52 protein-coding genes and 5 pseudogenes (1 of these 57 running past the window's edge) are annotated in these 57,671 nt (G+C 57.0%); 31 read left to right on the top strand and 26 right to left on the bottom strand.

What is annotated here, in order from left to right; genetic code table 11:
- From PQR40_RS36180 to PQR40_RS36165, 4 genes are all read right to left on the bottom strand, one after another.
- A protein-coding gene (locus tag PQR40_RS36180; RefSeq protein ID WP_408511053.1) for a hypothetical protein crosses the window boundary here: on the bottom strand, positions 1–534 show its 5' portion. Its footprint begins 9 nt before the window's first position; 534 of the gene's 543 nt are visible here — the first part of the coding sequence; its start codon is at positions 532–534; its stop codon lies off the left edge, out of view.
- Positions 535–935: 401 nt separating this feature from the next.
- Entirely contained in the window at positions 936–2,249 is a 1,314-nt protein-coding gene (locus tag PQR40_RS36175) for a hypothetical protein (RefSeq protein WP_408511052.1), read from the bottom strand.
- 142 nt (positions 2,250–2,391) lie between these two features.
- Positions 2,392–2,892 carry a hypothetical protein gene (locus PQR40_RS36170; RefSeq protein WP_408511051.1) on the bottom strand — a complete coding sequence of 167 codons (501 nt, stop codon included), beginning with the start codon at positions 2,890–2,892 and terminating at the stop codon, positions 2,392–2,394.
- A 32-nt stretch (positions 2,893–2,924) separates the two neighbouring features.
- Positions 2,925–3,842: a LysR substrate-binding domain-containing protein gene (locus PQR40_RS36165; RefSeq protein ID WP_408511050.1), complete on the bottom strand. Its 918-nt coding sequence runs from the start codon at positions 3,840–3,842 to the stop codon at positions 2,925–2,927.
- A gap of 417 nt (positions 3,843–4,259) precedes the next feature.
- Between PQR40_RS36165 and PQR40_RS36160 the strand changes: the two genes are divergently transcribed.
- The 9 genes from PQR40_RS36160 to PQR40_RS36120 all read left to right on the top strand — a co-directional run bounded on the left by PQR40_RS36160 (position 4,260) and on the right by PQR40_RS36120 (position 13,502).
- A complete protein-coding gene (locus PQR40_RS36160) occupies positions 4,260–5,177 on the top strand; it encodes a TauD/TfdA family dioxygenase (protein WP_408511049.1) in 918 nt (305 codons plus the stop codon).
- Positions 5,178–5,322: 145 nt separating this feature from the next.
- Positions 5,323–6,489 (top strand): NAD/NADP octopine/nopaline dehydrogenase family protein, encoded by a 1,167-nt coding sequence (locus PQR40_RS36155; protein WP_408511048.1) that lies wholly within the window; start codon positions 5,323–5,325, stop codon positions 6,487–6,489.
- 25 nt (positions 6,490–6,514) lie between these two features.
- A complete protein-coding gene (locus PQR40_RS36150) occupies positions 6,515–7,483 on the top strand; it encodes a phytanoyl-CoA dioxygenase family protein (protein WP_408511047.1) in 969 nt (322 codons plus the stop codon).
- A 14-nt stretch (positions 7,484–7,497) separates the two neighbouring features.
- The gene (locus tag PQR40_RS36145; protein WP_408511046.1) at positions 7,498–8,409 is read left to right on the top strand and encodes a DapH/DapD/GlmU-related protein; all 912 of its coding nucleotides are present in this window, start codon (positions 7,498–7,500) and stop codon (positions 8,407–8,409) included.
- Positions 8,381–9,154, top strand: a complete 774-nt coding sequence (locus PQR40_RS36140) for an SDR family NAD(P)-dependent oxidoreductase (protein WP_408511045.1) — start codon at positions 8,381–8,383, stop codon at positions 9,152–9,154. Before PQR40_RS36145 ends, PQR40_RS36140 begins: the two co-directional genes overlap by 29 nt.
- 233 nt (positions 9,155–9,387) lie before the next feature.
- Positions 9,388–10,602, top strand: a complete 1,215-nt coding sequence (locus PQR40_RS36135) for an MFS transporter (RefSeq protein WP_408511060.1) — start codon at positions 9,388–9,390, stop codon at positions 10,600–10,602.
- Positions 10,603–10,650: 48 nt separating this feature from the next.
- Positions 10,651–11,526 (top strand): ATP-grasp domain-containing protein, encoded by an 876-nt coding sequence (locus PQR40_RS36130; RefSeq protein ID WP_408511044.1) that lies wholly within the window; start codon positions 10,651–10,653, stop codon positions 11,524–11,526.
- Positions 11,527–12,055: 529 nt separating this feature from the next.
- A complete protein-coding gene (locus PQR40_RS36125) occupies positions 12,056–12,358 on the top strand; it encodes a hypothetical protein (RefSeq protein WP_408511043.1) in 303 nt (100 codons plus the stop codon).
- Between the two features lie 283 nt (positions 12,359–12,641).
- Positions 12,642–13,502 carry a hypothetical protein gene (locus PQR40_RS36120; protein ID WP_408511042.1) on the top strand — a complete coding sequence of 287 codons (861 nt, stop codon included), beginning with the start codon at positions 12,642–12,644 and terminating at the stop codon, positions 13,500–13,502.
- Between the two features lie 367 nt (positions 13,503–13,869).
- Here PQR40_RS36120 and PQR40_RS36115 read toward each other — a convergent pair whose 3' ends face one another.
- Positions 13,870–14,088, bottom strand: a complete 219-nt coding sequence (locus PQR40_RS36115) for a hypothetical protein (RefSeq protein ID WP_408511041.1) — start codon at positions 14,086–14,088, stop codon at positions 13,870–13,872.
- Between the two features lie 737 nt (positions 14,089–14,825).
- Here PQR40_RS36115 and PQR40_RS36110 point away from each other — a divergent pair.
- The 8 genes from PQR40_RS36110 (at position 14,826) to PQR40_RS36075 (ending at position 19,642) form a co-directional block, all read left to right on the top strand.
- On the top strand, positions 14,826–15,128 hold the full coding sequence (locus PQR40_RS36110; RefSeq protein WP_408511040.1) for a type II toxin-antitoxin system HigB family toxin: 303 nt from the start codon (positions 14,826–14,828) through the stop codon (positions 15,126–15,128).
- A 5-nt stretch (positions 15,129–15,133) separates the two neighbouring features.
- Complete coding sequence (locus PQR40_RS36105; protein WP_408340829.1) at positions 15,134–15,490, top strand: helix-turn-helix domain-containing protein; 357 nt, start codon at positions 15,134–15,136, stop codon at positions 15,488–15,490.
- Between the two features lie 34 nt (positions 15,491–15,524).
- A complete protein-coding gene (locus tag PQR40_RS36100; protein ID WP_408511039.1) occupies positions 15,525–15,905 on the top strand; it encodes a hypothetical protein in 381 nt (126 codons plus the stop codon).
- A gap of 49 nt (positions 15,906–15,954) precedes the next feature.
- The gene (locus tag PQR40_RS36095) at positions 15,955–16,467 is read left to right on the top strand and encodes a hypothetical protein (protein WP_408511038.1); all 513 of its coding nucleotides are present in this window, start codon (positions 15,955–15,957) and stop codon (positions 16,465–16,467) included.
- Between the two features lie 15 nt (positions 16,468–16,482).
- Positions 16,483–16,704: a hypothetical protein gene (locus tag PQR40_RS36090; RefSeq protein WP_408340834.1), complete on the top strand. Its 222-nt coding sequence runs from the start codon at positions 16,483–16,485 to the stop codon at positions 16,702–16,704.
- Positions 16,705–17,051: 347 nt separating this feature from the next.
- Positions 17,052–17,375 carry a hypothetical protein gene (locus PQR40_RS36085; RefSeq protein ID WP_408511037.1) on the top strand — a complete coding sequence of 108 codons (324 nt, stop codon included), beginning with the start codon at positions 17,052–17,054 and terminating at the stop codon, positions 17,373–17,375.
- A gap of 748 nt (positions 17,376–18,123) precedes the next feature.
- Positions 18,124–19,173, top strand: coding sequence for a Fic family protein (locus tag PQR40_RS36080; protein ID WP_408232128.1), 1,050 nt, complete (start codon positions 18,124–18,126; stop codon positions 19,171–19,173).
- A 46-nt stretch (positions 19,174–19,219) separates the two neighbouring features.
- Positions 19,220–19,642: a TraB/TrbI/VirB10 family type IV secretion system protein gene (locus PQR40_RS36075; protein ID WP_408511036.1), complete on the top strand. Its 423-nt coding sequence runs from the start codon at positions 19,220–19,222 to the stop codon at positions 19,640–19,642.
- A gap of 60 nt (positions 19,643–19,702) precedes the next feature.
- Here the strand turns inward: PQR40_RS36075 and PQR40_RS36070 are convergent, their stop codons facing one another.
- The 3 genes from PQR40_RS36070 to PQR40_RS36060 form a co-directional block, all read right to left on the bottom strand.
- Complete coding sequence (locus tag PQR40_RS36070; protein WP_408511035.1) at positions 19,703–21,175, bottom strand: 3'-5' exonuclease; 1,473 nt, start codon at positions 21,173–21,175, stop codon at positions 19,703–19,705.
- A 193-nt stretch (positions 21,176–21,368) separates the two neighbouring features.
- Positions 21,369–21,836: a hypothetical protein gene (locus PQR40_RS36065; protein WP_408511034.1), complete on the bottom strand. Its 468-nt coding sequence runs from the start codon at positions 21,834–21,836 to the stop codon at positions 21,369–21,371.
- Positions 21,837–21,939: 103 nt separating this feature from the next.
- The gene (locus tag PQR40_RS36060; protein WP_408511033.1) at positions 21,940–22,293 is read right to left on the bottom strand and encodes a site-specific integrase; all 354 of its coding nucleotides are present in this window, start codon (positions 22,291–22,293) and stop codon (positions 21,940–21,942) included.
- On the opposite strand from PQR40_RS36060, the gene PQR40_RS36055 reads away from it, so the two are divergent.
- Entirely contained in the window at positions 22,282–22,704 is a 423-nt protein-coding gene (locus PQR40_RS36055) for a hypothetical protein (RefSeq protein ID WP_408511032.1), read from the top strand. The two genes, PQR40_RS36060 and PQR40_RS36055, sit on opposite strands and share 12 nt — an antisense overlap.
- 338 nt (positions 22,705–23,042) lie before the next feature.
- Here PQR40_RS36055 and PQR40_RS36050 read toward each other — a convergent pair whose 3' ends face one another.
- Positions 23,043–23,327, bottom strand: coding sequence for an H-NS histone family protein (locus PQR40_RS36050; protein ID WP_408232140.1), 285 nt, complete (start codon positions 23,325–23,327; stop codon positions 23,043–23,045).
- Between the two features lie 185 nt (positions 23,328–23,512).
- Between PQR40_RS36050 and PQR40_RS36045 the strand changes: the two genes are divergently transcribed.
- On the top strand, positions 23,513–23,953 hold the full coding sequence (locus tag PQR40_RS36045; protein WP_408511059.1) for an SET domain-containing protein: 441 nt from the start codon (positions 23,513–23,515) through the stop codon (positions 23,951–23,953).
- A gap of 117 nt (positions 23,954–24,070) precedes the next feature.
- Here PQR40_RS36045 and PQR40_RS36040 read toward each other — a convergent pair whose 3' ends face one another.
- The 10 genes and pseudogenes from PQR40_RS36040 to PQR40_RS35995 form a co-directional block, all read right to left on the bottom strand.
- Positions 24,071–24,331: a hypothetical protein gene (locus tag PQR40_RS36040; protein ID WP_408511031.1), complete on the bottom strand. Its 261-nt coding sequence runs from the start codon at positions 24,329–24,331 to the stop codon at positions 24,071–24,073.
- Between the two features lie 57 nt (positions 24,332–24,388).
- Positions 24,389–24,979 (bottom strand): annotated as a pseudogene (locus tag PQR40_RS36035) (aminotransferase class I/II-fold pyridoxal phosphate-dependent enzyme).
- A 314-nt stretch (positions 24,980–25,293) separates the two neighbouring features.
- Positions 25,294–27,036, bottom strand: coding sequence for an MOSC domain-containing protein (locus PQR40_RS36030; RefSeq protein ID WP_408511030.1), 1,743 nt, complete (start codon positions 27,034–27,036; stop codon positions 25,294–25,296).
- Between the two features lie 207 nt (positions 27,037–27,243).
- Complete coding sequence (locus PQR40_RS36025; RefSeq protein ID WP_408511029.1) at positions 27,244–29,895, bottom strand: helix-turn-helix transcriptional regulator; 2,652 nt, start codon at positions 29,893–29,895, stop codon at positions 27,244–27,246.
- Positions 29,896–29,982: 87 nt separating this feature from the next.
- Positions 29,983–31,272 (bottom strand): cytosine permease, encoded by a 1,290-nt coding sequence (locus PQR40_RS36020; RefSeq protein ID WP_408511028.1) that lies wholly within the window; start codon positions 31,270–31,272, stop codon positions 29,983–29,985.
- Positions 31,273–31,341: 69 nt separating this feature from the next.
- Positions 31,342–32,436 (bottom strand): M14 family metallopeptidase, encoded by a 1,095-nt coding sequence (locus PQR40_RS36015; protein ID WP_408511027.1) that lies wholly within the window; start codon positions 32,434–32,436, stop codon positions 31,342–31,344.
- On the bottom strand, positions 32,427–33,539 hold the full coding sequence (locus PQR40_RS36010; RefSeq protein ID WP_408511026.1) for an S-methyl thiohydantoin desulfurase family protein: 1,113 nt from the start codon (positions 33,537–33,539) through the stop codon (positions 32,427–32,429). The genes PQR40_RS36015 and PQR40_RS36010 overlap by 10 nt, the downstream gene beginning before the upstream one ends.
- Position 33,540: 1 nt before the next feature.
- A complete protein-coding gene (locus tag PQR40_RS36005; RefSeq protein WP_408511025.1) occupies positions 33,541–35,154 on the bottom strand; it encodes a hydantoinase/oxoprolinase N-terminal domain-containing protein in 1,614 nt (537 codons plus the stop codon).
- Positions 35,155–35,222: 68 nt separating this feature from the next.
- Positions 35,223–36,170 carry a SphA family protein gene (locus PQR40_RS36000; RefSeq protein WP_408511024.1) on the bottom strand — a complete coding sequence of 316 codons (948 nt, stop codon included), beginning with the start codon at positions 36,168–36,170 and terminating at the stop codon, positions 35,223–35,225.
- Between the two features lie 313 nt (positions 36,171–36,483).
- Positions 36,484–37,140, bottom strand: a pseudogene (locus tag PQR40_RS35995) (IS3 family transposase); the annotation flags it as partial.
- Positions 37,141–37,332: 192 nt separating this feature from the next.
- Here PQR40_RS35995 and PQR40_RS35990 point away from each other — a divergent pair.
- The 3 genes from PQR40_RS35990 to PQR40_RS35980 are packed head-to-tail and all read left to right on the top strand — an operon-like array spanning position 37,333 to position 40,808.
- The gene (locus PQR40_RS35990) at positions 37,333–38,706 is read left to right on the top strand and encodes an MFS transporter (RefSeq protein ID WP_408511023.1); all 1,374 of its coding nucleotides are present in this window, start codon (positions 37,333–37,335) and stop codon (positions 38,704–38,706) included.
- 28 nt (positions 38,707–38,734) lie between these two features.
- Entirely contained in the window at positions 38,735–39,985 is a 1,251-nt protein-coding gene (locus tag PQR40_RS35985; RefSeq protein WP_408511022.1) for a CaiB/BaiF CoA transferase family protein, read from the top strand.
- Between the two features lie 10 nt (positions 39,986–39,995).
- The gene (locus PQR40_RS35980) at positions 39,996–40,808 is read left to right on the top strand and encodes an enoyl-CoA hydratase-related protein (protein ID WP_408511021.1); all 813 of its coding nucleotides are present in this window, start codon (positions 39,996–39,998) and stop codon (positions 40,806–40,808) included.
- A 106-nt stretch (positions 40,809–40,914) separates the two neighbouring features.
- On the opposite strand, the gene PQR40_RS35975 is transcribed toward PQR40_RS35980, so the two are convergent.
- Complete coding sequence (locus tag PQR40_RS35975) at positions 40,915–41,850, bottom strand: LysR substrate-binding domain-containing protein (RefSeq protein WP_408511020.1); 936 nt, start codon at positions 41,848–41,850, stop codon at positions 40,915–40,917.
- A gap of 210 nt (positions 41,851–42,060) precedes the next feature.
- Between PQR40_RS35975 and PQR40_RS35970 the strand changes: the two genes are divergently transcribed.
- From PQR40_RS35970 to PQR40_RS35945, 6 genes and pseudogenes are all read left to right on the top strand, one after another.
- Entirely contained in the window at positions 42,061–43,755 is a 1,695-nt protein-coding gene (locus tag PQR40_RS35970; RefSeq protein ID WP_408511019.1) for an MFS transporter, read from the top strand.
- A gap of 11 nt (positions 43,756–43,766) precedes the next feature.
- On the top strand, positions 43,767–44,600 hold the full coding sequence (locus PQR40_RS35965) for an alpha/beta fold hydrolase (RefSeq protein WP_408511018.1): 834 nt from the start codon (positions 43,767–43,769) through the stop codon (positions 44,598–44,600).
- A gap of 4 nt (positions 44,601–44,604) precedes the next feature.
- A complete protein-coding gene (locus PQR40_RS35960) occupies positions 44,605–45,381 on the top strand; it encodes a short-chain dehydrogenase/reductase (protein WP_408511017.1) in 777 nt (258 codons plus the stop codon).
- 187 nt (positions 45,382–45,568) lie between these two features.
- Positions 45,569–46,723: an iron-containing alcohol dehydrogenase gene (locus PQR40_RS35955; protein ID WP_408511016.1), complete on the top strand. Its 1,155-nt coding sequence runs from the start codon at positions 45,569–45,571 to the stop codon at positions 46,721–46,723.
- 18 nt (positions 46,724–46,741) lie between these two features.
- Positions 46,742–47,182 (top strand): acyl-CoA thioesterase, encoded by a 441-nt coding sequence (locus tag PQR40_RS35950; RefSeq protein ID WP_408511058.1) that lies wholly within the window; start codon positions 46,742–46,744, stop codon positions 47,180–47,182.
- A gap of 107 nt (positions 47,183–47,289) precedes the next feature.
- Positions 47,290–47,508, top strand: a pseudogene (locus PQR40_RS35945) (aldehyde dehydrogenase family protein); the annotation flags it as partial.
- An 822-nt stretch (positions 47,509–48,330) separates the two neighbouring features.
- Here the strand turns inward: PQR40_RS35945 and PQR40_RS35940 are convergent.
- The 6 genes from PQR40_RS35940 to PQR40_RS35915 all read right to left on the bottom strand — a co-directional run bounded on the left by PQR40_RS35940 (position 48,331) and on the right by PQR40_RS35915 (position 54,643).
- The gene (locus PQR40_RS35940; protein WP_408511015.1) at positions 48,331–49,878 is read right to left on the bottom strand and encodes a class I adenylate-forming enzyme family protein; all 1,548 of its coding nucleotides are present in this window, start codon (positions 49,876–49,878) and stop codon (positions 48,331–48,333) included.
- A gap of 15 nt (positions 49,879–49,893) precedes the next feature.
- Entirely contained in the window at positions 49,894–50,601 is a 708-nt protein-coding gene (locus PQR40_RS35935; protein ID WP_408511014.1) for a nitroreductase, read from the bottom strand.
- A complete protein-coding gene (locus PQR40_RS35930; RefSeq protein ID WP_408511013.1) occupies positions 50,598–51,818 on the bottom strand; it encodes an MFS transporter in 1,221 nt (406 codons plus the stop codon). The genes PQR40_RS35935 and PQR40_RS35930 overlap by 4 nt, the downstream gene beginning before the upstream one ends.
- A 298-nt stretch (positions 51,819–52,116) precedes the next feature.
- Positions 52,117–52,803: a FadR/GntR family transcriptional regulator gene (locus PQR40_RS35925; protein ID WP_408511012.1), complete on the bottom strand. Its 687-nt coding sequence runs from the start codon at positions 52,801–52,803 to the stop codon at positions 52,117–52,119.
- A gap of 631 nt (positions 52,804–53,434) precedes the next feature.
- Positions 53,435–54,163: a site-specific integrase gene (locus PQR40_RS35920; protein WP_408511011.1), complete on the bottom strand. Its 729-nt coding sequence runs from the start codon at positions 54,161–54,163 to the stop codon at positions 53,435–53,437.
- Positions 54,164–54,358: 195 nt separating this feature from the next.
- Positions 54,359–54,643, bottom strand: a complete 285-nt coding sequence (locus PQR40_RS35915; RefSeq protein WP_408511010.1) for an H-NS histone family protein — start codon at positions 54,641–54,643, stop codon at positions 54,359–54,361.
- Positions 54,644–54,831: 188 nt separating this feature from the next.
- On the opposite strand from PQR40_RS35915, the pseudogene PQR40_RS35910 reads away from it, so the two are divergent.
- The 3 genes and pseudogenes from PQR40_RS35910 to ltrA all read left to right on the top strand — a co-directional run.
- Positions 54,832–55,068, top strand: a pseudogene (locus PQR40_RS35910) (SET domain-containing protein); the annotation flags it as partial.
- Positions 55,069–55,136: 68 nt separating this feature from the next.
- Positions 55,137–55,392: pseudogene (locus PQR40_RS35905) on the top strand (IS6 family transposase); the annotation flags it as partial.
- A 680-nt stretch (positions 55,393–56,072) separates the two neighbouring features.
- Positions 56,073–57,614 (top strand): group II intron reverse transcriptase/maturase, encoded by a 1,542-nt coding sequence (ltrA, locus tag PQR40_RS35900; protein ID WP_459252665.1) that lies wholly within the window; start codon positions 56,073–56,075, stop codon positions 57,612–57,614.
- Positions 57,615–57,671 lie beyond the last annotated feature (57 nt).

Below are 57,671 nucleotides of genomic sequence, written 5' to 3'. Positions count from 1 at the left end.
TTCAAAGCCATAAAAACCTCCTTCGTCTGATGCGGGCCGGGTTACGCAGCGGAACGATACGCCAAGTTCGCCGCGTTCGAATTTCCTAGCGAGCCTATTATATATCGCGTCCAGTTTGCCCGTCTGCGGCAGGTAGAAGTATTGCACCGTCGCCGGAAACGCATCGGCGTGCGCGATCAATGCCATGCCCAACGCTTCGCTGAACTGCCAGATCATTGCGGGGTCAGGAAGTGGCCATTTCTGCGGCAGAAACATCGTCTCACGATTGGCCTCCGGCCTAAAGAATTTCACGATACGGGAATTGGGGTTCGGGACAAAACCCTGGTTCCACGCCGCAGCGGTCTCGCGCACGAACTGCTCGTCGTTACCCGCATACGTCATCACGTCCGCAAAGAAAACCAGATATCGCGTACCATTGAAGTCTATGGCTCCAACCTCGATCGACGCGTCGACGCCGATCGGCCCCGTCACGAGCACCGTACCTTCCGATCCGGAGTCGGCCGGAAACAGCGCCGCAAGCAGTGCGTCGCTCACGTACTCGATCATCTGCCCCTTCTCCTGTTCAAATCGTTAGCAGCGCCGTGAGCAAGCGCTTGGTTCGGCGTTAGGATTGTCGGGCGCCGCAGAAAGTGAAAACTGTGCCAGGCAAGTAAAAAGTACTGCCACAGTTCGTGCAAAAATCCGGGCGGACGGCAGGCTTCTGAGGACCCAGCCTTCACTGATCGACCCACCCCGGCTGTTCGACACTCTGTAGGTGGGACGTCTCCTATTGGCCCGGCTGCTGCCGCACAGCCGAGTGTCGAAATTCCGCAAGTGAAAGGCCGCCTGCTTCATGAGACTGACAATTTAATGCGGTCTACGCCTGCGCAACCTGCGCGGCGTCGTCAGATCCGACGGCCACGCGGATCTCGCTCATCCGCGGGAAGCCCCGGCGATCATATCCGGTGGCTGATGCTGGCTACAAGCGCACCCAGCGAGAACCACCAGACCCAACCGAGGCGTTGGTTCAGCGCCTGAATGGCGATCGCTAACTGCTGCAATCCGGTACCAGTGTTCGAACCCGAGAGCGTTTCCAAGACCCGCTGGATGTCCGCGCGTGTCGCCGGCACGTCCAGATCATCGGGGGCACTCGGCGCCACGTCGTCGAACCACGACGGGTGCTCCTGCTCCATGCGTTCCCACATCCCGGTAAAGAGGTTGTGCGGTAGCAGATCGGAGCTAGGGTCCGCTTGAACAACCGTCCACGAGGCATCACGCAGCGCATCACGATGGTCTTGACTACGCCATAACTCCTCGTTGCGCACCATCCCGTCGAACCCCATAGCGCCATCGCGTTCGACGGCCGCCGCGATCTGCTCCGCGTTCAACCGGCGTGAGGCATAGACCGCTGCGCGCAACGCAGGGTCGTCGCTGGCGAGAAACTCGTCGGCCCGCGCGGCGTTCTTCGCCAAAGCAAGGCGCGCGAGGCCCTTGCGCACGTGCTGAAAGGGCGAAAGCGACCCATGTTTCACGCCCTCGTCATCATCGGGCATCCAGCGTGCCGCGAGAGCGAGCGGATCGTCAACGCCGTGCCCGATGGGCAGCAGGACGTCGAACAGCCAGGCCAGCGCAAACGCCCATGGGCGGGTGTTGGGCACGGTTCCAGCCATGTTCCAGGCCGCCTCGAAGACCTTGTTATGGGTGTACTCCGCGTAGCCGTCGGCGAACGACTGGTCGTACGGCGTGCTCATCCGCGGGTTGCTCGTCAACGCACGCAAGGCGGTCAGGCGCTGTGGCTCGGACAGGCAAACCCATGATGGCCCTCCGTTGAAGAATGCTTCAAGGAACTGGTTGTTCAAGGACGGGTTGTTGAAGTAAGCGGTCAGTTCCTCGTCGGTGGCGGACGGGAACCAGTCCATAGGGCTCTCGCCGAAGAACGCCGTCGGGCCATTGCTCATAGAGCTCGCGCCAGCGGTCACGTTCGAGAGAAGCGACAATCGGATGGCTAGGGCTTGGGTGTTGTCGCCAGCGTTGGCAGCAAGCAAGGCGCGCCCTGTCGCTATGTGGCAGCACCACCGTCCAAGCGCGAGGTCAATAAGCGGATCGTGTCGATCGAGCAACGCCTGCTCGAACTTCTCGTCAGCCGTGTCGCTGAACGGCTTCTTCGCGACCCGTGCTCCTCTGTCCTCGAGATACCGGACCACCGATTCAGCCGGGCTTGCCGCTAGCCGCGCTTCGTCCACCACGCTATCGAAACTTCGCACTTTCATCCCCCGTTGTTTTGTCGGGGAATGTAGCACGCCCCGTCAGGTCGGCTGGCCGTCCGCGTCGTCGATCGGGCCGTTGACCAACCACAGTGACGGGGTGTCGAAGCCGCAGCGCCCCCGACTTTGAGAATTTTCACGCCAGCGGTCAGTTCGGCCAAAACGAACGCACGACGAAAAAGAGGATGGCGACCACTACCGCTGCGATCACGTACTTCTGTGCTCTCGTCAGCCCGGGGCGTTTCTGGTAGGCACTTAGCAGATTTGACACATCCGCATCAAGCTTTCGAAACTGTTCCTGCGACAAGATCTGCCATTCAATCAACATCGGCCGGAGTCGGTTGAGCCATACATCGCGAAGTTCCGGTGCGGGCATATCGTGCAGGATCTGCCGCAGGGTTCCGTCGAGCGCGTCATCGCTGCGCGGCGTTGAGGCGAGATACTTCGCAGTCGGTCCTAGCTGCTCCTCCATTCCGTGAAGGAGAAGATCTCGCATGGCCGCACCAGGATTCTCCGCACCGGAAAGTAACGCACTAAGCCGTTCAGCCGGACCTCCAAGGCCCTCCTGAATCCGTTTCGCCTCGAGTTCGGCCTGCCGCGGAATCCTTTGCTGCTCGATATAGAACGGATCGGTCGCGCCACGTTCCAATCCCGTTGCGTGAGAGGGGCCGGGCAATCGGTTCAACGCTGGGTCAAATAAGCCGGAATGTCGGCGTGGCATAGTTGTATCTGCTCCCGGATCCAGGATACGAAAACCTGGGCCGCTGCCGGGAGCGGATATGCTTTCGGATAAACTAGATAATAGGCGTTTGTCGTCCGGATCATCGGTCCGGGCATGCGTGCCAGACGGCCTTCTTTTATAGCGTCCATGACGAGCCATTTGCGCCCAAGCGCAATGCCTTTGCGTTCCTCCACGGCACGCAGCAACTGCAACGAATCTTCGTAAGTTGCGCCACTCGCGGTAAACGGCGCTCTCACACCCGCGCGTTTGAACCAGTGTTCCCACTCGTCATAGGGATTCAGGAGTGGATAGCGCAGCATTTGGCGCGCGGATGCGGGTAACGCGTCAAAACCTTCAACGCCCCTCGCAGCTGCAACCGGGAACAAAACTTCCGTTGCGAGCCGCTCCGCCTCAAGACCGTCCCATTTGCCGGCACCCATCCGGATGCCAAGCGGAATATGTTTGCCCAACAGGTCGAGCGTAGCGACCGTTGGAATCAATTCTACGGCGATTTCGGGGTGCCGCTCCAAGAAATCATCTAGACGCGGGCCAAGCCAGCGTGTCGCGAACGACGGCACAACGGTTACCGGGAGCCGGCTTGTCGGGCGTCTCGATTCTCTGCGCAATTCGCCAACCGTCTCTGAGATGCGTTGCAGCGTATCAGACATCGTGATCAGCAAACGCTGCCCATATTGTGTGAGTACGACGCGTCGTCCAACACGAGCGAAAAGCTCGACACCCAACTCGGCTTCTAGTGCTTTTATCTGCTTGCCGACTGCGCCGTGCGTCAGAAACATGGCATCGGCCGCCTCACGAAAACTCCGATGTCTGGCCGCAGATTCGAACACTTGAAGGTTACGTAAGGAAGGTAATCTCATGCTGATTGAATATCCAGATTAGTCAATAAACTGACAAAGTTTATGCAATAACGAACCGGCAACACGTTGCGGTCGATGAGTGTAGCTGGCATGCCCCAACAGGGAATCGACCGCGACCTCGTTATGAATCTGAAAAGGTTTTCGACAAAACCGACAAGGACATTTTGGAGAATTTAAGGCGCCACCAAGGTAGAACATTTTTCGCTTCTTCGCTAGTGACATAGCAGTTAGCATTCTTTCAAAGAACGACACTGCGACGAGGTCGCCGACGTGCAAGAGGCCGCCGAGTTATGCACGTTACAGCTGTGTGTGTGCGTAAAGCCTTCGACAGTCCAGCCATCCGGCAGCGCAACATTTATTCGCATATCACCGCCCGAGTGCGTGACGGGCATTGACTTCTTGAAGCGAGGCGATCAAATGAGTGCAGAATTGAGAAAAATAAATTTTTCGGACAACGAATCTGGGAAACTAAAATCACTCGTGACTAAGGTGCACGAGGATTGCCCCAGTCAGATACAAAGCAGATATCTTTCCCGTCTGGAAGCATACGAAGACCAGTTTCCAATCCGCCTGACCGATATTTTTTGGGAAGATCCTCGCCCGCTTCTACTCACGAATTTGCCCACATTTTCCGATGTCGAAGGGTCGAAAATACTGGTCCTTTCCATTGGCGAAGCGATCGGAAAATGCGCGGGCTATTCTGAATACAATCAGAGCTATATCACAGATATACGCCCAAGTACGCTATCCAATGAGTCGAGTAGCGGGACGGAACTGCTGACGATGCACAACGACTTGACGTTTGCCTCCGATCATTGCCGGCCGTCGGCATTGGCGCTGGTTGCCCATACAGCCGAAGGTAACGTGCCTAAGACTTTACTTGCGGACGCTGTGGAGATTGCGTCCCTGCTGTCATCCGCGGAACTCAACCTGCTGCAACAAAACATCTACGAGATCAGAGCCGGCGGCAAACTGCGATGGCCTTGCGAGCAGGTGCGAAGGATCAGCGTGTTAGAGCATGACGCGTCCGGTCGTTTGCGCATTCACATGAGTTTCAACAATATCTGTCCTATCTCGGGCCTGGACGAAACAACGACACATCAGGCCAACGACGCTCTGAAACGTGTAACGGAAATTGCGCTTGAAGTGGGTAGGGCAAAGGGCCACGTAGTGAAAAAAGGACAAGCGCTTTTGATTCCAAACGACTATGTGCTTCACGGGCGCGATGTATTTGAAGATGAAAATTTCGAGCGCCTTCTCTTTCGATCGTATGTCATCACCCGAGAAATGGCACGTCGACAGAACGGCAATACGATGATCTCACTGCGTCTCTAAATATTGAACGGTACAAGAGATTTATGTGCTTTTACATTATCAAGGATAACGAGACATCTAGTTTTATTTAGGTAATATGTCAAGACGTAACCGTTTGACATTTTTATTCGCTTAATGAAACTCTATTAGAAGAGGTGCAGTGAGAATGGATAAGATCGTGATAGTCGGTGGCGGCCATGTGGGCTTGACTCTTGCCGTTGATCTTCGTCAGCGGAGAAACGAAACCGAGTTTGACCCGCACATCGTGCTGCTGAGAGGCAATGATCATCCATTTTTTCGGAGGGATGATTCCCAGAAGATCAGCCTAGAAAATATCATTTCCGGCGAGCAAGTGACAGACGTGTTTCCTGCAGGCAATGTCCATGCAATCAGCGAGGACGCCACGGAGCTCCTTCGTGAGTGTCGGCTTGTAATTGTAACAGTGCCAGATATACTGCCGCTACGGGACCAGGTGTTCGAGTGGATCAAAGAGAACTCAAATGGCCAGCAACTGAATCTTGTGTTCGTCAGAGGCGGCCAGGGCGGACTGATACCGTTGCTTGCCCGCCACCGATCGGGCCAGGTCCTTCATCACGCATCCTTGGTTCTGGTGGAAGATAGTTTCTACGGCACAAGGTACATTTCAGACAAGGTCGAATTCAAGCGAAAGAAGAAAACCAATGTCGCGTTGGCGGGCCCGAATGCGGAAAAGGCCTTGGCTCTCCTCCGGCGCGCGTTTACGGGGCCGACCGTTGGGAAGGATTGGCATCATTTCAATGTGGTCCGCGCGCTCGATCTGCAATTCGACCCTTTGGGATACATCATCCACCTCGGCGTCGCCTTGGACGAGAAAAACCTCGAAAAAACGAAGCGAGGGTATCAATATCTCCACTACTGCGAGGGTGTGCATGCGGGCAATGCCGAAAGGCTCCGGGAACTTGATAAGGAGCGTGTCGCGCTAGCTGCGCAGTATGGCGCGAAGACGCGGTTGTTCACTGCGATGCTCGAGGAGCAGTACGGATTGAAAGTAAGGCAAAGTTTCCTCGAAACGATGCAGGACACCAAATCCATTTATCGATCCCGTTCGGCCGAATCCATGGCCGACCTGAAGACAGGGCGGGTGTTGCAGGAGGATATTCCTGCATTGCTGACGATCGACTGGCTGACGGAAAAGGCCGAAATCGATCTTCCGGCAACGCGTGCTCATACCGAAAACATCATCCGCAAAATTGGTTCACTGGGGCTCGATATTGAGTCGTTCAGTGGCTATAAACGCCAGCTCGAGAAACTCGATTTGTCGAAGGCCGATGTCGTCCGCCTTCTGATGGCCTGAAAGCCGTACCAATCTGGAGAGAATCATGTTGCTCGAAAGTGAAAAGATCGCGGAAGCCAGCTCCTACGTCGGATCCAGTCCGGAAGTGGACGCCGATTTTTTTAAAAATCACGGTTTCTGTGCGATCAAGGGATTGATTCCATCCCCGATGGTTGAGCATTTCAAGTCCATTATCGCAAAGACCGAAAACGGGACGACATTCGATACGATAAAAAAGAACACTTATAACACCGCCATCGATGATCATGCTGTCAAAAGCATGATTCGGCATGATACCTTCGCTTCCATGATTGGATCGCTCGGATACGGCGACAGTGCCTTCACGGATGGCGTCATTTTCGAAACGGACGCGGAACTGGGTGGGTTCGATTGGCATCTGGATATTACAAGCTTTAAATACATCTACCCGACTGACAAGGCGTTTTCAATCTGGGTAACGTTGGATCCTATCGATCCGACCGATCAGGATGGTGGTCTGACGCTTCTCTCGACCGCATCGTTCTCCGGTCGGGAGTTCTTCAACCTGCAAGCGACGGTAACCAGGTCGCTTGTCGAGGGCCGCTACAAGATTCCCGCTTTATACAAAACGCTACTCGGGCCCAAATATCGTAACGACGAGCAAAAGAAATTCAAGAAATTGTTCCCGTATATGCAGGATAAATTTCCTCATTTATTTAGCGACTCCATCTATATTTCCGGATTCACCAGAAATCTCTTCGACAGCGAGGGCGTCTCTTTCGCGCTCGCACCTGGCGACGCCATCATCTTCGACAAGAACGTTTTCCATCGGAGTAACGCGTTGCTGCCGGGAGCAATGAAGACGCGCCGGGCGTTCGTGCTACGCTTCATCGAAGCAGGGTCGCGATTCGCTGCAATCAATGCTTCGAAAGCGGGTGGCGATGATGCGCTCTTGGTGGAGCGCATGACGCGAGGACGAAGCGAAGGCGATAGTTTCGATTTGACGGACGCTGCGGTAATCAATGTACCAGGATAAAGGGAGATTCAAGAGTGGGCGATAGTGCAATCATCAGAAAGAGCGGTCAACGGTACGTTGACGTCGCGACAGGCAAAACAATCGACGCCTGCTACCCGGACGAGGATGGCGCACGACGCGGGTGTCTGGCAGAAAAGTACGAGCTGATACGAAGCGAATTCTTCGATATCGAGGTCGACGTTGTGACCGACGCGATTCAAAGTACCGAGGATGCATATCTGAGGCTGCATCTTCTGTCGGCCAGAGTGATGAAGCCAAACAGCATGCGGCTGGACGGGATTTTCGAGATGTTGCCGGCTATTGCCTGGACTACTGCGGGACCTGTTTTTCCGCAGTGGGTTACGAAACTCCGCACGTTGGTCGCGTCGGAGTTTCACCATCTTATCGTGTTGTCGGTAGACAAATTTCCGCGGATGGTCGACTACGTCATGCCGAGTGGTGTGCGCATTGGCGATGCGGACCGGGTCCGATTCGGTGCTTTTCTGTCTGAAGGAACGACGGTCATGCACGAGGGATTCGTCAACTTTAACGCGGGCACCCTTGGAAAGGCGATGGTTGAAGGACGGGTTACTCCGGGTGTCACGGTCGGAGAAGGGAGCGATGTCGGTGCCGGCTCATCGATCATGGGAACGCTGTCAGGTGGCGGCAAAAGAACAAATTCGATCGGCAACGGCTCTCTCCTGGGAGCGAACGCGGGTATTGGAATTTCTCTGGGCGACAACTGTATCGTAGAAGCTGGACTCTATGTCACTGCAGGTACCAAGGTGCGGTTACCGGATGGTTCCGTCGACTATGCCCGAAACCTGTCTGGCCGGGATAACGTGCTCTTTAGACGGAACAGCCAGACCGGGGTTGTAGAAGCACTTCCGACCAGTGAACATGGCTGGGGAGGGATAAATGATGCGCTCCACGCAAACAACGAATGAGTTCCAATGCATTCAACGATCCTTCGATGCTCCCTTGGCACTGGTCACTGGTGCCTCAGGTGGCATTGGGGGATGTTGTGCGAAAACGCTTGCCGGGCTTGGTTACGCAACGCTCATTGTGGGACGTTCCCTTCGGGATCTCGGAACGGTCGCAGATGACATCAACAACCGCTTCGGGGACACTCATCCGTGCTTTGTCTATCGGGCGGACCTTGCGAACCGGCAGGAAGTTGCGCTCTTGCTCACGCATCTCGAATCATTCAAGGCTCCCGAGGTCTTTGTCTCGGCTGCTGGCGTGACCAGCAACTCGACAGAAACCTTTGACGAGCACGAGCTGGATGAAGTGTTTGCGGTGAACACAATAGCGCCAATGTATCTGGCCAGAGGGATTCTCCCGTTGATGGAAAACGGTAAGGGAGGCTACATCATCAATATCGCGTCACGGGCCGGCGTTCTGGCGTTCTCTGACAAGGGTGTTTACGGAGCATCGAAGGCGTCCACCATCCGGTACTTCGATGCCCTTTATGTCAAAAGTCTGAACTCCGACATCCGGGTGACGTCGATCTGCCCAGGCTGGGTGAATACTCCCATGGCAAAGGCCGGCGGATGCACAAAGCCCTCGGACGACTTGTTGCAGCCCGATGACATCTCGGCGGCGATTGGCTGGCTCGTCTCGTCGCCTTCACGGGTACGCATCCGCGAGCTTGTCATTGAAGCTGGAGGGAAGTCACAAGTGACTGCGTAATCCCGCGCGCTCGTTGTCGTCTCTAGCTGACTGGCGTGGTCCGGAATCGGGACATTGACGTCCGCTTCGGGTCACGGTTCTGGCGTCAATCAGATTCTGCAAAACGATCCCGGTGTAAATCCATTTGTCGAGGCGAGGGGGAATCGGCGTGAGATCGCCATCTGCGTTTGCTGAAGTGTTTGTTCGTCCCGACCACCGCTGCCAACGGAATTTCTACTAAATTGTCAAAATCCATGCCCTCATTGGGACACCCGTCGAGAAAAGCGCTTGGCGGATTTCTTGTCGCGAGATTCATGGAAGTCCTTTCTGACAAATTTCTGCTTTTTTTGGTCCCGGTTTATATCTACATTGAAGCGAAAGATGTCCGGCTCTTGGGTCTGCTGACGCTCACACAGTGGTTACCACGTGTGCTCTTGCAACCGTTTCTCGGAGCGACAATCGCCAAGTTTCCCTTCAGAAAGCAAATCATTACGATCAGTTCATGCAAGGCTGTCCTTTGCATCATTCTGCTGGGATATTCGCGCAGCATACCGGTTATCCTTGTGGCTGCGAGCTTCCTCTCAATTTTGAATGGGTGCTCGTTTATCAATCTTGAGTTCGTAGGGAGCACCCTCAAGGATTCCCGACGCCGAGCCACTTTTCAGACTCACATACAGACAATAGATCGCTCAACGAGGGTTCTGGGACCGGCGCTCGGTGGATTCGCCTTGCTGAAGCTTCCGTTCAGTTTGAGCTGCATACTGGCGGCGGCCCTTTTTCTCACGAATCTCGCTATCCTGTGTCTGCGAATGGATATTGTGGCTTGCCGCAAGGGAAAGGGTTTGGCTTCAATTGGCGGGGAAGTACTCTCGGCTGCTATCGCGATATTTTCGACAGGCCAACTGCGGTCAATGACGGTCATGATGATGGCAGGTAATTTTCTTGAGGGGACGTTATTAACGATTCTGCCAAAAATCGTGGTTACCAACCTCGGGTACAGCGCAGCCATGTTATCGTATATCGAAATCATAACAGCTACCGCTACAATATTATTTCTGTATGTCCTTCCAAGATTAACGGATAACACGGAAACTGCATTGAAAAGATTGTTTCCTTTCGCGTTGTTAGGTATGCCGCTTTCCTGTGCAGGATTCGCCATCAGTACCAATATTCTGTTATTGACCGTGAGCTTTGGCACATTCTTCGTTGCCCAGAGCATTACGACCGTGTACATCCGGGCAGAACGAGTTCGGTATATCAGGGAGGCGGATTTTCCGTCAACGATTGGCGCAATGATCTCAATTGTTCAACTTACGATACCCTTGTCAGGATATCTGGTGACGTTATTCCCCTCGACGACGTCGCTGCGAATCCTGACGATCGTTCAGGCCGTCCTCGTGGGTCTCGTGCTTGTGGTTATGATCCTCATCCATCGCTCGTTCGGTTCTAGGCTGGACACGGTCCGCTGAACAATCTCCATCAAACTCCCATCTCAATCTTGGTCATGTGTGGCGACTATGCATAAATCCATAAGCAAACCAGTTCTTCAGCAATTGATTTCAAACAAGAATGAATTTCAAAAAATCTGCGAGTCCTTGGATATCCCAACCCTAGTTGGTTATTCATTTGACGATATCGATGATTTTTTCCGGGAAATCGGACCGTGCTTAGACAGCGAGAAATCCTATCTGCTTAAATCGGCGAATGACCGCGTGATCCTAGAGGATAAGCGGCGTAGATTCTTTCTCTCTCGCGGCGGGAAAGATTTCAATGACTACATCGTCTCAGAATGTGCGCGAATTGGAGAAGGGGCAAGTGGTTTTCAGATCCAGGAATATCATGATTTTCGCACTATTCCTGTAACATACTACAATACAGCATTCAAACTATCGAGCGATGTAGTAGAGCACCTCACCACTGTCCAGCTAGTAAATTTTTCTGCTATTGAACGTAATATTCCGTCAACGCACTGGGGGAACATGAAGGAGATTCCTCACCCATTGTTGAATGACGCAAAAGAGCATGCGAGACGGCTCGTCCGCCACTATCGCGACATGGGGTATGTCGGTGAAATAGGCGTCGATTTTGGGTTGACTGACAGTGGAATTTTTTTTCTTGAAACGAATGCGAGACTGAATAATTCAACTAGGCTGTTCTATTACCTCCTCGCGCTTGGCATCGATCCTGTCGAAGGGAATTATATTTATATCAGCAATTTCATTGTTGACTTCCTTCATTATCGTCTATTAAGATTCAGGAAAATGGACGGCGTGAGCTTCGAATCATTGCCCGATGCAAAAACGCTTATCGTCACGCAGACTGTCGCCAGTCTGCGTGAAATTTACGGGTTGATTGAAACGATCGGTCAATCGGAGTTTCCGATTCCCGGCTAGACACCGCCGGGCGCCGGCGCGGATGCCGCGTCGCATGATGAACGCGTGGTGCCTAGACCGTCGCACGAGTTGTTATTCAAGGAGATATCTTCGCCGGTTGGCGGATATTCAGCGGCTCCCCGTATTCTTTCGCATGCACACTACCGATCAACCCGGAGTCCCCATATCGGTAAAAGACCGTTAGTGCCTTGTCGTTGTGGGGCCACCCGTTAAGAAAAATGGTGTTACTCGCCGCAGTGATTGGGGTGTCGAGTTCCGGTTCACTCTACCGATGACCAGCTTGGTCACGTCGAGACGGCCATACGCTGCACCGAGAATCTGCAAGTTTCCGATCTCGTTCGAAGATTGTGTTTTGCTGGTCGTGGTCACGCCAATACCCCCGCCTAGTTGAATGTCCCGACATTTAGGAGCTTCACGCTCCTGTGGTCAACCTCTCAACTCTGGGCGTGGTTCAAACAGGCGTTACACACGAGGTATCGAATTGCGCGGCGCGAGATAATGGTGCCCCATTTTTCATCGCGGTACCCCCATGAAGCTATCCGCCTGCGCTGCAATCGTGAAGCTTGCCGCCAACGAGCGCAAGATGATCGCCGTGCGGGCCCTGGCAGGCACCGAACCGGTCAGCACCCTGGCCGCCCGACACGGCGTGAGCCGCCCGCTTGTCTACCGGCAGATGCACAAGGCCAGCGCCGCGCTCGTAGAACACATTAAAGATGTCAACGTTGCGACTATAAAGTCGTCAACTCGGGACTTCGTGCGCCCCGATAGCGTGGTGAGCCATACTCAGTATGGGTTCGCCGGACGCGAAATAAAGTCGTCACTTCGCTCTTGATATGAGGCCTTCAACGCACGCCCGCCGACGGTGGCCAAGGAATATTGCGGCCGACGTATGCCGACCGCATCGGGCAGCACGCGGCCAGATTGAGACGTTCGACACGGCCTCTGGAATCGTTGACAATCGGCAACATGGTGGAAGCGCTGCCCGACGTGCCGAACCAGTCGTACAAAAAAGGAAGAGCCGTTGCCCCTTGACGTTGTTCTCCTTCCCGTCGCATTACAGAGTCGTGGATTGCCTGCTGCCTCGAGCATTTTTTCTTCCCCTATGCTGCCCGACAATGAACACCGTCCTAATGTCCCCGGATCGTTACCGTGCAATCTTAGGCGAATACGACGCAATCCTAGCTCATGCCTGTGCGATCTCCAGCCGTCTGGTCGGACGCGCCGTCGTCGAGAAACACCTGTCGTACGCCGAGACTATCTTTACGAAATTGCTGTGTCATGCGATCAGTCTGCGACGTCTTTCTCCTACGCTCCATCCCTCCGCGCCACTTGAACTTTGGGATATTGGCTCTGCGTGTGTTGTCGCCCGGACTTTGATCGAGGCATTTGACGCATTGGCGTACATCAGCCTCGACTCCGTCTCTCCGTCCGAACGTGAGTTCCGGATTTTGTTGTGGGAGCTGCATGGCAAGCAACATCGCCTGAAAATGCTAGAGAACAACGGAACGGCTGGTCCGGCAGTGGAAGAAATCCGGGCCGACGTGAAAACCTTGTACAGCATGGTTACCGCCCATGCTTTCTACACTGCCCTATCGAAGGAAATGAGTGGAAAGATTGGTATTGAAAAGGCTCCCGCGTACCTTCGAAGCCAAAAGGACCGCAATGCTGCCAGCGCGATCGATCACGATTACTACAACGGCGTAGAGATGTTGCTGTCTCAGTACGTACACACAACACCATTCGCGCTGAGCCAATTGGAGTTGGCCCATGCCGGCGACCCAGGCGCACTGCAATTACTCGCGCTCCCGTTGCAACATTCCATGCCGTTCCTCGCCAAAGCTATCGTCGGGATTGGATCACTGTGGCCAGATGCAAAGGTGGAGATGTCCGAGGGCGTACGAGAGAGCGTGGACTTTTGGCTCTTGCTTGCCGAGCACGGGATAAAGGGTTTAGACAGTAATCAGCCGTGTTCGTAGGGTATGAAGACGGGAATGCGCCATTTGAATGGTCGTTGCTGGGCGAGTCGGAGTTTCGGTCGATCGGCGGCAAGCGACATCTGTCTCTGTGGGGCCAGCGGCCACCGTTCGACATACTGGCGCGAATCGCCGACAATCGGGCGCACACGTTCTATTGCGAAGGAGAGTAGGCGGACCCGGCAGATCACTTCAACAAATATGGGGTATCCGCACTCGCTTGTTAGTGCACCCACGGACTGCTGCGCCGCGGAAGCCGAGCAACAGTGAGAACAGAAGGACCGGTGCAATCCGCGCGGGCAGCGCTGCCGCGGAAGAAAGAGGGCTACGGTTCCCCGTAATGCCCACCTCGATGTAGACGCCGCCCCCTTTACCAGGTAGCGCCGTTGACGGCTTCGTAAGAGTCGTCCATTAGATTGATCTTGTGCGGAATGCTCGCGAGCACGTCTCGCAACTGCTCCAACAGGTAGGAGTTGATCAGAGCCGTCTCGATCCCTGGAAGGTTATCTTCAGGAATGAATGCAATGACGGTACCATCGAGCTTGCAGCTCAACGTGTCCTTGCTGCGGAGTTGCAATGCAATCGTCATCTTCACCTCATGTTATTGTCGGCGACCGGCGACATACGGGCGTGCGACGGTGAACCACCCATTGGTTTGCACAACGAACGCGCGTACGCCTGATATGGGGGACATTCACGCATGTTACAACCCTCAAATTACTAATAATCTTTTCAGCGACTGCCGAGCTGCCGGCGGGTTCGTTCGCGGAGCTAGCTCGCTGAAGGTCCGCTTTCACAAACGCCGAAGGTCTCTTGTGGGTCGACAAGCGCCACTTGTGGACGGCCGAGTCCGCGCAAACAGTGTTGGTCGCCCGGATTTTTGCATGAACTGTGGCAGTAGTTTTTCACTTACCTGGCACAGTTTTCACTTTCCGTGGCACCCGACAATCCGGCCGATAACAGTCGGCTTTCTTTCCCTGACCAACAGTCTCAACCCAGCCCACGCGTTCTTCGGAACGTGTGGGCTATTTTTTTGGGCGGCAGGCGTTGTATGAGTGCAAGGGGCTGTGTTTTCCGATGGAAACGCGAGGTTCATGTGGAGCGCGAAGTGATTTTTGGTCATTCCTTCGCAAACCCTTCTCGGAACAGATGTCGAAATGGCATGTGTTACGCGCTCAAGGAATCAACAGACGGTGCCGATATTAACGTTGCGCGTGAGTGGCGGCCTCGCACGACCCAAAAGGCATTTTGGGTGAGCCGAAGTGACCTGACCGTGATTTAGGACCGACACTTGTATTAGTCCCAAAATGGGACTAATATGTATCGATGCGAATCATTGCGAAAAAAGTCCTCCTCGCGTTCTGCGAAAGGCATCCGATCGCTCGACAGTCGCTGCTGGCTTGGCATGAAGAAGCCATGAAGGCTGTGTGGATGACGCCGCAGGACATTAAGGCCAGATATTCGACCGCGAGCTTTGTCGGGCGGAACCGGGTGGTATTCAACATCAAGGGAAACGACTACAGGCTGATTGTTGCGGTCGCGTATCGCATCGGGGTCGTCTACATCAAGTTCGTCGGAACGCATGGTGAGTACGACAGGATTGATGCTGAAACCGTAGAACTGGAGTGACCAAGATGGAAATCCGTCCAATTCACAACGAACACGATTACAAAGAAGCCTTGCAGACAGTATCTGGCCTGGTCGACGCCGACCCGGCTGCCGGCACTCCGGAAGGAGACCGATTGGAGGTGTTGGCCACCCTGGTGGAGCGTTATGAAGCTGAGCACTTTCCGCTCGATCTTCCCGATCCCATTGAGGCCATCAAGTTCCGCATGGAGCAGGCCGGACTGTCTGCCAGCGACATGCAGCCGTATCTTGGCAACCTGAACAGAGTGTACGAAGTGCTCAATCGGAAACGCGGGCTAAGCCTTGCCATGATTCGCCGTCTGAATCGAGAGTTGAAGATTCCAGCTGAAGTACTCATCGCCTAGGAAAAACGCGGCACTCTGCCAGAGGGGGAACCTGATGAAACTCAGCTCGCGATGGCTTGGGTGTGTGATGTTTCTTGCCCTTTCGCACGCCCAAGCACAAGTTACTGGCGGCTGTGTCGGTGCACAGCAGCGTGCTGAATCGGACGCCCGTATTGCTGCGATGACGCAGAATTTCGACCCATCAGCGCTGGGCCGCAATTTAACGAACGCGGGTCAGGAGCGCTCGGATGCGTTGGCGGTGGTGCAGAAGTGCCAATCAGGAGCGGTGCTGGGGATGGGATGTGCGCGCGAGATCGACTTATACAATCTCGCCGACGAGTCGTACAAGAATGCAGCCCAAGCGATCGATGTGTATCGAACCCTTGTCTCGGCGCAGGTGAACGCTCGTGCGATGCAAGCACCGGTTTGCCGGTAGTTTGTCACGTAACAACGACTAGGAAAAGGACTCAGCGCAGGTGACAGCATTGAATGAAAAACTGCCGGATGACCTTCGGGCGGCGCTGGTCTCGATCTACGAAGAAGTCATGTGGCTCGCAGGCCGACCGAACGTCACGGCTAGTAGAGCGCGAGCGTGGTACACGCATGTCATGGCTGAAAGCGTCAAGCGTCGCGTCAGACATTTTACGGGGCAAGTCTCCGTTTCGGCGGTATCTGGAGACGGAACAGGGTTGCGACTGGAGCATTACCGCCGCATCCAGACAACGCTAACGGAACTGGTCAACCGGCACGGCCAAGAGCAGCGCAGCGATCCGGGCGAGTTTGTTCGAACGCTTATCGAATACGAGTCGGTGCACATTGTGACGATTGCTGAAAACTACGCTGCGATGCGAGCCCATGGAGACTATGAAAAAGCGGGAATAGTGCTGCAACCGTGGGTAGAGATTCCGGAGGCGCGTAAGCAAATGCTTTGGCGTTCGATGCTTCGAAATAAAGTTGCCAACGCAGAAAATTTCATAAACTGGCCGGCTGCGGTTTAACAGGGGGAAAAGCAAATGCAGACCGTAGACGATTTGATGGAAAAAGCGTTCTTCGAGGGCCGCGACCCGCGCAGCGCTGAGTACAAGCAGGGTGCGCGCGATGTTCTGGTCGCCCGTATGGCGGGCAGCGCACTCCCGGCGATCCCGTTCAAGGTTGGGACTGCGCAGGCCGATGCTTACCTCGCGGGCCGCGAAGAAGGCGGGATCATCTGGCGCACGATGGCCGCAGCAAGCTAACAGGACGGAAAAGATAACATGACGCACGAAAACAAGATCGCAGAGCCGGGGACTGATCGACAACAATTATGTTTGTGAATTTACAAATATGTTTGCTAAAAGCACGCCATGTATGTGAAATCGCGCGACCCGTGTCTGTTCCTGTCAACGTGCTGTGCCCTTGCTGGGCGCCGATCAGGGCGGAGGCAACCCGCTTGGTGACGTCGCATTTTCACAAACATATTTGTCGAGTCGTGCTGTGGAAACCGTGAAATTCACAAACATCATGCGCGGGATGGCCAACGCTATCTGATTGATTTGTATGGACCAGTTTTTACAAACATAATTGTCGGTGATCAGGGACGCCCATGTCTGGTTTGATTCCAGTAGCCCAGAATGTCACCCGAGGCGTGACTTATGTGAGCCTCGACCCGGATTTTCGCGGGGAAGTGACGGTCAATTCGGTCAGCGGTAATCGCGTCCACTATTCTGGCGACGCCGACGGCGATGCTACCACCGAAGAATTCCTCAAAGCCTACGCGCCGCTGTCGGTCGATAACATGACCATCGAGCAGTTGAACGCGCGTGCCAACATGCTGTCGTCAGAGATGGATGCGAACGAGGAAGAAAACAGCGCCTATCAGAGCGAGATCGACAAGATCTACTCCCGGATCGACTCCATGAAATCCTGATTAAAAAAGTGCTCGCGCAAGTCGCGCGGACCACGAAGGAAAGCGATAAGGAGGTCCGAAGATGGGAAAGACCTGTTGGACATGGAAGTTGCTCTGTTGGCTCGTTGTCGCATGCGCCGCGCTCGCGTTTTACTCGGGATTGCCTGCGGTTGCGGCCATCCTCGGACTGTTCGCCATAATGCTGTTCGTTGTCGATTTCCGCGTTGCAATGAGTGAGCCATTTCGGCAATCCGCGATTGGCCGCATTGCGCGTGAAGAAGGCGGCCCAACAATGCGGGGTATGGTGTATCTCGCTCTCGCGGTGGCGCTGCTGTTGGCGGGTCAATTCGTCTTGGCGTTAGGTGCACGCTCGGCCCCAACAGAGCCTGTTTCGGCGTTCTGCTTCATCTGCGCTCATTGATCGGAAAAGCGGACATGGATAAGCCAGTTGAATCAAGGCGCGGGCTTGATGAGACAAAATAAAGTTGTATAGCGCTACCGCTGATTCATAAGCGCTTTTCCGTCGAGCGGCGGACGCCGTGGGAGTGAGTTGTATAGTGGTTGCGTTGATTTTTAAGGGAAAACCGTCGAAAAACGGAGTGCGATTTGCGTGGCGGCTGTTCGAAGTTGCGGAGCACGAAGCGCGAGCCGACCGGTTTGACGCCCGCGGAGCCGCCGGTAGCTGAACGATGCTAAGCACCATTCTCACACCCATTTACGCCCGTTTTGCCCTGCCATAAATGGGTGTAAATGGGTGTATCATTGGTTCATGTTCAGAACCGAAACCCTTCAAATCACGCCGGAGGTCTTGGGCCTGGTTGCCCGGATCGACGAATTCAAAGGCGCTTGGCGTGCCTTGGGCACGCTTGCGCCAGACCGGTTGTCGTCCCTGCGACGGGTAGCGACCATCGAGAGCATCGGCTCATCAACCCGCATCGAAGGTAGCAAGCTATCTGACCGCGAAGTCGAACGATTGCTGTCGAACTTGGCCATCCAGAAGTTCGAAACGAGAGACGAACAGGAAGTGGCGGGATATGCCGAGCTCATGGACTTGATGTTCAGTTCATGGCACGAAATTCCGTTCAACGAGAATCACATCAAGCAACTTCATCAAGTCCTTCTCCAGCACAGCCAGAAGGACGAATGGCACCGGGGCAACTACAAGACGGGTTCCAACAGCGTTGCTGCTTTCGACGAAAACGGCAGGCAGATCGGCGTCGTTTTTGAAACGGCTACGCCCTTTAATACGCCCCGCCTGATGAGCGAACTCGTGTCGTGGGTTAGCGATGAGCGCGAAAAAGCGCAGCTGCACCCGTTGCTGATCGTTGCTATTTTTGTGGTCGTGTTTTTAGAAATCCATCCATTCCAGGATGGGAATGGGCGGCTTAGTCGCGTGCTGACGACCTTGCTGCTGCTTCAGGCCGGATACGCCTATGTGCCGTATAGCTCGCTGGAAAGCGTGATCGAGGCGAACAAGGAAGGCTACTATCTGGCCTTGCGCCAGACACAGGGGACAATTCGCAGCGATGAGCCGAACTGGCAGCCGTGGCTGATGTTCTTCCTTCGCTCGCTTGCCGAACAGGTGCGACGACTTGAGAAGAAAGTCGAACGCGAAAGAATCGTGCTGGCGTCTCTGCCCGAGTTGTCTTTACAAATCGTTGAGTTCGCCCGCGAGCATGGACGAATCACAATGGCCGAGGCTATGAGGCTCACCGGTAGCAGTCGCAACACCTTGAAGCAACACTTCCGTGATCTGGTCGAAAGAGGGCACCTGGAGTCGTACGGAAGTGGGCGCGGCGCGTGGTACGGCATGAAATGACGCGGCTCGTGGCGCTATACAACTTTATTTTTGCCACTATACAACTTTGTTTTTACTCAACACGGCTCTGTTGGCCTTTGCCATATCTGTTCACGCAAAATCCCCGGTCAAGGGCGAGCACGCTGTTATTGCCAACAACTTCGATTGTTCGAGCGAAGTTGCGACCTTGCAGCTAATGGAGACCGATGGCCTTGTTTCTTGCATAGTGGTTGCGGACGTAAAGGACCCTCAGACCAAACGTGTCTTGATCCCACGCGGAAGCCGGCTCGCCGGCGAGAAGTCACAGGGACATGTGCATTGGATACGTTGGGTCACGCCGGATGGATTGACGGTGAGCGATGCTCAGTCCAAGAGTCCGCTCCTTATCTCGGCAATCAAGCGTCCAATCACCGACGAAGATCGCTACAGCTACCAAGTGTTTTCGGTTAAAGTGCTCCCGGCGGTGCCAGTCGCAACCGAGGCCAAGTAGAAAGATGCAACGGAGAAGCGGCGCGTGCCGTCGGCGCCGGCGTGCTTTGCGCGGCCACGCTCACCGCAGATCCGGGACTGAGTCCTTGAACACCCTGAGCATTTCGCACTTCAACTCTGAAACATCCAGCAAACGACGGGCCCGGGTCAGTGCGACATACAGCAGCCGCGTTTCATCTTCCGCGAGCGTCGTACGGCCGTCGTCCTCTGTTCTGAAGCGAAAATCGCCAGTCACCTTAACCCGGTCCCATTCGAGCCCCTTGGCACGGTGCACCGTGGACACGACGTAGTCAGCGTCCTTCTCGGTCGATACGCGAGAGAGCAGATCCCGCAGGTAGTCTGTTCCATGATTGTCTATTAGCTGCACGATCGGCAGAAGATCACGTCCGGCGTGCCCGCGTGCATACTCCTGAACGTCGGCCCAGGATTCGAAGAGCGTCAGCGACGTCGGCTTATACGCCCGTTGACCATGCATCAGCCGATCGGCGCCGTCCGCAAACGCGATGATCTCCTCGATATTTGCACGCAGCGCCACCTTGTGCCCGGCTGTTAGTCCGTTTGCGAGCACGCCTACGACTGTCACGTTCTTGCGGCATAGCACTGCGTCCACGTCGGGTCGGGCGTCTGGGTCCTCAACGAGGACTGATGCGATTCCGGGCCGGCCGCGCACAGGCACATTCTCACCAAGCAGCTGGAGGATCCGCGACGCCAGCGCCGCAAAGGTGCGCCCGAAACGGAAGGACATTGTTAGCGGACATTCGTGTGCCTGAATGTGCTCCATAGCGTTGACGGCACCACGCCACTCGTAGATCTGCTGATAAGGGTCGCCGGCGTATATCACCTGCGCGTGTTGTTGCCGACGTAGGACCGATAGCATCAGGCCATCGCTATCCTGGGCCTCATCAATCAGGATGAAGTCGGCCGGGATGTTCGGCCGCGAGCGCTCCCACAATTTCAGATAGACGTCCGGCGTGATGGCCGTACGTCCTCTTGGATCGGCACTTTCATCCCAATGCCGAACTACATGGGGCAGTAGCATGGAGCGCAGCTCCTCCGCTGCGGCCTGCTCGATCTTCTCGTCGACCGGAATGTGCCAGGCCTCAGGTGCGGCTTGCGCGGAACGGCAAAACCTCGCGCTGCCGTCGGCCACCATACGCCCAATCTGAAACGGCGACAACTCGACCGATTTACCGATCACCGTCGGAACTTTGATCGCCGACAGGCCGTAGCGGCTGGCCAGATGATGGGGTGGCTCCTTGGCCAGATTCAGCCGGGCCGTGATCGCCCGATCAGTCGCCGAGTAGGCGAGCGAGTGCCACGTCTGGGTCGAGACGTTAGCAGGAAACTTCCGCCTGGCGTCGGCAACGATGTCCTTGTTGAACGCAAGGTATTTTCCCCGGCGATCCGCGAGGCGTTCGGCGATCATTGTAAGGGTCGATGTCTTTGTGGCCCCGGCGTAGGCCTTCAACTTCACGGGTGCGCCGCTGGCTGCGGCGTCGATCGCGGCAATCTGCTCGTTCGTTGGGTTAAGCATGTCTGGACCTTGTTTGCATGATCGTCGGGATGGTTCAAGCGTATCGAAGAGCGCGAACAGTCAAGCCGCGCTGTCGACTAGTGTCCGTCGATACGCCGGCGTTCATCCCGGAGAAAGCCGCAGAAAAACGGCGCGCTCTCCAGGCGCGCCGTCGATACTCTTCCTGCGCGTGGCCGCGCCCTACCATTCCTGATTAGGCGAGCGCTGCCGCGACTTCGGCTGATAGTGGCTCGGGCGACGCGTGTGCCGTGTGGATTCGCACACTACCACCGACGATTCGATCCGAGCTGATCGAGATTTCTTCCCTGAAGCGGCCGCCGCCCGCTATCACCGGCGAGGAGTCGTATGGTCGCCCCCGCTGGATGTAGTCGTGCAGATCGAACTCAAGGTCGAACCCGAACACGCCCGTACTATCTTCGACCGCGACGCGAATCGCGCCAATGGGGACGCCTGCAAGACGTTCGTCGACAATGCGGTTGAGGATTTGATCACGGACGGTGAGTGATGAAACGGGACTTGCGAACGACGGCTCGGTTTGCTGCAGATGGACCACCGCCAGCAGATGGGGCGCATTGGTGAAAGCGATCCGGTATCGCAGGACACACGGTGATCCGGTTTCGTCCGGATAGACGATGTCGTGAAAACTTCCCTGGTAACTCATGAGAGGCTCCGATGGATGGTTGCACCGATTCAAATGAACTGGCAATACCAGCCTACGGAGTGCTAATCAAAGTCAAGCCGCCCAATGACGCGCACGGAGTCGCCTACACGCCAACGGGCAGGGTCGCACGCAAGCGAACGGCAGTGCGCTGGCTGGCGAGTCCAAGGAACCGGCTCACTTCTTCGTTGGTCCGTCCAGCAAGCAGGTGCCGCCGCGCGAAGGTATTGCGCAACACGCGTGGACTCATGTCTGGCGCTGCGAAGCCGATCGCGTCGAGTGCCCCGCGGACTATTGCACCGAGCAGAACGTCATTGGTCGGCTTGTCGGCGGTCCGCGGCGCCGGAAAGAGTAACGCTTCCGTAGATGCTGGGCGATGCTGGTGCCAGGCGGCCAGCGCGGGTGTACAGAAAGCGGGCAGCGCGACAATGCGCTCGAGGCGCGGGCCGTGTTTGGGCACGCGAAGGTGCGGCCGCACGGTGTCGAGAAGGAATTCACCTCCGCGCGTAGCTCGCAGCTCTGCAGCAGTTATACCTGCGCCAAGGAAAAGCGCAACAACGGCCCGGTTGCGGGTGGCGCGGGCGTCGTCGCCGGCGTCCGGCTGGACGTGCGCCTGCAGGGCGATATCCGCGGCAGGATCAAGAAACAGGGGGACTGGTTCGTCATCCGGCCACGCTGCGATCACTGCAAACGCCGCCGCTGGGTTGCTTTGTCGGACGCCAACGGCGACAAGGTGCCGGCAGAGCCGATCGATGAGTTTGAGGTAGCGAAGGCGCGTGGTGGTACCCGGGGCACAGCGATTGTCGACGTCGGCGAAGAAGGACTCGAGATGCTCCGCTCCGAACGCGGCCAAAGTCGTTGGCCGTTGTGAAAGATGCCTCAAGAAGCGGTCAAACATCGCCTTGTGCTGGATGATCGATCGTTGGGAAAAGCGGCGACGGTCCGCCCCCGCCGCTTCGGTTGCCTGCCAGTCCAGATACGCCGCATGCGGCTCAGTCGTCCACGAAGTCGGGATATCCATATTTGGCGCACCTTATATACTGAATTGACGTCACCACTCCAGCAGGCGAATCTCCGATTCGCCAACCCGTCTATAGTGAGAAGGGGTGTTCCCGACGCCGTCCGCGTACGCCTTCGCTTGCAGACATTCCGTCCGTGCGCGTTCGCCGCTTCGTGCAGCGCACGCGAGCATAAGGTCCACAGCAGTCGTCATTCTGCAATGCGGAAGCGTTCGGGATCGTTTCCCTTCATCCATTGCGGTGGTCGTCCACGACCGCTCCAGGTGTCGCCCGTTTCGGGATTCCGGTACTTCGCAGCCGTCGCCTGGCCCGCACCCTTGCGTCGCTTGCCAAAGATCTCTTCTGGCGAGAAACCGAAAGCGGTGACGATCTTGCGCACGTCCTCCAGGGCGGCCGCTGCCTCCACCTGTCGAGCCTCCTCGATCCGCTTTTCCAACTCTTTTTTCTGCTCCAGCAGTTCCTTGTATCGCGCCATCGTTCCAGACTCCTTTCAGGGTGAAGGTCCAATTCTACCTGGCCGTTCGCCAAGTCAAGCGCAGAGCATCACTTCTTCCGCGTCTTTTTGAAACCGCGGGGGGTGTGGCGTACGATATCGCTGACACCAGCTTCACCATTCCCCTCCGGCTCGGGCCGGTCTACCATCAAAGTCTCAATCCAACGATGAGAAGAGTTTCGGTTCGCCGCTCGCGAGTACACGGTCGCGGCGTGTTCGCTTTACGCCCGCTGTGTGCCGGCGAACGCTTGTTTGAGTACACCGGCACGGTTATGAGCTGGAAGCGCGCGGTGAGTCGTCATCGCCAGTATGGCGAGGAGGGACACACGTTCCTGTTCGGCTTATCCGACGGGCGCGTGATCGACGGTTCTCTGGGTGGAAATAGTGCGCGCTGGTTGAATCACGCATGCGAGGCGAACTGCGAGGCGGTTGAGACTGACGGAAGGGTATACATTGAAGCGATCACTGACATCGGAGCAGGCGCGGAACTGTTCATCGCATATGGACTCGCCACGGAAGGCTCCGTGTCCGAGGAGATGCGTGCAGCCTACGCTTGCCGATGTGGTGCGCCCCGATGCACGGGCACAATGCTCGGTGACGCGGGATAGGGCAGCTCGCGGCGGACAGTCGCCTCAAGCAACGCTCCCATAGCACCGGCCGCCTGGCGAGCCGGTAACCACAAAGCCACTACGAGTCGAACGGTGGTGTCTCTTTGCGCCATTCCTTCAGTTCGGAGCGCTCACAAAACTTCGGGGCAGCCAGCCCGTGAGTTCGTCTCGCCAGTTTTCCCAAGCGCTCTCGTCAAGTTCAAAGTCTTCGTCCAGCCGATTGCTCCCATCCTCGCGCAAATAGAGACCCACCACTCGGTGGCCATCCCAATACGCGACAGCGAACTCGGTCAGTTCCGCGGTTGTGCCCTTTGGCAAGTCTCGAAGGAACATCCTCAATTGAGTGAGGAAGGTGTCGCAGGTTACTTCGGTCATCATCAGAGCGAGATCACGCACGACGAAAGGATCGGCCTCCAGGCTCTCAGCAAAACCTTGCTATGCGATATCAACGAAAGGGATCAGGTCCACTTCCTCTATCAGGTAGAGGATTTGTCTCCATTGCTCGCTGTCCGGGTCCACGCCGGTCGGGTTGTGGCAGCATGGGTGCAGTAAAACAATGTCTTTAGGATTGAAGTGCCGCAAATCCGCGAGCAGGCCTTCGAAATTCAGGCCTTTCGTGGTCGGGTCTTATTAGCGATAACGCCCGACCGAGAAGCCAGCCGCTTCAAAGATGCCAATATGGTTGTCCCACGTGGGATTGGTTACGTACACCGAGCTGGCCGGGAAATGTTTTTTCAAGAAATCTGCGCCAATTCTCAACGCACCGCTGCCACGGAGTGACTGCACGACCGCGAGAGAGTCGCTCAAGGCTTGGAAGTGTTCACCGAATAACAGGCTGCCAACGTGTGCGCGGTATGCCGAGTCACCTTCCATCGGCAGGTACGAGGTTGGCTTGTTCGCAGCAAACACACGTTCCTGTGCTGTACGAACCGATGGAGGTACGGGAACCATGCCGCCTTCGTCGTAGTAGATGCCAACGCCCAGATTTACCTTGTCGGAGCGAGAGTCGGTTGCATACTTCTCCATTAATCCAAGAACGGGGTCGCCAGCGTAAGGCGAAACTTGTGAGAACATTATTTCCTATCCTGAAGAATGGCAACTTAAGGAATGTCCGGGATTGGGTTTTCCGTAACAGCGGGCCTGAAGCAACCGATCTGTCGCGCGATCAGGGCAGTTTGAAGGGATGAGGTCAATCAGATGCGACCGCAGAACGTACGCCAGATAGCCAATTGGGCATGCAGCTAGCTACCTCTCCGGACGGATGACCGTCCGGAGATTGGTGCATCAAACTCACAAGGTCTTCATCGGCGAGGTTCGAGTAGGCATTGGCGGGCTTTGAATTAGGCGTCGACAAGAACGCGTTTGGAAGCGGGACGCGCACAACAGAGCAGGACCTTGTTCGCCTCGACACCTGAAACCTCCCGCTCGTACGCGACTTCACCTTCCAGCAAGGTCGCCTTGCAGCTATGGCAGATGCCAGACCGGCAACTGGACTCGAGATCCAGTCCAGCCCTATCGGCGAGTTCGAGTAGCGTCGCATTGTCGTCTTCTAGCCACGCCACGGTGCGGTCCGAGCGCGCGAACGTCACCTCCGCTGCCGCCACGCGCGACGCAATGCGAGGAGCCACCGAAGGGGTGCCGAACGTCTCGCAGTGAATGGCCGACGGCGCGACACCCCAGGTGGCGAGGTCGCGCGACAACGCGTCCTGCATTGCCTGCGGTCCACAGATGTAGAACTCTGCGGCTTGCGGGGGAAGCGTAACCTCCCGGCCGCCCACGTTGATGGTCAGTCCGACGAGGCATGTTGCGATATCGGCTACGCTTAGGCGTGTGTCCTGATCGTGATGAATGCCCATCTGATCCGCCGACGTCGGTTGACTATAGACGATCCGGGATCGCAGACCGTGGCGCTCCTTCAATGCAGCGACTTCCCGCGCGAAAGCATGCGTGGCGCCATTGCGCGTGCAATGAATCCAGATAGCAGGTGGCGCGTTACCCTGTTCTGCGCGTTCAAGATGCGACTTGAGCATGCTCAGGACTGGCGTAACTCCTATGCCGCCGGAGATGAAGACAGCGGGGAAAAGCGAGCTGCGGTCCAGTACGAAATTTCCTGCTGGGTTTCTGACGTGCATCACCGAACCTGGGGAAAGGCATTCGTGCGCCCAGTTTGAAGCAATGCCGTTCGGCTCGCGCTTGACGCTGATCCGGTAGACGTCGCCGGCAGGCTGATAGTCCGACAGGCTCCACGTGCGAACAATCGGCCTTCCGTCCCCGGCGTCGATCTGAAAAGTCAGGAACTGGCCGGCCCGATAGCCGGCCAGCGTGCCGCCGTCGAGCGGCTTCAGGTAGAAGGACTTCACGTCCTCCGTCGTCTGCTCGATCGTGGCGACGACGAACGGTCGCCAGCCTGTCCATCTGCCCTGGCGCGTCACGGTAACGTCGGTCAGCTGGTTGATCCGCTTGCGCAGGAAATCGAGCGGTAACGGGCTCAAGCCTTGCGTGGGCAAGATGCCGCGCAACTGCTCGACCGACGAGGCTTTGTCGTGCAGTACCTTGCACAGATCGACTACGCCGATGTTATTGGGGTGCGGCCGCGTTACGGTAACCGAGTCGCCGGCCTTCACGTACCCCGGTTTCAGAACCCGGAGATAGAATCCGAGTAGCCCCGAGTCGGTCAGCGTTTTGAGTTCACTCTCCGGTTGTCCGAGACGCCAGGTGAGCTTGAAACACGGAATTCGCGGCGAAGTGACTTGCAGACTCACCTCCTCGCCGACGCTCAGCACATCGCCGATGCGCACCGAAGTCTCGTCGAGCCCATGGAGCGTCAGATTTTCGCCCCAATGTCCGAACTGCCACGAAGATCGAGCGACGCCGAATCGGTGCGCCCAGAAATCGTACTGTTCGGAGAGGAAGGCGTAGACCGCTTCCGGGTGCACGGCTGTCTCGTTGCCGACCGGTCCGTCGAGGTCGAAGTAGACCGGACCTTCACCTGGTTTTTTGATGATCGACGTCGATACCTCCATGCCGTTGATGATCATTTTTTCAGGCTTGCTGACACTGACAGAAACGACGCTCGAGCTCATAGCTTGGATTCGTGGACAGGGCACGCGAAGGAGGGCGATCGCCATACAACGGGCGAGCGACGAGTTCGCTACATGGTGTTTGGATAGTGCACGGACAGCAATGCTTGCGTTGGGGGAGGCGGCCCGCTGCGATGGGGAGGCCGGCGGGCATCGCACCTCAACCGGGTGTTGGGCCGCCTTAGCGTCACGTTCCCGTCCGTGAAAATATCAAGGTACAACGGCCCGGCGACGTGCTTCGGCGACGGCGTCCTTGCGTCCGGTGACGTCGAGCTTGCTGAAAATCGCCTTCAAGTGCTGTTTGACGGTTTCAGGTGATATTGCCAAGTTACGGGCGATCAGCTTGGTCGTGTATCCGCTGGCTAGACCGATCAGCACATCGCGTTCGCGTGCGGTAAAGAGCGACGAGTTACTCACGCGTGCACGGAAATTCCGCTCCCACATCGCAACGATCTGCGCGGCCCATTCGCGCTGTTCCGGTGTGCCACTTTCCGCGAACTCGCGAACCGCCATGTTCACGAGTTCGCCGGATTCGACAAAGCATTGCAGGCCGCCACCGTCGCGAGTCAAATCGAGAGCCTTGCCGATATCCGCGTTCGGATCGCGGTCGAGGTCGCCTGCCATTGACGCATGCGCCTTCATCAGCTGCGCGCGCGCCTCGGCTGCCGACCTTTCTCGGGACGCAGCAAACGCTTCGAGCGCGCATGCAATCTCATGGGCTTCTCCGAACACGTGCCCGGCGAGGAGCACCCAGTATTGCGCCTGCCCGACGGCCTCGAGGACTGCCCAAGACGTTTCTGCGCCCTCCAGCATGCGCTGCCACTGGCCCGCGAGGTCGATTTCGCCGGCGAGTCGCAGCGCCTCGGGTACCGCTTCCAGGCGCACGTGAAATTCGATGAGCGTCGCCGTGGCCGCGAGGCTCAGGTGATAGCGGTTGCGCACATTGGCGCGCATCCGCGCATCCGATAGCCGACGAAACGCCTCACCGGATTTCCCAAGAAAGAATTCGGCGCGCGCCGCACACAGGATGCCACCTTCCCACACCTCCAGGAGTGCGACGCTCGCGCCGTCTTCGCAATGAAGAAAACAGCACAGCGCATCCTGCAATGCCCCGGTTCCATAGCGGGCCCGACCGAGCGCGGCGTACATCATCTGCACGAACGAGCGGACCTGCAAGCCTGCTGCCACGACGTCGCTCGATGCGGCGCGGTGCAGCGTTTCGCGGGCATCCGCAAAGCGACCCTGCGCGCAGTCGTTCAGTGCCGAGAAAATGATCGACCATGGCGCGTTTTGACGGAAACGCTCCGACGCGTTGATCTCCACGAATTCATCGACCCGGACCCGTGCCGGTCCGATGCGGCCATAGCGCTGCAGGAAAAGAATCTCGACCGGCAGACACAGGCATAGGTAGCGGGGATCTTCGAAGAAGCGAGCACGCGCGTCCTGCAAGACCTCGCCGACTACCTGCCACGGACGAAACTCGCAAGTTCGCTCGGATTCCTCGATCGCGACGATCGCGCGAACGTAGGCGAGGTCCACACGGGCTGCGTCGTCGAGCATCGCGTTGGGGCCGTCGGCAGCGAGCGTGGCTTCTAGTCTTGAGAGATCGAACGCGTCGTCGACGATCCGCTCGTCGACGAGACCAATGCAAATCAGCATCAGACGCAGACGAGGTTGGCGCCGCACATGGGAGGCAGGCAGGAGATCGAGTAGTGCCTTTGTGCGGCCGGACCCCTCGCTGATGAGCAGGCGCACTGCACCCGCTTCGAGGATCACGTTTGTTGCGAAGTCGAGCATCCCCGCCTGAACCGCATGGGTGACTGCGAGAAAGACGTTGCCGCGTTGTGCGTAGAGTTGCGCGGCACCGGCGTGCAACCGCGTAAAACGTGTGCGCGACAAATGCTCCAGACGGCTGCGCAGGAAGTCGCGCAGCAGCGGGTGCAGCCGCGCGCTGAGCGGACTTTCGTGAACAACCACGATCGGCCTGAGCGATCCGGCTTCGCTGAGCCAGACGGCGCTGTCGTCGCGCTGCCGGATAGCATCGGCGGCGGTGACGTCTACATCGTCGAGTACGCAGCAGTCGACCAGAAAATCGCACAGTTCGCTCGACAATGACGAGAACACTTCGTGCGCGAGGTAATCGAAGATGTGTCCGAGCGTTACCTGACCGCCTGCTTCCGCGATGTCGGGCACCGCACCGGAAACGCTGCGCAATCGCACCATCTGCAACGCGAACGGCCATCCTTCCGTGTATCGCGACCACGCGTGCGCGCATGACGGATCGACCAGCTCGCCCAACAGCGCGAGCGTGTCGTTCTGCGAGAATCGCAAGGCGTCCGCATCGATGAGGCGCACTGCCCCTTGGAGCTGCAATTGCGAAAGGGGGATCAGCGGTGCTTGCCGTCCTGCGATCACGAGGCGGCTGCGGGGCGCAAGCGTGGCCGCGAAATGCTCGACGAGCCGATCTATGTCGGTGCACCATGCGGCCTCGTACTGGTCGATGAAGATGGTGCAGGAGCCGGCCGTCGCGGCAAGGCACGTGACGACATCGCCGATCCCGTCCTGGTTGGATACGTCGAGACCACCTGCCGCGAGCGCGAGTGCGAGGCTCGTGAGGAAGTCTTTGGGCTGCCGGTCGGTTTCCTCGCAGTTCATCCAGAAGGTGCGCTCGCCGCGCTGGCGGGCGGCGCGCTCCGTCTGCGCCAGCAAGGTCGTCTTGCCGAAACCAGCGGGTGCGCTGAGGATGACTACCCGCGCGGTGGAAGGGGGCGCGTCGAGCACGATATCGACGAGACGCTCGCGCGCGATGGCATCGTCGATATCGACGATCGGGCGGAATTTCGTCGCGTGGTTCGAGCCCATGATCTTATTCGCGAGTTGACGAGCACGCCACGACGCGGCAGCGGGGCGGGAACGCGACGCGAGCGAAATCATGAGCCTGCGCTGCCTCTAGCGTGTCGCCCCGGCTCGTCGCAGCACGAGATAGGCCGCCGCGGCAAGACCAAGGGAATCCAGCGCGGGCACCGACGTCAGTGTGAGGTGCCACGTCATTTGTGTCACGGAGCCGGCAATGCCGATGCCCCAGGCAACGAACGCTTTTACGTGCCATTGGCTCGTATCGCCTCGGTGGCCCCGCAGCGATAGATAGTAGTTGCAGAGATAAACACCCCCGATCGGCGGAATGCCGATCGACAACACGATCAGATACTGTGTCAGTTGCCCGCTCAGTCCCAGCAACCCGGCTGCCGAGCCGATCAGACCCGCGGCCAGCGCCAGTTGCCAGCGCGGCAGCGTCGTCGTCATCGTCGACCAGACCAGCGTCGACGCATACAGATTATAGGTGTTCGTCGACCACGCCGCGAGCAGGATCACCGCCATTGCGGGAAGACCGAGCCCGAGCTTGAGCATGATCGGCACGAGATCGTGCTCGCCGGTGGCGAGGCTGGGAATGCCCGCCAGCACCAGAATAAGGGGAAACCCCACGCCGAACGCGATGAGACAGGCAAAGATCGCGTGGCGCGGCGAGCGCGCGTAGCGGCAGATGTCCGGCATCAGGACCGAGCCGATCGCGATGCCGCCGACGACGATCGAAATACCCGTCGCGACAGGATAAGAGCCCGTCGGCGGAGCCGCTTTGAGCGCAGCGCTGCCGTAGAGACGAAGTGCCGTCCACGACGACCATCCGAGCAGGGCAATTTTGAGCGGTGTGGTGAGCGCCGAGAGCCGGTCGAGCGCCCTGAAGCCGATGAAGTTCGTCGCGATCATCAGCAGACAACCGACGGCGGCCCACGCGGTTGTCGTGACGTTCGCGAGCGCGGCGGGCGCAACGGAACGCATCGCGCCGCCGAACATCATCGCGATGACGCCGAACCAGCCGAGCAGTGACAACGAGATCAGCACATTGACGAGCCGGCCGCCGATCGAACCGAACGCGTCGATGATCAGCATGTAGGTGCTGAGCCGCGATCGTGCGCCTGCAAACGCGGCCGGCAACGCGACGAGCATCAGGATTGCGCCACCGCCGAACGAAGCTTCGAGCCCTCCCACAGCGCCGAGCGAGTTGGCGAGTTCGGCGCCCATCATGAACGCCGGCAGCGCGATCATGACGCCCATCAGGATTAGGCCGATGCGCCAACCGTTGACCGTCGCCGACTGTGCCACTTCATGCGTGGAAAAGTCCTGTGCAGTGTCCGCCGCGGTCGCCGTCTGCCCGCGGGGTGTTGCAATGCGGCTTTCCATCTTTCTTCTCCTTGTCCTGCCGCGAAAAGGCGGCGAGTGTTCATGCGACTACATGTGCGTTCGATTGTCTTAAGTGGCCACGGCTTGCTCGAGCACCGCCCGCATTTGTCCCCAGACCATGCCGCGCCATCCGTCGGAATCGGGATTGAACGCAGCTTTCATCGCTTCGCGGGCGGGGGCCGCGGTTCCTTCGTCATGGCGGCCGCCCATGCATCGATAAATCCATTGATCGAAACGCAGTGCGTCGATCGTGTCGTGCATTGGCAGCGTGCCGAACTCGACGGCGAGGCTGATGCTGTCCATCTCGGGGTACATCGCCTGCAGCAATCCGCACGCGGCGCCCGTCACGGGCGACGACACCGATTGCCCTTGCGCGAGCGAGACGACGTCAGCGCCCCAGATGGCCCGGGCGCGCACAACCGGATCGCCCGTCGCGGCCGTACTACGATCGCCGATCAGGATTTTCTGCCCGAAACCATGCGGTCCCAGTCCCGTATGAATATCGATCCAGATTGCGCGGCGGCGTGAAGAGACGAACGTGTCCAGCACCTCGTCCAACGTCAGCCGGCTCCACGAGGGCTGCGTGCCGCCAAAGAAAAGACCGTCCGGATGCGAGTGCTGGCCACTCGACAACGCACGCTGGAACGCCGTCATGCCGTGCCGCGACTGATACGCGTGCAACGCGCCGACGTCCGGCGGCGCGGGCGGCCAGATAGCCGGCAACATCAGCGGATGGACCGACGCGTAGTCCGGGTTCGACGGAAGCGCAGCAGAAAAATCAACGAAGTTCCGGTTGAGATCGACGTTGTCTTCGTTCGTGCGCCGGCCGAACGAGAATCCGAACGGATTGACTGCGTGAACCAGCAGCATCGCCTTGCCCTGCGCATCGAGATTTCGAAGCAGTGCGTCGTCGCGTAGCAGCGCGACCTGACAGCCCGAGCCAGCATACCCCTCGATGCCATGCACACCCGACGACACGACGATTACGCTGTCACTGTCGGGATTTCCGATAAATGCGGCATCGGTGGCCAGCGCTTCTCCGTGCAGGCCGACTCGTCCGCTCAACGTCCAGCTTTTGATGCGCGCGGTACGCTTGGACGCAGCGTGCAGGAAGCGCTCGCGGGCGTGTGCGTAGGACGTGGAAAAGAAGTCGATCAGTTGCATGGTGCTGCCTCGGGGTCGGCGAACGGTTTCCACGTGTCGGGCAGCCCGAACTGACGCGGACCGACTACCTTGAGGCTTTCCGGCGTGAGCAGAACGGGCGGTGCGCCGTAGGCCACGACCGACACGCGCGCGCCGTAGCGGAGCATTTCCGCAGTGAGCGGTTCCGCCGTTTCGGTATCGAGAATGCAGAGAAGATCGGGGACTACGGCGACCGTCGTGCCATTGCGCCGCGCCACCAGGAATTCGTTCTGGATCTCGACAGTCATTCTGTTGTCGCGGTCGCCGATGGCTTCGATGGTGACCTGCCCCCAGTGAAACCCGTCGCGCGTTTCGTGAACGACGTCTGCGATCTTGCCAGCAAAGAGCAGCTTTGCGCGCCGGTTGTCGTCTCTGCCGTCGAGAAAGCACACGATCTCCATAACCGGTTCGTTGCTTGTGCGCCGCGCAAGGCGTATATGACGGCCGATCTCCAGCGCCTGCGTCACGGTGCCGCGCACCGCACTGCGCTTCACGTCGGCGCCGGACATCGGATACAGCACGCCATACACGCAGCCGTTCAACGCTGAGGTCAACGCACGGACCATTGCTTCGGCCGTGCGGTTGTCCGTTGCATGGACGACGGCGTGGTTGCCCAAGTCGTCGGCGAATATGGCGGGACAAGCCTGACACCCGTGGATACTGAAGGTAGTCATTTCTATATGCGGGAACGCACGGCCGATCCCGTCGCCGTCGACAACGGGAAGACCCATCATCGCGCTGATCGCGAGCGGAAACATCGCATTAGCGCCGCCGATTTCCGCGGATATGATCGCATCGAGCGGACGGCCGTACAATGCCTCAGCATGTTTCAACAGTGTTTTCAACGCCGCTTCGCTGACGAGATGTTCGACGAGTACGGTGGGCGCACCAATGCCGGCGATGGTCGCGATGAAGGCGTCGTCTGCGAGCGACTCCACCGGGACAAGCCGGGGTTGCAGTCCGGCGGCCAGTTGCTTGCGCAGGAACAACTCGCCGACGTAGGGATCGCCGCCGCCACCCGTGCCGAGAAAAACGGCACCGCGCGCGAGGTCCTGGCTGGTAATAGCATCGAAGAGTGCAGTCATTTCAATTCCGAAAATCGGCGTGATCATCAGAGGCGGCGCGCGGCGCTGCAAGTTCGCCAACGGCGCGCACGCGGACCCGTGTTGCACCAGTCTGCATGTGCATCATCGGCAGTTCCGTCACTTCCACGACTTCTACGGTCGAGGCATCGGCGCCTGCGGATATCGCATCATCGATAGCGTGCTGGCGTGCTTCCTGAAGCACCGCATCGCGTCCGCGTGTACTCATGTCAAAGAGCCGATCAACGCGCCCGCTTACCTGAGCGATCGCGGCGCCGATTGCGTTGGCCACGTCGAAGTGTTCGGGGCGCAGTACTTCTGACGCGCCGTCGAGTCTGTCGGGCAGCAAGATACTGCCGCCGCCCACCAGCACGACCGGAACCGGTTGAGCGCTAGTGCGCATCTTGTCGATGGCCTGTTCGATTGCTACGGTGATGGCTTGCAGCGCGTCGGACTTGATGTCGTCATCAAGGTGAGCCACCCGCTGCGGATCGCCGATACCGGTCAGTTGGCGAGCGGCGACGGCGACGTCGGTGGCAGTGAGCGTCGATCCGCCAAACACGAGTGCCTCTTCGGAGATGCGAAAGCCGACAGACTCGGGGCCGATCTTCGTGACGCCGTCGATTCGCCGAACCAACGAGCCTCCGCCGACTGCAATCGACAGCGTGTCGGGCATGCGGAAGTTGGTCCGAACCCCGCCGATCTCGTTCTGCCCCGCCGTTTCACGCGGAAAACCTCGCACCAGTGCACCGATATCGGTAGTTGTACCGCCGACGTCTACGACCAGCCCGTCAGTGATGTTCGTGAGAAAAGCCGCCCCACGAATACTGTTTGTCGGTCCTGCCGAGCACGTAAGAATCGGGAAATTGGCCGCCATTGATGTCGAGATCAGCGTGCCGTCGTTCTGGCTGATATAGAGCGGCGCGTTCAGTCCCAGTTCGTGGAATGCCCATTCCATGTCGGCGATTACGGTTCGTGCGAACGGCCGCAAGCAAGCGTTGACGATTGCGGCGTTTTCGCGGTCCACGAGACCGATGCCGCCGACGTCGGACGACAGCGTGACGTGCACGTGTTCGCCGAGCGTCTCGCGGAGAATCGCCTCTGCGCGTTGCTCGATGTCGGGGCGGATAGGTGCGAAGTTCGCCGAGATTACCACCGAGCCGATCTGCTTTTGGCGAATGTCCGCGGCGATTTCTGCGAGTTCAGCAGGGTCGAGTTCACGGTACGTCTGGCCGGTGAAGAATGCACCGCCGTGTGCAAGATACACATGCTCGCCGATAGCTGCGCGCGCATCGTCGGACCACGCGAGCATGGGCGGCACGCCATCGGTCTTGGGCAACGATAGCCGGATCGTTGCCACCTCGACCAGATTGCGCCGTTGCAGAAATGCATTGATGAACTGCGTGGTCCCGACCATCACCGCGCGGATGCGTGCGGGATCCACATCGGACTTCGCGATCAACGCGCGCACCGCGTGGGCCAGCCCATCGCCGACGTTGTGCGTGGTCGGTTGCTTGAGTGCGGCCACGACTGAACGGTCACGCATCAACACCGCATCGGTATTGGTACCGCCGACGTCGATGCCAATGCGCAGATCTTCATGAGGTTGTGCTGCCATTGTTTTTCCTTTCTTGCTGTTCTCGCCGGTCGTACGTGAACACCAGTACGTACGCCGTCAAGCGGTCGTTAAAACGCCTTCGAATACACGACGTAGGCCGTCGTCGCGGCTAGAGAGTTTTTCGTATTCACTGGAACAAGCACCTTTAACTTGACGTTGCTCTTCCATGCTGGGATGTCATACGAGACGACCGGGCCGATCGCGAGCGAAGCGTAGCGGTGGCCGTCGGGTTGAACCACCTCGCCGTTCTGATAGTCGTCGTTTAACTGCGAAGCGTAGTAGCCGGCGATACCGCCCTGCCAGCGCCCCCAGTGTTCGCTGGCCGCGAAATTGACGTCGGCTACCGTCCCGCTCGTGTATTGCGTGGCACGATTCTTTGCCGCGAAATTCATGAACAGGTGAGCACTCAGCTCCAGGCCGTCTCCCAGTGCATTTGGACCGGTCAGGTAGGTGAGCGCGACGTTCGGGATAAAGAACCACACGTTGCGGCCAGAGGTGTAGAGATCGGTGGTGTTGTACTTGCCGATCGGGAACACCATTGAGTAAGCCACCTTCAGTGTGAGTCCGACGGGCGGTTGACCCGCCGGCGCATTGCCGAGGTATTTGCTCCACATGAGGATGTCGGAATAAAGATCGCCAACGCCCGAGTAGGTCTGGCTCGCACCGTTGATCTCGATCCTCCCGGTGTCGACGCTTCCCTGCAGTGTGGTGCCGAGCGTGCCGCCGAAGAGCTGGAAGGGGTAGACATACAACAGGCCCACAGCACCCACACCCGAGGCGATCTTTGCATGTAGTGCCGGATCTTGGTGACCGTCGTTTCCGTCGTAGTGGTTACCGATCGCATACCCCGCTACAACCGCGCCGTAAAACCCGCTCACGGGTGGCAGCATGGCGGCCTGGATGTCGTCCCCGCCAACCGGTCCGCCGTAGTTAGCGCCTTCTGACGCGCTCGCGGAACTCATCCCCGCCGCGGCTGCCGCGACAAGCAGCAAACTGGCTACGTGCTTTACTCCCATGACTGCTTTCTCCTGAAGGACGGCTCTATTTGTTCGCGCTACCGTGCCCTCGACTGATCGGAGGAAACCCGGGCGCGACGGGCTTCCCACGTCGAGTCACGCTCAGTGCCCAGACCACCCAGCTGGCTTGTTGCCGGTTTGTTGTGGGGAGGCGCGGTCGGGATGCGTGGGATGAGAGGATTGTTAGGGGCCGAAAAAAGGCGAGGGACAATGAATCGGGGGAGGCAGTTGGGCAAAGTGGGGGATATGACTCGAAAGAGTTGTTATCCCGAAGGAAGCGGATCCCTAGAATTCCGGGCTGGAGAGAGCGCGGCGGGGGGAAGCCCATTCCTTTTTTTACCAGTTCGTTCGCCTTCTTGAGGATGTCGTGCTCGAGCTGCAACTTCCGGATGTCGAGTCGAAGCGATTCGACCTGTCGTTCCAGTTCCGCACGCTCATGGTCCGGTGCTGGCTTCTTCTTGCGTTTCATGGATGCTGGAACCTCTCGACCGAGTAGCTGATTCTTCCAGTTGTACAGCATCGGCCTGCTCACGCCTGTTTTCTGGGTAACCACGCGTGCGCTTTCTTCTCTGGCGCACAATTCGATGACTGCCGCCCGTTTCACCGCCAGCGATTTCGGAACGCTGCCAGCTACTCTGCCGACAAGGCGTTTTTCGATTTCGGGGCAAAGTTCTTCAATCCAGGCTGCAAGTGTCCCGCGACTCGGATAGCCCAAAGCCCTCAAAGTTGCAGCAGCACAACGGTCATGGCTTAGATAATGATTGACGGCAGCCTGCTTCTGTTCGGCTGAATACCTCGGCGTGGCACGAACATAGCCAGTTCGTAAATCATGACACTGTTCGTATTCACGATGCCAAGCCTTAAGCGAATTCTTTGTCGAGTAACCCAACTGCCTGATGGTCGCCTTGATGCGCTTTCCCAACTTCAAATAGAGCCGAACCGCTTGAACGCGGTCTTCGTACGAGTACATGGACTACCTCCGGGTAGTCCAACATTTTGTCCGCATCCCCCATCACCGCGCGATCTCCCATATGAGAATCATATCGGTCGATTTGAATTTCATATTTTCTCTTATCGAGCACAATTTTTATACTGAGTTCACGAGCTAGAGGCGGATGCCAACATCTGCCGAAACTAGCCGGATAACTATTAGGAGGCGAAGATGCATTTACCCTTGACTGTTGACCGGCTTCAGGCTGCTGAGAGAGTTGTTTGCGATAAGGTCGTACGGCGGCTCACCCCTGTGCTTTTTCTGAGTTACCTGTTCTGCTCAATGGATCGCTTCAACATATCATTTGCACAGTTGCAAATGCACGACGTGTTGAAGTTTTCTGATGCCATATATGGGCTCGGAGCAAGTCTCTTCTTCGTTACATACGTGCTCTTCGAAATTCCAGCGAGCATCCTGCTGAAACGTTTCGGAGCTAGACGGGTCTTTTTCATAATTATGGTTGGCTGGGGGATGTGCTCTTCCGCCATGCTGTTTGTCAGAACACCCAGCGAATTCTATGCAGCCCGTCTTTTGCTGGGAGCTCTTGAAGCGGGTTTCTATCCCGGCGTCATCTACTTTTTGAGTTCGTGGCTGCCACAAACTCATCGCAGCAAGGCAATCGCGATCTTTGCCTCGGGGATCGTCATTGCAGGCGTCATCGTTGGCCCTCTGTCCGGTTGGATCATGACGACCTTTGACGGAGCACACGGACTGGCCGGCTGGCAATGGCTGTTTCTGCTCGAAGGAGTGCCGAGCATTGTGATGGCCATCGTTTGCGCGATCCGGTTGAGTGATAGCGTGGAGACCGCTACGTGGCTGACTCGCGATGAAATCAACACTCTCGCGAACTGTCTGCGCGTTGACCGTGAAAAGAGCGGCTTGCGACTGGGCGGAAATACTGTTGGTTCGCTGTTGCGCGAACCAAAGGTCTATCTGTTCGGGTTAGTCTTCTTTTGCGCTACCTGTGGAATTTACGCGCTGAATTTCTGGGTGCCGAGCATCATCAAGAGCTTCGGCGTCAAAGACCCACTTCATATCGGCTTTTATTCGGTTATCCCTTGGGGCAGCGCGGCGGTCGCAACCATTCTTATCGCAAGGCACTCCGACCGTACAGGCGAGCGACGCCTTCACTTTGCATTGACTGCCTTCGCTGGCGCCTGTGGCCTTGCTCTGTCTGCCGTCCCTGGGCTCCCGTCGTTGTTGTCGCTCGCCTTTCTTAGTCTGGGGGCTATCGGTGTGTCAGCTACGTTACCGGTCTTCTGGTCCATGCCGAGCGCTGCCATTGCTCCCTCCCTAGTGGCTGGTGGTCTGGCATTCATCAATAGCCTAGGTGTGACCTCGGGGATCGTCGCTCCTTATGCAATCGGCGTTATGAAGCAGGCAACGGGATCGTTGAATTCTGGCCTCTACCTTCTTGCCGCTGTCCTTTGGGCAGGTGGTCTGATTCTTCTGAAAATCGTTCCTGCGAATCATCGGACGCTCGATTTCTCTCAATCTGATGTGCAGCAACAGGCATCGGTAGCTCTTAACGTCAGCGATCGATAACGATTGCTGGGCACAAGGAATTTGCAAAATGACACACACTTTCGATGCGCTCGCCAAGCCGCTGGCTGGGGTCAAGGTTCTCGAACTCTCGCAAATCATGGCTGGTCCGACATGTGGACTCATGCTGGCAGACCTCGGAGCGGATGTCATCAAGGTAGAGCGATTCCCGCAAGGTGACGACGCTCGCCGCTACCGACGCGAGGGTGACTCGGGGCTGCCGCCGTCTTTCATGATTCTTAATCGGGGCAAGCGGTCTGTTGCGCTCGATGTGAAACGTCCCGAAGGGCGTCAGGCACTGATGCGGCTTGTAGCCCAGAGCGATATCCTCACGGAGAATTTTCGTATGGGCGTGATGGAACGCCTCGGGCTGGGATACGAAGTGTTACGAGAAGTGAATCCGGCGTTGGTATACACATCCATCACGGGATATGGCCGCATGGGTCCTCTTGCTGCCAGGGGTGGATTCGACTTGATTCTTCAGGCCTTCAGCGGGTTGATCAGCGTGACGGGCGAAGATGGTGGTGATCCGGTAAAACCAGGCGTTTCGATCGCCGATGTGAACGCCGGAATCCTTGCCGCATTTGGTTCGCTTGCCGCCTATATCCAACGGCTCCGTACGGGGCAGGGGCAGCGCGTGGACACTTCGCTCCTCCAGGCGTCCATGCAGCAGATGTACTGGTACGCGGCGGCGTACTTCTCGAGAGGTATTGTCCCGAAGCCTGCGGGTACGGCGCACCCCCTTATCGCTCCGTATCAGGTCTACAAGTGCAGTGATGGTGGTCTGGCTATCGGGGGTGCGAATGAGGTGAATTGGGGCCGTGTCGCGCAGGTGTTGGGTCACCCGGAGTGGCTCGAAGACCCTCGTTTCAACACACCTGATATCCGGCTTGCTAACCGGCGAGAGCTTGAGGTGTTGATCAACGACATACTGTCGAGCGATACACGTTCGGTCTGGGCTGCGCGCTTTGAGGAGGCTCAAGTGCCCTGTGGCCCAGTTCAGACAGTCGGGGAAGCGCTGGACCACGAGCAAACGCGTAGTGTTCGGATGGTGGTCGATGTGCCGTCTCCCGAGGGCGGCACGATGCGTGCGCTCGGTGCCCCAGTGTTGTTTGGTGGCACGTCGTACATCGCAGAGCGTCCTGCACCCCGTGTCGGTGAGAACACCGCAGAAGTACTTCGCGAATTTGGGTTTGATGCGGAGGAGGTTGACTCGTTGCTCGAATCCGGCGCAGCGCACCAGAATCACGAAGCGGTCTCGGATCTCACCCAAGCTGCATAAGGAGGCTGAAATGCAATCAGATTCTACGACGCTTGCCTCGGAGAGCGGCACGGGAGCGCTCTTGGTTCAAGTCGAGGACGGCGTTGCGGCCGTAACCATTAACCGCGAGGCACGCCGCAACGCGCTAACGATGGCGCTATGGCGCTTGCTGGGAGAGACGTTCGGTGAGTTAGACAAGCGTCAGGATGTCCGGGCAATTGTGCTGACTGGAAGAGGTAAGAGCTTTTGTGCGGGTGCGGATGTCTCGGAGTTCGCGCAGACGCGAGCGGACGCATCGCAGGCTGTGGAGTACGAGCGCGCTTACGACAATTGCTGTGACCTGATTTCGGCTGTCAGTAAGCCGACGATTGCGGCCATCAACGGTTTTTGCATGGGAGGCGGGTGCAACGTTGCAATGTCGTGCGACTTTCGTTTCGCTGTACCGGAGGCAACTTTTGCAATTCCGGCTGCTCGCTTGTCCATCGTCTACGGCATTCGGGGAACTCGCAGACTGATGAACCTCGTCGGACTCACGAATGCGAAGCGGATTTTGTATTCCGCCGAGAAATTCGACGCATCCCGTGGCATGGCCATTGGCTTTGTGGACGAGATCGCCACGAACGTATATTCCCGCGCCAGCGAGTTTGCGCAGCAGTTGGAAAAGTGTGCGCCGCTGACAATCTCAGGCACGAAGATGATCTTGAACGGTCTTGCGGTCGGCGGGGAGGCTCTTGACAACAACGAGATCGAGCGGATTCTCGCTCAAGCGGCTCAAAGCTACGACTATCAGGAAGGCAGGGCTGCATTCGCCGAGAAGCGTGAACCACGGTTCCGAGGCGAATGAGGGTGTTTTGAACATCTGGGGGCCACCCTGCGCGGCCTCTAGAGGCGCTAGCTTGAAGGAATCCGATGGATTCAGTTGATACAAGGTGTTTTCAGCGAACGGTTCGCTAGGCTCTCTGCGTCTCTATTGCGCCTGCACCGGTCCATAATTTCGACGCAAGAAGATTGTCAAGTATCGCTAGAACACGTTCTCGAACGACTTCTGCCGCCCGTCCTAGCGGCAACGAGTCCGAAACGCAAAGCGACAGCTCCCGCTGCAGCGACCGGCTGGTTATAGAGGCAATACAGACTACTCCACGTGCGATGTCGTCTGCGACTGCAGTCCATGGCAATACAGTCCACCCAATTCCAGCGGCGACCAGACGGACTAGCATGTCCGTTGCGCTGACCTCGCTGACGAGTCTGTACTTCAGATGCTCGTCTAGAAGCGCAGCCTCGATTCTTTGCCGGATGGTGCTCGGAGCACTTGGAAGGATCAGGGGGTGAGCCGCCAAGTCTTTCAATCGAATGGAGTTCTTCTTCGGTCGATCCTGCGCCGGCAAGATGACGTAAAGCTTCTCAAGCAGAATCGGCGTGATGGTCGTCCCACGCCGCGGTTGCGCGTCGACAGCAATTGCGATGTCCAGCTTTCCCGCTGCAACTAAATCGACAAGCTCAGCACTTGGGCGCTCGACAATCTCGAGCAAAATCCCCTCGAAGCTTGCCAACTCCTTGAGCAAAGGAACTGCCAGCAACTTGCCCGTGCTGCCGGGTATTCCTATGGCTACTCTGCCGCTAGGGCGCTCGGTTTCTTGTGACACGGCAAGCCGGACGTCTTCGAACTGTTTCAATAGGGACTTCGCGTGTCGATACAGTACGTCGCCGGCGGGCGTGGGTTTGACACCCTGAACACTTCGGTCGAACAGGCGCGTCTGTAGTTCTGATTCAAGATTCGCCATCTGTTGACTCAAGGCGGGTTGCGCAATGCACAACGCTTCGGACGCCCTCGTCATGTTGCCGAGCTCTGCGATTCGCGCGAAATATTTCAACTGCTTAAAGTCCATCCGCCTGTCTCCATTGTGTGCGAAGCAGTATTTCATCGTATGCCATTCCATAAGTCTAGGCGATCGGCCGATATGTTTTCCATATTTTTATTGTATCGATGAAGAACTTACACTTGGTGCCTAGAGTGACCTTGGCCGCATTGGGATAGACGAAATATCCCACGAAAGAAGGCGGTGGCAAGGCGCAACAACTTCGATGGAGACAATCTGATGAACACTCGAGCGCAGAGGCTGCTTGTGGACGCGCTGCCGGCTACGACAACGAACGTGCAGCGGCGAGTCATTTTCGCCTCCTCACTGGGGACGATGTTCGAATGGTATGACTTCTTTCTTGCCGGGGCTCTCGCAGTCCAAATCTCGAAGAGCATTTTCTCGGGCGTTAATCCCGCGGCGGCTTTCATTTTCACGTTGCTCAGCTTTGCAGCGGGTTTCGCAGTTCGCCCATTCGGTGCGCTTGTTTTTGGGCGGATCGGCGACCTGGTAGGTCGAAAGTACACCTTCCTTTTCACGATTGCCTTGATGGGCGGCGCAACATTCGTTATCGGGTTGCTACCCGGCTACAGCGTGATTGGCCTTGCTGCTCCGATCTTGTTCGTCGGCATGCGAATGCTGCAGGGCTTGGCGCTCGGCGGAGAATACGGGGGCGCTGTCGTGTATGTCGCAGAGCATACATCCAATTCTCAGCGCGGTGCGAAGACGGCATGGATTCAGGCTACTGCGGCGCTCGGATTGCTGCTTTCCTTGGCAGTGATTCTGCCGACTCGTTTCATGCTCGGAGAGGCTGAGTTCTCGGCATGGGGATGGCGAGTTCCGTTTCTGATGTCCATGGTGCTGCTATTGGTTTCGCTGTGGCTTCGCCTCAAGCTTCACGAATCTCCTGAGTTCGAGAAAATGAAGAAAGAGGGGGCGACTTCGAAGGCGCCAATTTCGGAGGCGTTTGGGCAGTGGAAAAACCTGAAGCTTGTGTTGCTTGCCTTGTTCGGCATGGTGATGGGTCAAGCAGTCGTCTGGTATGCGGGACAGTTTTACACGATGTTCTTCCTAACCCAGACGCTGAGAGTCGATGGAGGAACATCTAATCTTCTGATTATCATCGCGACGATTGTCACCACACCGTTCTACGTGATCTTCGGCAAACTCTCCGACCGCATCGGCCGCAAGCCTATTTTCCTCACCGGGTGCCTGCTGGCTGCTCTGTTCTTCTTCCCGCTTTTCAAGGCGCTGACACACTATGCAAATCCTGCACTGGAGATCGCCCAGCAGCGAGCCCCTATCACTGTGATGGCGGATCCGGCAGAATGCGGCTTTCAGTTCAACCCGGTTGGCACAGCAAAGTTCACGAGTTCGTGCGACATTGCTCGAAGTGCGATTACGAAAGCAGGCTTGAACTATGTTGATCAACCTCTTCCCCCAGGGTCGGTGGCACGAGTGAAGATTGGTGCAGCAGACATCGCAAGTTACAGCGGTCTTGCGCCTGATGCCGTAGCCAAGGGCCATGCATTTGACGTATCAATTTCGAGTGCGCTTAAAGTGAGCGGGTACAGCATTGGGGTAGCCGACCCTACACAGATGAACAAGCCAATGACCGTCCTCATCCTAGTCGTGCTTATGCTGTTCGGGACGATGACCTACGGACCAATCGCAGCGATGCTTGTTGAACTGTTCCCGTCGCGTATCCGGTACACAGCAATGTCGTTGCCGTATCACATCGGTATTGGATGGTTCGGTGGCTTCTTACCCGCAGCCTCGTTCGCGATTTCGGCGGCCACAGGCAACATTTACTCGGGGCTTTGGTATCCCGTGACTCTCGCTGCCATTTGCTTCGTCATTTGTCTATTGTTCGTCCGTGAAAGCAAGGATGTGGACATCTACACTACGACAGCCCGTCAACGTGCGGGCCAATAAAGGAGACGGGGATGGCACTCGCTAACTCAAATGGCGTAAAGCTCTATGTCGAATCGACGGGGAGCGGTACGCCGATTGTTTTTGTCCATGAATTCGCTGGAGATCACCGGAACTGGGAGAACCAGGTTCGTTTCTTCTCTCGACGCTTTCGATGCATCACGTACAACGCCCGCGGATATCCTCCGTCGGAAGTGCCAGAGAGCATCGAGGATTATGGACAGTCACATTCAGTGGAAGACATCGCAAATGTGATGCGTCACTGTGGCGTGAAAAACGCTCATATCGTTGGCCTTTCTATGGGGGGCTATGCTACCGTTAACTTCGGAATCGCTCATCCGGACATGGCAAGGTCACTCGTCATAGCCGGAGCCGGGCACGGCTCCGACCCGGAAAAGCGGGAGCAATTTCTCCTTGACAGCGCAGAACTCGCCGAGCGCCTCGTGACGCTTGGAATGCAGGAGGGGATTGTGCATTACGCGAACAGCGCAATTCGTCGCAGGTACAAAGAGAAAGATCCGCGAGGGTTCGAAGAATTCAACCGGCAGTTTGCCGAGCATTCTGCGCTTGGTTCTTCTTTGACAACGCGTGGATATCAAATGCGCCGCTCAACAATATACGAGCTGGAGACCAAGCTGAAAGGGATGAGCGTGCCGTCGATGATCGTGACGGGAGACGATGATGAGCCTTGCCTTGCGCCGGCGCTCTTCATGAAACGGACGATTCCTGACGCACGCTTGTGGGTCGTGCCGAGGACTACGCATCCGGTTAACCTCGAAGAGCCGGACGTGTTCAATCGTGTCGTGCTCGATTTTGTTACAGAGATTGACCAGAAGGCGATGGGGTGACGTCATGGACCTTAAACTCGGTGGCAAGAAAGTTGTTATCACTGGTGGCTCGCGAGGTATTGGGTTCGCGTGCGCAGAGCTTTTCGCGGAAGAAGGGTGTCAGGTGACTGTGGTGGGAAGCAACGAAGCTTCTGTTGCGCACGCAGCTTTGCGGCTTCGAGCGGTTTACAGCGCGACAATCGACGCGTTGTGCGTCGATCTAGGTCATCCCGACGGCGTAGGAAGGCTCGCGAAAACCCTGCGCGAATCTGACATTGTCGTGAACAACGCCGGTTCCATTCCTGGTGGCGGCCTCGACACTGTTGATGATTCAACGTGGCGAGCTTCATGGGACCTAAAGGTGTTTGGCTACATAAACGCCTCGCGTGAGGCTCTCCCGGCAATGATTGATCGGGGACGCGGCGTAATTATCAACATCATCGGCATTGCAGGCGCGAGTCCACGCTACGACTATCTATGCGGCTCTATGGCGAACTCTGCGCTGATTACTTTCACGAGGGCAGCCGGCGCATACGCGGCAAATAAGGGCGTGAGGGTTGTCGGTATCAATCCAGGGCCCACCGAGACGGACCGCTTGGTATCACTTTACAAGTCGAGAGCCCAACAACGATTCGGGGATGAATCTAAGTGGCAAGAGATGCTTGTGCATCTTCCGTTCGGGCGGCCGGCGAAGCCCGGAGAGATCGCCGACCTGGTGGTGTTCGCTGCATCGGCGCGGGCGTCCTATTTGAGTGGGGTCGTCATTGATGCCGATGGCGGAGCAATGTACAGCGACCGTTAGCTCATTTTCCGGCCGTCAAAGGATACATGGGGCGTCAGGGTGCTAAAGGCTCCGTTGGACACGCTTGGGATTCGTGGAGCAACTCAACCAAATTAAACGCAACGGCATCGTGCGTGTTGGCTAGTCGCTCGGATCTACGAGACGGCGCGAAAAGAGACGGCTAATTGTGGGAAAGAAGGAGATTTTTGTGAGCACATTTTCTTTTGAAACGACACCACGCATTATCTGCGAACAAGGTAGCGCGACAAAACTGCACGAACTCGTTCTGGGTCTTGGCGGAAGCCGGGTTTTGATCGTTACAGACCAGGGAATGTTGAAGAGCGGGGTACTTCAACAGGCGCTTGATGCGCTGTCGGAATCGAGTCTGTCGTTCGAACTCTTTTCTGACGTTCAAGCAGACCCGCCCGAGTCCATCATCGAGGATGCCATCGCAGTGGCGGTCACGAAAAAAATCGACGCGGTAGTCGGTATCGGAGGCGGCAGTTCGATGGATACGGCAAAGCTTGTGGCTTTGCTGGCGAAGACGAGGCAGCCGCTGTCGGAACTCTATGGCATCGGATTAGCCAAGGGCCCTCGGTTGCCCTTGATTCAGATTCCAACGACGGCAGGTACGGGGTCCGAGGTCACTCCTATCTCAATTGTGACGACACCAAGCCATGAGAAGAAGGGGGTCGTTTCTCCACTGCTGTATCCTGATATCGCCGTGCTGGATGGTGTTCTGACGTTGGGGTTGCCCGCACATGTGACAGCGATGACCGGTATCGATGCAATGGTGCATGCCATTGAGGCCTATACAAGCCGGCATAAGAAGAACCCGCTGTCCGATATGTTTGCGATCAAGGCGCTGCAATTGCTGTACGGCAATATCCGTTCTGCTGTGTCGGACGGCAAGGACCCGGTGGTGCGTCAGAATATGCTCCTCGGTTCGCTGATGGCCGGGATTGCATTTGCCAACGCTCCAGTTGCCGCCGTGCATGCCCTTGCTTATCCTCTAGGCGGTCACTTCGGACTGCCCCACGGCCTCAGCAACTCGCTGATGTTGGCTCCAGTACTACGTTTCAACCAGTCGATTGCGGCGGGCCAATACGCGGAGCTTGGGCGCGTGATTCTGCCTGAGTCCGCCGGCATGGACGACGACAACGCCTCTCGGGTCTTCATCCACACGATCAGCTCGCTTGTCGCCGAGATGCCATATTCCCAGACGCTCAAAGACGCGGGTGTCGCCGAAAGCGACCTCGTAATGCTCGCTACCGACGCAATGAAGGTTCAGCGTCTCTTGATGAACAATCCTCGCGACGTCGTGTATGAGGATGCACTTGCGTTGTATCAGGCAGCCTACTAACGAGGGGTGTATATGAACATGCGTGACGCTGGCAGGGACGATTTCGTCTACTTCATCGCGGTGCCAACCCGTTGGATGGACAACGATATCTACGGGCATGTCAACAATGTCAACTACTACAGCTACTTCGATACTGCAGTTAACCGTTTCCTGATTGACCGTGGTGTTTTGGACATTCAGAAGGACGATATCGTTGGATTTGTCGTCGACACTGGCTGCTCGTACTTCAAATCGCTGGCTTTTCCTGACGCTGTGCATGTCGGTCTACGAATCGGAAAGATTGGAAGTTCAAGTGTTCGTTACGAACTCGCAATTTTTCGGAACGACGAAAGCCACCCTTGCGCCGCCGGGCATTTTGTTCACGTTTACGTCGACCAGAGAAGGGGGCTTTCGGTACCAATGCCAAACTGTGCGAGAGCACTTTTTCAATCGACCTTGGAAGTAGCAGCAAGCGCCTGATTTCGGCAGGATTTGCTGCACAACCCGGAGGCCTGCGCATACGTTTCAGATGTCCGTGCGCAGGCTGATGCAAGTCGTCCTGTGCTTGCCCTTTCGTATGGACCGAGAGCATGCGCCGAAGCGTGTTGATGTTGGAGAGGCTCGAGGCAGGGATGGTTTGGATAGATATGTATCGAACGGTGGGCTACTTGTCGTCGTTTGGCGCCCATAAGCGATCGGGCTTGGGGCATGAAAACGGTTTTGACGCTGTCCACGAATACCTGCAAACGAAAAGCGTTTGGAGTAGCACAGGGACTGAAATTCCTGATCCATTTGTGTTGCGCTAGGCTGGTGTTAAACCTATGCGGATCATGCGCCCCCTGGCGTCTTGACTGTCGGAGGTCGCAGCGATAGCTCCGTGAAGGACGGTAAAGCGGCTAATCGTGTCCTCCTGAGACGCGAAACGGATTCATGGACAGGACTCTGCCAAGTATCCGTGAGTAACTGCGTTCGACCGCTCTATCGAATGGCGCTACCGACGCGGCGCGGGCGCGGATATTGATCGGCGCGTCACGCTTTGTACCCGGCTAATCCTCGCGCAGAAAGTTGGTCCTTTCGAGCCAAGCACCACGCGTCGAGTTAACTTCGCTGAAGAGACAATCGAATATCTGGCCGCTGGCAGCCTCCAAAGCTATGTCACCTGTCTCTACCGCGGGACCAGCCTCGAGATCGGCTATAGAAGTCACAATGGTCGAAGGATGCTTGCAAGCCGCCTGGTTGCGGAGGGCCTTTCGTTCGACACGGTGCAGTTGCTGCCTGGGCGGTCCCATCTGGATCATCTTGGCCCGTATCTAAGGGTGACTCGGCGGGAACGATGGAAATGTGTCAGGACATTCGAAGGGTTTTTGATAATGCTCCGCGCCGGCGCAGAAGGCCTCGTCGCCGACCCCAGTAATCACTACGCAGCGTACGTCAGTGGCGTCCAGCCGGGGCTACATGTCGGCGAGCGCTTCTAACATATCGAGGGTTAATGAGTTACGCCTTGCAAGGTTGTCTATCGGGACGACAACGACATGCGGCCCATGCTCGCTCACGTGAATAGGCATCGGGATTTCTCGGTTCAGGTCGCGGCGTTCAAGGGGCGAATCCGGGTGGATGGCAATCAAAAACTAGATGACACGATTCTTTCCTTTCCAGAATTGGGCACGAATGTCTTTTTTCAGCACTTTCCCGAACGCACTCTTTGGTAAGGTCTCCCAAATCACTACATTCTTTGGCGCTTTGATGCTCCCGAGCGCCTTCTTGCAGTAGTCAATCAGTTCGGTTTCTTGTAGCTGCATGCCAATCTTGAGTTCCACCACTGCGGTTACCGCTTCGCCCCATTTTTCGTCCGGTACGCCGATCACAGCGCAATCCTGGATCGCTGGATGAGTCCAGATCACTTGTTCGATTTCACTGGGATAGATGTTGAACGCGCCGCTGATGATTATGTCCTTCAGACGATCGACGATATAAATGTATCCGTGAACATCTCGGTAGCCGATATCGCCCGTATGTAGACGACCATCGCGCAATGTGTGGGCCGTTTCTTCGGGGTTGTCGAGATAACCGAGCATAAGGTTCAGACTACGGCTGACGATCTCTCCGCGCTGGTTTGGGGCAAGAGAGCACCCATCGGTGTCGACCACGTCGACCATCGAGTTGGGACCGCCGCGGCCACAGCTTGCGAGACGTCCTACGTCATGCTTGAGCGCCAGCCCATGTTCGATCGGGGACAAGATCGAGGTAGTACTTGCCGACTCGGACAGTCCATAGAGCTGCGTCATAACGGGACCGAATAGTCGCCAGGCATCCTTCAGGCGGTTGACGGACATAGGCATGGATCCATACATTACATAGCGCAACGAGGACAGATCGAAGGAGCCTGCTTCAGGCAACGCCAGAATTGAATAAATTAGCGTCGGCGGTAGAAACAAGGTCGTTACGCTAAATTGCTCTATAGCTTGAAGGATAGATCGTGGATCCGTATCCTCATGAATGATTTGTTCGCCGCCAACTGCGAATATTGACATGGCGATCTCTCCGGAAACGTGACTCAGTGGTGTCACGATCAAGTTGATCGGCCTTGTGTCGTACGGCAACGCCGATGCATAATCCGCTATAGTCGTCGCCCAAGCGATACTCGGACGCATGACGCTTTTCGGTCGCCCGGTCGATCCGCCCGTATTACGCAGCATGACAATATCGTTTGGCCGCACGTCCGTGTCGTTTACAGTATTGTTGACGTCTTTCAACCAATCAGTTAGAAGATGGACAGAAACCGGTGCTTCATCGATACAGATTACTTTGCGAAGACTGCTAACAGCATGCCGAACGGTCTCGATGTGGGCAATGAAATCACTGTGAAGGAACATGCACTCGACGTTTGTGCCGCTGAGTAAGCTGACCACCTCGCCAACCGTACTCTTTGGACTCAACGCGATCCATACGTAAGGCGTCCGATGCACACCAAACTGACAAGCGAAGAACATTGGATGATTTGGTGCCCATATCGCCACCCGGGCACCGCTCTCCAAACCTTCAGACCTCAGCGCATTTGCAATGCGACGGCTGCAGCTTTGTAGTTCTCGATAGCTGATTTTTGTTTCGCGGTAGCGGACTGCAATGGCGTCCGCGTTTGCGTTGACGGCTTTGTCTAGAAAATCGAATAGGCGCATCACCTTCTCCTTGAATTAATCCGGGATGGCTTCGATAAATCGCGCGAATTTCGACAGGGGTTCCCGCTCGGTGCGCATTTGGTTGACGACTGCGTCAGGTTCGGCGAAGCCAATAGCCATTCCGCAAACCACCATCTCTGACTCGGGGATGCTTAAGCACGATCTGACGACGTCGTAGTAGAAGGCCCATGCACCTTGAGCACAGCTATCGAGACCGGCATCGCGTGCACACAGCATTATCGATTGCATGAACATGCCGAGGTCGAGCCAGCTACCGTTTCGGAGCACCTTGTCCAGCGTAAATATCAGGCCTACGGGTGCGCCAAAGAATTCGAAATTTCGCCCAGCCACTTTCCAACTGGCACGGCGGTCGCCCGCTTCGACACCTAGTCGCTGGTACATATCCCACCCCACCTTCCGGCAGCGCCCGAGATAGGGCTCCTCCATAGGACGCGGGTAATACTCGTATTCACCGAACGGCATATCTCGACCCTCCCGCTCCGGTTCTGTTTCCCGCATCGCGAGCACCTGATTACACAGGTTTCGCCTGGCAGTGCCACTGACAACATAAACTTTCCATGGCTGAGTGTTTGTGCCGCTTGGCGCGCGCGACGCGTTGGTCAGTATTTGTTCTATCACCTCCCTGGGAATCGCTGCGTTGGTGAACGCGCGGACAGATCGGCGGCTCAATAGAGCTTCGGAGACAGTCATTTCAGAGTTCATGGCAGGGTCTCCTGCAGCGACACATGTACCTGTCGCGGGAGATCGCCTGCTTGCTGGAGGTCGATATGACGGGTTTCTGTCGAACCCGTCGTGGCCGCGACGACTGATAAGACCATCAGGATCAAAAAAGCAATTGTCCGCCATTGCGCACCGGTTGTATCCTGCAACGCGCTCGTTGCCATGACTGGACATAGCCCCACGCTGGCGGAGTCACTTGGTTGTTTACTCAGATTGATGCCGCCGCAGCGCATACGCGCTTCGAATGATTTCGCGAAGACCGCACTCTCCGTTGCATATATCAACAGAGTGAACACACTCCACCAAATCACGATCGTGAACGGAACCCAAACAGGATTGAAGGTCTGGAGTAGTGCGAAATATGACAGCGAGAATGGCACCACCGTTGCAGTGCCGGGAAATATCAGATGCTTTCTGTCTATGCCGTCCGACGCGAGACCGACAGGCGGAGTGGTAACCATTGCGAGCGCCAAGGCATCAACAATGGTCGTTAGAAAGGGAGTTTTGGAATTATGCAAGGTCGTCGCCGCATAGGAGCTCGTGACGACTGCCGTCCTCCCAGCAAGCGCACCCAACCGGACGACAAAGGTGATCAATATTTGTTCGGAATGGTTTGTTACTAGTTCAAGGGGAGGTATCGTCGGATCATTGCCGTGGCGCTCTTGCTTAGCGCGCGTAGGGGGTTCGAGAGCCCGGGATCGCCCGGCGAGTACGATCGCGACCAACATCATCGTTAGCAGGAACAGAGTGTGCCGCTCCGACGGGGCGAAATGCGGTCCGGAGATTTTTGATACAAGCGTCATTGCGCCGAAAGACAGGAGGATGCCGAAGCTATTGCCAATTGGCGAGAGCGGCCCAGATAAACACCGATGCTGTTGCGGCACGTTGTCAACGATGTTCAGGGTAGCTCCGGCCAGGATGATGCTTTGAACCACATGCAATGGGACGAGCGACGAAGCAAACCAGATGCCTGAGACCGCGTGACCCGGCGGGCAATCAACCAATGCAGATGCGCCGCCCATCATGACCAGCGTTAGCATCAGGGTGAACTTTCTATCTCGGGTGGTCCCGTAATGGTCGACGCTCTGACTGCCGAGAAAGCGCGCGCAAACGCCGGCCGCGCGCGCGCTCAATGCCATGATAGCTCCCGCCACTGGATCAAGAGCTTGGAAGAACAATCTCCTGAAGATCAGCGGCATGGTCGTGCAATACGGGAGGAAAGCGTGCTGATCTGGCGCCGTGCAACCCATGCTGGATCCAGCGACTAGTGCCCCGCTCTGCACAGTTTTTCCGTTCTTTGCCATTGTTCCCCAAGGATCTCGTTGCGCGGATTCTTTGGATGTTCGCTGGTAAGTGAAAGATACTATTAAGCTATCAGGCTGTCTGATAGCTTAATGCAAAAAAATACCTATTCCAAATTATTTTGTGGGGGATGGGATCAGGCAGTGCGCATGCGTCGTGAAGATTTATTGCAACTGTCACCGAGAAGCGGTGCTCCTAGATATCCGAGGGGGTGCTCATCCCGAGGCGGATGACTATATCGCGGTAGTTCCTGGCCACAGCCGCCGCTGCGCTGGCCGGGTCACGATTCTGAATGGCGTCGATCAGTTCGTCATGGAAGTGAGACATATGTTGTAGCGATCCCATTCCCAACAGGCGTTTGCTGGCCTTTTCAATATCTGGTGCGACCAGTCGATGAGCTTGCACGAAAAACGGATTGCCAGCGGCATCGACTATCAATGCATGGAACTTATAGTCTAGGCTTGAGAAAGCTCCATAGTCTTCAGATTCTATGCACTGAACGCAGGAAGCCCAGCCTTGCCGGATGGCCAACATCTGCTCGTCCGTGCGGTGCAATGCGGCGAGGCGAGCACTGGCACTCTCTATGCATAAGCGAAACTGCTGGGCCTGTTCGATCTCGGTCGCGGAAAATCCTGCGTCAAGTTTTACTTCACTGGCCGTTTCCGCTGTCACATAGGTACCGACGCCATTGCGAGATTCCAGAATCCCCAGATGGGACAGAACGCGAATCGCCTCGCGAAGCGTTGACCTTCCAATGCCCAGGTTTCGAGCCAGGTCAGCCTCGGAAGGAAGCTTATCGCCGGGGCTGTAGGTTTGTGTTTCGATCATCTTTTTGATAGCCGAGATCACTTCATCAACAAGGTTGTATCGACGCACGATCACTTTTATACGACGCTCCCCAATATTGAATTACAAACCCAAGCCTTCGCTAGGCGCTGATAGTGTATATGAACGCTTTCAATTCACCAGTCGCAACTGGTGCACTGAGGACCATTAGACGCACGTTGAACTCAATAATGAGTAGCAACTCAAGTACGAGCAGTGAGGAAAGCAAAACCGCTCAGCGACTGTGCGTCTCGATTTTGCTTGGGCAAGATGCTAAGCGCCATCCACTTTGCCCGTCCACGTACCGGTCGCTATCCGTTGATCTGACTTGCGTTCGCCACCCCAAATGCGGGCGCTGTCAATTTAGCGGCCGTCGCGGCAGCTACCTTGGTAGCTCATGAGAGACCTCCGAGAGGTGGCTGTGCCAATTCGAATGAACCGGCAAGTCCGGTCTGTGGAGCGATAATCAAGGTCAAGTGGCCAAAGCTCGCGCAGGGAGCCCCTTACGCGCCGATGGGCAAGGTCGCGCGCAGACGCACGGCGGTACGCTGGCTGGAGAGGCCGAGGAACCGACTCACTTCTGCGTTGGACTGCCCAGCAAGAAGGTGTCGCGGGGCGAAGGTATTACGTAACAAGCGCGGACTCATGTCGGGTGCCGTGAAGCCGATCGCGTCGAACGCGTCACGCACTATTGCACCCAGAAGGACATCATTGGTCGGCTGTCAGTGGTGCGCGGCGCCGGAAAAAGCAGTGCTTCGGGCACCGCCGGATGATGCCATTGCCAACCACATAGTGCGGGCGTACAGAAAGCAGGCAGGGCGACAATGCGCTCCAGGCGGCGGCCGCTCTTGGGAATGTACAGATGTGGCCGAACGCCGTCGAGGAACGCATGGTTTACGCGCGTTGCTCGCAGTTCTGCGGCAAGTGATACCTGTGCCGAGGAGAAGCGCGACAACAGCCCGGTTGCGGGCGATGCGGGCGTCGCCGCCTGTGACCGCTGGACATGCGCCTGCAGGGCCATGTCCTTGGCAGGATCAAGAAAGAGCGGCTCTGGCTCCTCATCTGGCCACGCAGCCGTCAGGGCGAAGATCGCTGCAGGATTGCTTTGTCGCATGCCGACGTCGACCAGATGCCGGCAGAGCCGATCGATGAGTTTGGTATAGCGCAGGCGAGTCGTGGTGTCAGGGGCGCAGCGATTGTCGACGTCGGCGAAGAAAGACTCAAGATGCTCCGGGCCGAATTCGGCCAAAGTCGTTGGCCGCTGTGAAAGATGCCTCAAGAAGCGGTCAAACATCGCCTTGTGCTGAATGATGGACTGTTGGGAAAAGCGGCGACGGTCTGCCCCCGCGGCGTCAGTCGCCTGCCAGTCCAGATAGGCCGCATGCGGCTCAGTCGTCCACGAAGTCGGAATATCCATTCCTGTCCGCACCTTATATACTGAATTGACGTCGCGACTCCACCAAGCGAATCTCAGATTCGCCAAACCGTCTATAGGGAGAAGGGGTCTTCCCGACGCCGTCCGCGTACGCCATCGCTTGTAGACATGCCGCTCGTGCGCGTTCGACGCTTCGTACACCGCGCGCGAGCATGAGCATGAGGTCCACAGCAGTCGTCATTCTTCGATGCGGAAACGTTCGGCGTCGTTGTCCTTCATCCATTGCGGTGGTCGTCCACGACCGCTCCAGGTATCGCCCGTTCCGGGGTTCCGGTACTTCGCCGGTGCCGCCTGCCCCGGGTTCTTGCGTCGTTTGCCAAAGATGTCTTCTGGCGAGAAACCGAAAGCAGTGACGATCTTGCGCACGTCCTCCAGAGCGGCCGCGGCCTCCGCCCGTCGAGCCTCCTCGATTTGCTGTTCCAATTCTTTCTTCTGCTCCAGTAATTCCTTGTATCGTGCCATCGTCCCAGATTCCTTTCAGGGTGAGGGTCCAATTCTACTTGGCAGATCGCCTAGTCAAGCGCGCAGAGCATCACTTCTTCCGCGTCTTTTAGAAACCGCAAAGGGTGGGGCGTACGATATCGCGAATACCTGCGTCGCCATTCTCCTCGGACTCGGGGCGGTCCAGCCATCAAAGTCTCAATCCAACGATGAAAAGAATTTCGGTTCGCTGCTCGCGAGCACACGGCCATGGCGTATTCGCTTTGCGCCCGCTGTGTGCCGGCGAACGCTTGTTCAAGTACACCGGCACGGTTATGAGCTGGAAGCGCGCGGTGAGTCGTCATCGCCAGCATGGCGAGGAGGGACACACGTTCCTGTTCAGCTTATCCGACGGGCGCGTGATTGACGGCTCTCTGGGTGGAAATTGTGCGCGCTGGTTGAATCACGGGCTGTGGTGCAAATAGCGATCAACGAATCGGGTGGAGTGTTGAGCTGATCGATCTGAGGGGCCGCAGTGAGCAGGCTGAAGAGTTTGGACGGGCTGTTCGCCGGCCGTCACTTTGACCGTGACGTAATCATTCTTTGTGTGCTGGTATCTACGCTACAAACTCAGCCTGCGCGATCTGGTCGAGATGATGGCCGAGCGGGGTTTGTCGCTGGCGCACACCACGATCATGCGTTGGCTGATGCGTTTTACGCCGGAGTTCGTCAAGCGCTGGAATCGTTTTGGCATACCCACGGGACGGTCATGGCGTGTTGATGAAACCTACCGTACGCCCAGCCAACGTAGCGCGCCCACATGGGGGTGAAGTTGCTTGAGCATGTTTGGAATGCAGGACCCGGTGGATTTGAAGTTGCGGTACCGGGGCATGCCCTTTCTCTGCTGCGAGAGAAAGTGAGCCGAAGCGGCGGTGACTTGCTGGACACTGGCAAGGTGACGAAGTCCGTGGGAAACGGAGCTTGCGGCGAGGCGGTTACGCCAAGATGAGCTTCCAGGCTGAGCATGGGACGGTTGAGGGACACGAACCTATTGAAACGCATCTGAGGGTTGAATCGTCACCCCTGCCTACACCGCTTAACAGGCAGGACGCGGATCGGCGTCGGTCACAGGTATGGACTGGTGCCGCGAATGCTGGCTGGAGATGTATGCCGGCCAGTTGGAATCACGGAGAGCGCGCAGCTAGACCGTGGTGTCTGCGACGACTTGCGGCAAGCAAGGATAAAGACTGCGATAGGCAACCTCGCCCGTGCGTTGAGTCCAGCATGTGAACTGGGGAAGGCTTGCATAAATGTCAAGGGAGTGTGCCCCCGATGATATGCAGGCTGGCGGAGCCTCCGTAGTAGTCCGAGGCCGGGAAAGCCGGTCACATGGCGAAGGGAGGCAGTTGAAGTGGTTTGCCTGGTTGATTAACTGACCACAATGAGGTGAAGACCTTTGATAATCAGTGAAATGCAAAGCAAACTGGCGACATGGTCGACGGAGGACAAAGAACGCAAGTTCGATCGACTTCTGAGACTGATTGCTGACAGGGATTGGCTGAGCGAAGCGGCTCGCATTACGCTGGCTTCCAGCGGGGCTCGCACGCCAGGCGTGGACGGTGTCAGCAAGCGCATGATGGAGGAGAATCTCCAGCATGAATTGACGACGATACGCGACGAACTGTTGGCGGGCTCGTATAGTCCGCTACCGGCGCGCCGCGTGTACATCCCGAAAGCGAACGGCAAGCTCAGGCCACTCGGCATCCCGAGCCTGCGGGATCGAATTGTTCAACGGGCCATGCTGATGGCGATGGAGCCGATCTGGGAGAGTGATTTCCATCCGGCTTCACATGGCTTCAGACCGGCCCGCAGCGTACATCACGCTGTGCGCATGGTGAGACTTCAGTTAACGGCTGCAGATGAGCAGAGTGCTGCGGGACGCTGGGTCATCGAGGGCGACCTCGCCAGCTACTTCGACACCGTTCATCATCGCCTGCTACTGAAGGGGATCCGCAAGCGCATCGCCGACCAGCGCTTCCTTGCCCTGCTCTGGAAGTTCATCAAGGCGGGATGCGTTGATCACGGTCTGTTCCGTGCCGCGAGTGAAGGTGTTCCTCAAGGCGGAGTTATCTCGCCTCTGCTGTCCAACATCATGTTGCATGAGTTTGATGCGTGGATGGAAGTGAACTTCCTGAACAAGAAGGTACGCAAGGACCGTTGGGCGTGGAACTTCGCTGTTCACAAACAGCGGCCCATTGCTGTGCGAGAAGATCGGCGGTGGAAACCAGCAGTATCCTACTGTCGTTATGCGGATGACTTTGTGGTGGTCGTCAAAGGAACCCGCGCGCACGCCGAAGCAATACGCGAAGCGTGTCGGGAGTTCCTCGAAGGCAAGCTGAAGCTCACGCTGAATATGGAGAAGACCCATATCACGCATGTGAATGACGACGGGTTCGTCTTCCTCGGCCACCGCATCATTCGCAAGCGCGGACCACGCGGCAGCACGCGACCGGTGACAACAATTCCGTGGGAGAAGTATCGGGGCTTTGCCGGGCGGCTGGTCAAACAACTGTCAGGCAATTACAGCATGAACCGGATGGATATGGTGGAAAGCCTGAATCGGCAACTGACGGGATGGGCAACCTTCTACCAGTACACCGACTACACGGCGACCCTGTTTAGCAGGCTGGACCGAACTGTCTTCTGGAAGCTGGGATATTGGCTTGCGCACAAGTACCGGCGTGGCTTCCGGTCGCTGATGCGTGATCATATCCGGGCCCCTGAACCAGGGAGGGCCACGACATGGGTGCTGCAAGGCCGGGATAGTCGGGGTCGGTACGGTGAAGTGGCGCTTCGGCGCCTCGTCACCAGCAGCAAGGGTCGATTCACCTGGCGAACCCCTATAGAAAATCCGTACATATTGCGCGATGAGACACGCCGCACCATCGAGTCGCGCTACGCTGATGTTGCCTTTGCTATGAGCGACACCTCAATGGAGAGCCGGATGCGCTGAGAGGCGCACGTCCGGTTCGGGGAGGAGAAACAGGGAAATAGTTCGACTACGCCCTGT

Source organism: Paraburkholderia sediminicola, from assembly GCF_046026855.1.
Taxonomy (GTDB): domain Bacteria; phylum Pseudomonadota; class Gammaproteobacteria; order Burkholderiales; family Burkholderiaceae; genus Paraburkholderia; species Paraburkholderia sediminicola_A.
The sequence above is the reverse complement of the archived record's forward strand: the minus strand, read 5'-3'. Positions and strand labels throughout refer to the sequence as shown.

Bases quoted from the DNA above. Each gene is read 5' to 3' on its own strand.
- PQR40_RS35915 (WP_408511010.1), bottom strand. From the start codon at position 54,643: ATGGCACGATACAAGGAATTACTGGAGCAGAAGAAAGAATTGGAACAG.
- PQR40_RS36000 (WP_408511024.1), bottom strand. From the start codon at position 36,170: ATGGGAGTAAAGCACGTAGCCAGTTTGCTGCTTGTCGCGGCAGCCGCG.
- PQR40_RS35985 (WP_408511022.1), top strand. From the start codon at position 38,735: ATGACACACACTTTCGATGCGCTCGCCAAGCCGCTGGCTGGGGTCAAG.
- PQR40_RS35950 (WP_408511058.1), top strand. From the start codon at position 46,742: ATGCGTGACGCTGGCAGGGACGATTTCGTCTACTTCATCGCGGTGCCA.
- PQR40_RS36105 (WP_408340829.1), top strand. From the start codon at position 15,134: ATGGAAATCCGTCCAATTCACAACGAACACGATTACAAAGAAGCCTTG.
- PQR40_RS36100 (WP_408511039.1), top strand. From the start codon at position 15,525: ATGAAACTCAGCTCGCGATGGCTTGGGTGTGTGATGTTTCTTGCCCTT.
- PQR40_RS36120 (WP_408511042.1), top strand. From the start codon at position 12,642: ATGAACACCGTCCTAATGTCCCCGGATCGTTACCGTGCAATCTTAGGC.
- PQR40_RS36050 (WP_408232140.1), bottom strand. From the start codon at position 23,327: ATGGCGCGATACAAGGAACTGCTGGAGCAGAAAAAAGAGTTGGAAAAG.
- PQR40_RS36010 (WP_408511026.1), bottom strand. From the start codon at position 33,539: ATGACTGCACTCTTCGATGCTATTACCAGCCAGGACCTCGCGCGCGGT.
- PQR40_RS36070 (WP_408511035.1), bottom strand. From the start codon at position 21,175: ATGCTTAACCCAACGAACGAGCAGATTGCCGCGATCGACGCCGCAGCC.
- PQR40_RS36110 (WP_408511040.1), top strand. From the start codon at position 14,826: ATGCGAATCATTGCGAAAAAAGTCCTCCTCGCGTTCTGCGAAAGGCAT.
- PQR40_RS36165 (WP_408511050.1), bottom strand. From the start codon at position 3,842: ATGAGATTACCTTCCTTACGTAACCTTCAAGTGTTCGAATCTGCGGCC.
- PQR40_RS36140 (WP_408511045.1), top strand. From the start codon at position 8,381: ATGATGCGCTCCACGCAAACAACGAATGAGTTCCAATGCATTCAACGA.
- PQR40_RS36175 (WP_408511052.1), bottom strand. From the start codon at position 2,249: ATGAAAGTGCGAAGTTTCGATAGCGTGGTGGACGAAGCGCGGCTAGCG.
- PQR40_RS35970 (WP_408511019.1), top strand. From the start codon at position 42,061: ATGAACACTCGAGCGCAGAGGCTGCTTGTGGACGCGCTGCCGGCTACG.
- PQR40_RS35935 (WP_408511014.1), bottom strand. From the start codon at position 50,601: ATGAACTCTGAAATGACTGTCTCCGAAGCTCTATTGAGCCGCCGATCT.
- PQR40_RS35975 (WP_408511020.1), bottom strand. From the start codon at position 41,850: ATGGACTTTAAGCAGTTGAAATATTTCGCGCGAATCGCAGAGCTCGGC.
- PQR40_RS35960 (WP_408511017.1), top strand. From the start codon at position 44,605: ATGGACCTTAAACTCGGTGGCAAGAAAGTTGTTATCACTGGTGGCTCG.
- PQR40_RS35965 (WP_408511018.1), top strand. From the start codon at position 43,767: ATGGCACTCGCTAACTCAAATGGCGTAAAGCTCTATGTCGAATCGACG.
- PQR40_RS36030 (WP_408511030.1), bottom strand. From the start codon at position 27,036: ATGAGCTCGAGCGTCGTTTCTGTCAGTGTCAGCAAGCCTGAAAAAATG.
- PQR40_RS35920 (WP_408511011.1), bottom strand. From the start codon at position 54,163: ATGGATATTCCGACTTCGTGGACGACTGAGCCGCATGCGGCCTATCTG.
- PQR40_RS36080 (WP_408232128.1), top strand. From the start codon at position 18,124: ATGTTCAGAACCGAAACCCTTCAAATCACGCCGGAGGTCTTGGGCCTG.
- PQR40_RS35940 (WP_408511015.1), bottom strand. From the start codon at position 49,878: ATGCGCCTATTCGATTTTCTAGACAAAGCCGTCAACGCAAACGCGGAC.
- PQR40_RS36015 (WP_408511027.1), bottom strand. From the start codon at position 32,436: ATGCAACTGATCGACTTCTTTTCCACGTCCTACGCACACGCCCGCGAG.
- PQR40_RS36130 (WP_408511044.1), top strand. From the start codon at position 10,651: ATGCATAAATCCATAAGCAAACCAGTTCTTCAGCAATTGATTTCAAAC.
- ltrA (WP_459252665.1), top strand. From the start codon at position 56,073: ATGCAAAGCAAACTGGCGACATGGTCGACGGAGGACAAAGAACGCAAG.
- PQR40_RS36155 (WP_408511048.1), top strand. From the start codon at position 5,323: ATGGATAAGATCGTGATAGTCGGTGGCGGCCATGTGGGCTTGACTCTT.
- PQR40_RS36045 (WP_408511059.1), top strand. From the start codon at position 23,513: ATGAGAAGAGTTTCGGTTCGCCGCTCGCGAGTACACGGTCGCGGCGTG.
- PQR40_RS36160 (WP_408511049.1), top strand. From the start codon at position 4,260: ATGAGTGCAGAATTGAGAAAAATAAATTTTTCGGACAACGAATCTGGG.
- PQR40_RS36040 (WP_408511031.1), bottom strand. From the start codon at position 24,331: ATGATGACCGAAGTAACCTGCGACACCTTCCTCACTCAATTGAGGATG.
- PQR40_RS36125 (WP_408511043.1), top strand. From the start codon at position 12,056: ATGAAGCTATCCGCCTGCGCTGCAATCGTGAAGCTTGCCGCCAACGAG.
- PQR40_RS36025 (WP_408511029.1), bottom strand. From the start codon at position 29,895: ATGGGCTCGAACCACGCGACGAAATTCCGCCCGATCGTCGATATCGAC.
- PQR40_RS36020 (WP_408511028.1), bottom strand. From the start codon at position 31,272: ATGGAAAGCCGCATTGCAACACCCCGCGGGCAGACGGCGACCGCGGCG.
- PQR40_RS35980 (WP_408511021.1), top strand. From the start codon at position 39,996: ATGCAATCAGATTCTACGACGCTTGCCTCGGAGAGCGGCACGGGAGCG.
- PQR40_RS35990 (WP_408511023.1), top strand. From the start codon at position 37,333: ATGCATTTACCCTTGACTGTTGACCGGCTTCAGGCTGCTGAGAGAGTT.
- PQR40_RS35930 (WP_408511013.1), bottom strand. From the start codon at position 51,818: ATGCCGCTGATCTTCAGGAGATTGTTCTTCCAAGCTCTTGATCCAGTG.
- PQR40_RS36085 (WP_408511037.1), top strand. From the start codon at position 17,052: ATGTCTGGTTTGATTCCAGTAGCCCAGAATGTCACCCGAGGCGTGACT.
- PQR40_RS36135 (WP_408511060.1), top strand. From the start codon at position 9,388: ATGCCCTCATTGGGACACCCGTCGAGAAAAGCGCTTGGCGGATTTCTT.
- PQR40_RS36090 (WP_408340834.1), top strand. From the start codon at position 16,483: ATGCAGACCGTAGACGATTTGATGGAAAAAGCGTTCTTCGAGGGCCGC.
- PQR40_RS36150 (WP_408511047.1), top strand. From the start codon at position 6,515: ATGTTGCTCGAAAGTGAAAAGATCGCGGAAGCCAGCTCCTACGTCGGA.
- PQR40_RS36005 (WP_408511025.1), bottom strand. From the start codon at position 35,154: ATGGCAGCACAACCTCATGAAGATCTGCGCATTGGCATCGACGTCGGC.
- PQR40_RS36065 (WP_408511034.1), bottom strand. From the start codon at position 21,836: ATGAGTTACCAGGGAAGTTTTCACGACATCGTCTATCCGGACGAAACC.
- PQR40_RS36115 (WP_408511041.1), bottom strand. From the start codon at position 14,088: ATGACGATTGCATTGCAACTCCGCAGCAAGGACACGTTGAGCTGCAAG.